A 56750-nucleotide genomic window follows, 5' to 3' on the forward strand; every position below is an offset into this window, starting at 1 on the left:
GGGGGCGGTACATGTACGCCTCGAAGACGAGGCTCTGGTGGTCAGCAATCCCGGAGGCCTAGTCGATGGTGTGACTCTGGCCAATCTTCTAGTAACCGAACCCCGCCCACGCAACCCAGCACTGGCCGACGCCATGAAGCGCATCGGCGTGGTCGAACGCTCCGGTCGTGGCGTGGACAAGATCTTTCGCGGCATGCTCAAGTTCGGTCGCCCAGCCCCGGACTACAGCTATACCACCGCCCAGAGCGTGGTGCTGCGCCTGCCCACCGCCGAAGCTGACCTGGATTTCCGCCGCCTGGTGGTGGAGCACGAGCGCGCCACCAATGCCGAGCTGCCCATTGACAGCCTGATCGCCCTGGCCGCCTTGCGCGCGAGCAAACGCGTCACCGCCGATGAACTGGCTGTGCAGATTCAGCGCGACACCGCCAGTGCCAAACGCACCCTGGAAGCTCTGACCGAAGCCGGCCTGGTGGAAGCCCACGGCGCCACCCGCGGGCGCAGCTACACCCTGTCGGCCAGCCTGTACCGGGCCGCGGGGGACAAAGCCGCCTATACCCGCCAGGCAGGCTTCGCACCGATTCAGCATGAGCAGATGGTGCTCAACTATGTGCAGCAGCATGGGCAAATCAAACGTGCCGAGGTCATGGAGCTATGTCGGATATCGACAGACCAGGCAGCCAAGCTCCTGAAAAAGCTGAAAGATAAAGGCGCCATTGTGCAGAGCGGCAAGAATCGAGGGGCGTCCTACACCATCGCTCCCTGAATTGAGCCGGAATGAGCCGGAATGAGCCTGTATGAGCCCATACACGCCTGAACTGGATTAAAGGAGTAACCCTGTGGGCTGGGAACTGGAAGACGTCGAAAAACCCTTTGTGGCGCAGTTGCAGGGGCTGACCTGGCAGCACACCGAGGGCAGCCTCGACAACCCGGCCACGACCGGCCGCAGCAGCTTCAGTGAAGTCATTCAGCGTGCCGCACTGGTCGAGCGCCTGCGCGCCATCAACCTGCGCGACGGCCAGCCCTGGCTGGACGATCAGCGCATTGCCGAGGCAGTCGCGGCCATTACCCGCGTGGGTGCAGGCAAGCTGATGGAGGCTAACCAGACCGTCACTGAGCTATTGCTCAAGGGCATTACCGTTGACGGGCTTCCTGGCTGGGAGGGTGGACGCGGCCAAACCATCCAGTACATCGACTGGGACACTCCGGCCAACAATCACTTCAGCGTGATCAACCAATACCGGGTTGATTGCCCGCCAGGCTACAACAGCGGCAAGCAATTCATCGTCCCGGATCTGGTGCTGTTGGTGAACGGCATCCCCTTGGTGGTGGTGGAATGCAAGAGCCCATCCACTCACGAACCGCTGGCCGAGTCTGTCGATCAACTGCGCCGCTACAGCAATCAACGCAAGGCTGACTTCGAGGTCGAGGAGAACGAGGGCAACGAGGCGTTGTTCGCCAGCGTGCAGCTATTGATCGCCAGCAGCTACGACGAAGCACGGGTGGGCTGCATTGGCGCCGACTTCGCGCATTTTTCCAGTGGAAAACAGTAGTTGGTCCCGACGGCAACGGCAGTGAACAGGTGGTGGCCGAGCGGTTGGGCAAAGCCAAACTGTCCGAGCAGGAGCGCTTGGTGGCGGGCATGCTGACGCCTGACCATCTCCTCGACCTAGTTCGGCATTTCATGCTGTTCATGCCAGTGGGCGGGCAGACCATCAAGACGGTCTGCCGCTACCAGCAGTATCGCGCCGTGAATCGTACGGTGCCCCGTATGAAACGCGGACAGACGCGCCTGGAGCATGGCGAGAGCGACCAGCGCGGCGGCATCGTCTGGCATACCCAGGGTTCGGGTAAGAGCCTGACCATGGTATTCCTGGTGCGCAAGATGCGCACGGATACGCAGTTGCGGCGCTTCAAGATCATCGTGGTCACTGACCGTAAGGATCTACAGAATCAACTCGCCGCCACCGCTACCTTGAGTGGCGAGCTGCCCGAGGTGGCCTCCACTATCGAAGGCGTTAAAGCCTTGGCACGCCGCCGGGGGCCCGGCCTGGTGTTCGCCACCATCCAGAAATATCGCAACCCCGAGCAGGATGAGGATGGCTCGACCAGTAGCGCTTCAGAACCCCCTGCCCTTGCCAAAGCCGCGGAAAAGCGTGCGCCCTACCAGGTAGGCAAACCGTTTGAGGTGCTGAACCCCGACGAGAGCATTCTGGTGCTGATCGATGAGGCGCACCGCACCCAGGCCGGCGACCTGCACGCCAACCTGCTGGCAGGTCTGCCCAATTGCGTGCGTATCGGTTTTACCGGTACGCCGATCATCATGGGTGACAAGAAGCGTACCCATGAGATTTTCGGCGCCTTTATCGACAAGTACACCATCAAGGAAGCCGAGGCAGATGGCGCGACCGTGCCGGTGCTTTATGAAGGGCGCACCGCACGGGGCGCCGTGAAAGACGGGGCTAGCCTGGACGGGCTATTCGAGGATTTGTTCCGTGATCACAGCCAGGACGAGCTGGAACTGATCAAGCGGAAGTACGCCACCAAGGGCCATATCCTCGATGCTCCAGCACTGATCGCGGACAAGGCTCGTGACATCCTCCGTCACTATGTCACCCATATCCTACCCAATGGCTACAAGGCGCAGGTGGTGGCCTACAGTCGGCTTGCAGCCGTCCGCTATTTCCATGCGCTAGATACTGCCCGCAATGAACTGCTCGCTGAAGCCGACGCCTTGCCTGCTGATGAGAAGGCCCTGGACGATGAAGCCTTGTGCCAACGCCCGCCCAAGCTGCAGGCGCAAATACAGGCGTGGCGTTATCGCAACACGCTACGCGGTCTGGAGTTCGCGGCCATTATTTCCGGATCCAATAACGACCCAGCCGAGTGGAAAAGCTGGACGGATGGCAGTAAGCACGAACACCTGATCCAAAGATTCAAGAAGCCCCTGAAGCATGAGCAGGTGGGCAAGGCCGATCCGCTCGCCTTCTTGATCGTCAAGTCGATGCTATTGACCGGCTTTGATGCCCCCATCGAGGGGGTGATGTACCTCGACCGGCCGATCAGGGAGGCCGAACTGCTGCAGGCCATCGCGCGAGTCAACCGCACCGGCTTCGGCAAGCGTTGTGGCATCGTGGTCGACTACTACGGAGTCGCCAACCATCTACGCGAAGCCCTGGCTGCCTATGCTGACGAGGATATCGAGGGTGCGCTGAGCAGCATCAAGGACGAGGTGCCGGTGCTCCGTGACCGACACCTGCGGGTGGTGGATGTGTTGCGCCGTCAGGGGATCGAGTCGCTGGACGATGTGGAAGCCTGTCTTACGGCACTTGAATCGGAAAAGGTACGCGCTGAGTTCGCGGTCAAGCTCAAAGCCTTTCTCGATACACTGGATACCGTCTTGCCGCGCCCCGAGGGCCTGCCCTTCGTCAAGGATGCCAAGCGCCTGGCCTATATCCATGCGCGGGCGCGCGGACGCTACAAAGACCTGCCGCAACTGGGCAAGGATGTTGGCGCCAAGGTGCGCAAGCTGATCGACGATCACGTGATTTCGCTGGGCATCGACCCGAAGATTCCGCCGATCCAGCTCACCGACGCGGACTTCGAAAAGCAGCTATCGCGTAGCGTCAACGATCGCGCCAAGGCCTCGGAGATGGAGCACGCCATCCGCTCGCATGTGCGCAAGCATGTGGATGAGGATCCGGTGCGGTATCGCAAGCTATCCGAACGCCTGAACGAACTGCTCAAGGCGTTTGGTGAACAGTGGGATCAACTTGTTGCGCAACTGCAGAAGCTCATCGACGAGTTGCGTAGCGGCCAAATGAGTGACGACAACAGCTCCCTGGATGTGCCAGAGCACTATGCGCCCTTCCTGCGCACCCTGCTGGATGTGGTGTGCGCCGATGCCACTCCGGAGCCTGCAGCACTGCTCCGACTGAAGGATGTCACGGTAGATCTGGTCGATCTATTGGTGGACGAACTGCAAAGCCACCGTGACATCTGGAGCCCGCGCAAGCGAGCGGCACAGGAGGAGCTGGCCGGGCAATTATTCGACCACCTGATGCGCCTGCGTCCGCCCTTGGTGACCACTGATACGGCAGGGGTACTAGCTGACCGCCTGCTGGATCAGGCCAGGGCCAGCCATGAGCGGCTGGTGCAGTTATGAGCCATCAATCCCTCACCGTCAACGACCTGCACTTGACGCTGCATCGTAGTGCACGCCGCAAGACGATGCAGATCACCGTCGAGCGAGATGGCACCCTGATTCTTTCCGCGCCCCCTGAAGTGGAGGAGCAAAGGCTACGCCAATTCGTAGCGGAAAAAAGCTTCTGGATTTACTCGCGGCTAGCCGAAAAGGATCGCCTGCAGCGCGCTATCCCTACCAAGGAATATGTCAATGGCGAGGGCTTCCTGTATCTGGGGCGAAGTTATCGTCTCAAGCTGGTAGAGGAGCAAGAGGTACCGCTCAAACTCTCAGCCGGCCGCTTCTGCTTGTTGCGTAGCGAGCTGCCAAACGCTCGGGAGCATTTTGTCCGCTGGTACAGCGACCATGCGCGCAATTGGCTGGCCTCGCGCGTGAAGCGTTACCAAGCTCGCATGGAACTAGCCCCGGGAGGAGTGCGGGTGCAGGACCTGGGCTATCGCTGGGGGTCCTGCGGTAAGGGCGCGCAGTTGTATTTCCACTGGAAAACCATCTTGCTGCCCAAGCATATTGCCGAGTATGTGGTCGTGCATGAGATGGTGCACCTGCACGAGCCGCACCACACCCCGGAGTTTTGGCTGCGTCTGGAACGCGCCCTGCCGGACTATGCGCAACGCAAGGTCTGGCTTGCAGAACACGGCATTGAGGTTGAGGGGATCTAGCCTTTGATGGCCAAGCCGCCCTTCTAGTTAAGCGATCGTGCCCCGAGTATTTCCTACGCCAGGACATCAATTCTTAGTCAACCTTCCCGCTGCCTGGATGCCGCCATGAATTTCGATGACCTGCGCCTGTTCGTCACTACCCTGAACGAGGGCAGCTTCACCGCCGCCGCCGACAAGCTGGGGCTGTCCAAGCAGTTCGTCAGCCGGCGGACCATGGCACTGGAGGAAAGTCTGGGGGTGCGGCTGCTCAATCGCACCACGCGACGCCTGCAGGCGACCGAACTGGGAATGCTGCTCTATGAGCGGGCGGTGAAGATCCTCGAGGACGTCAACGACACCGAGGAATTGCTCTCCAGCCGGCGGACGGTGCCCCAGGGGGTGCTGAGAGTCAGTGCGCCCATGACCTTCGGCACCCTGCACCTGAGTCCCCTGCTGCCGGATTTTCTCTCGGCCTATCCGCAGATCCGCTTGGAGCTGGATCTCAATGACCGGGCGGTGGATCTGCTCGCCGAGGGCTACGACATGTCGATCCGCATCGGCACCCTGGCCGACTCCAGCCTGATCGCCAAGCGACTGACCGAGATGCAACTGGTGACCTGCGCCAGTCCGGATTATCTACAGAAGGCGCCGCCGCTGCTGCAACCGGAGGATCTGACCGAGCACAGCTGTCTGCTCTATGGCCATGGTCGCCAGGTCGAATGGCGCTTTCAGCGTGGAGGCAAGCCGCTGGTGCTGCCCATGCAGGGTCAGCTCAGGGCCAACAACGGAGAGGTGGTGCGGGACGCGGCTATCGCCGGTCAGGGCATCGCGGTACTGCCGACCTTCATCATCGGCGCGGCGCTGGCCTCAGGGGCGCTGGTACAGGTGCTGGAAGGCTTCGCCCTGCCCAGCGCGGCGGTCTATGCGGTCTATCCCCAGCATCGTCAGTCGGCGCGCATCGTCCAGCTGTTCTCGGACTATCTACGCGACCGCCTGACGGTCGGGCCGACTCACGCCACGGCGCCGCGGGTCGGTTGACGCTGGGGCCACTGCTGCAGGGTCCGCTCGGCACCGTCGGCGGCCAGGGCGCGGCGCGGGTCGAGGCGCTGCTGCTGGCGCTGGATCGAGGGTTGCAGGCTGCGATCGGCACCGTTTTCAGCCAGGGTACGATCCTGCTGATGGTGCTTTTCGATCAGCGAACCCAGGGGGCGCAGGGCGCTTTCCTCGGCCTGGGCAGATTGGGCGATGGCGGTGGTGAGCAGGGTGGCGGCGAAGAGGGCGGTGAGGGCTTTCATGACGAGTACCTTGTCGGGTGGGTGTGGACTCATTGTCGCCAGCCCACCCCGCGCCTAGAAATCGTCCCTCGGGATAGCGATCATCGACGGTGCTGATGATGGCGTTCAGGCCCATGCCTGACGCTGGCGCAGCAGGAACAGGCACCAGACGGCCAGCGCCGTGGCGGCCAGCAGGCATCCGGCCAGACTGACGCCGGTCCAGCCGAAGTGCTCGTACAGCCGCGCCGACAGCAGCGAACCCAGGGAGCCGCCGAGGAAGTAGCCGGTCATGTAGCCGGCGTTGAGGCGGCTGCGGGCCTCCGGGCGCAGGCGGTAGACCACGTTCTGGTTGCTGACGTGGCTGAGCTGCACGGCGAGATCCAGCACCAGGATGCCGACCAGCAGCGCCGCCAGCGATTGCTGGGCGAAGGCCAATGGCAGCCAAGCAAGGGTCAGGGAGGCCAGGCCGATGCTGGTGGCGAGACCACCCTTGCCCTGGTCGGCCATGCGCCCGGCCAGGTTGGCGGCCAGCGCCCCCACTGCCCCGGCGAGACCGAACAGGCCGATGGTGCCATCGCTGAAGCCATAGGGCTCGGCGGCCAGCAGAAAGGCCAGGGGCGTCCAGAACACCGCGAAGACAGCGAAGCCCAGACAGCCCAGCAGGGTGCGTAGCCGGTGCAGAGGTTCGTCGCGCAAGAGCACGAACACCGAGCCCAGCAGCCGTGGGTAGCTCAGGCCCGCCGACTGCTGATAGCGCGGCAGCGCCAGGCGCAGGGCCAGGGCGGTGGCCAGCATCAGACCGGCCGCCACGGCATAGACGGTGCGCCAGTCGCCCAGGGACGACAGCGCCCCGGCCACGGTACGGGCCAGCAGGATGCCGAGGATGAGGCCGCTCATCACCGTGCCTACCGCCCTGCCCCGCTGCTCCGGCGCGGCCAGGGTCGCGGCGAAGGGCACCAGCACCTGGGCCACCACCGAGAAGAGCCCGGTCATGGCGGTGCCCACTAGCAGCCAGGTCAGACTGGTGGCGGTGGCGCTCAGGGCCAGGCCGGCGGCGGCGATCACACTCATGGTGACGATCAGCCGGCGGCGCTCCAGCAGATCGCCCAGGGGCACCAGCAGCAGGAGCCCGGCGGCGTAGCTGAGCTGGGCGGTGGTGACGATGCTGCCGGCCTGGGTATAACTGAGGTCGAAGCGCTGGGCGATGGTGTGCAGCAACGGCTGGTTGTAGTAGTTGCTGGCCACCGCGATACCGGTGGCGACGGCCATGAGCAGGGTCAGCCAGCGGCTGAGAGGAGGCGTGGGGTTCGACATCCGCGAGGTCCGGCATGGGAAAGGCTGGTCAGTATCGGACAACGGCAGCCATCGGTTAAATGAATCGTTAAGATGGTTTCGATCTCATTTCAAGATAGCGCCATGAACCTCAAGCAACTGGAATTCGCCGTCGCCCTGGCCGAGGAGCGCCACTTCACCCGCGCCGCCGAGCGTTGTCATGTGGTGCAGTCGGCGCTCAGTCACCAGATCGCCCGGCTAGAAGCCGAGCTGGGCGCCACCCTGTTCGAGCGCCTGCCGCGTCAGGTACGCATCACCCCCGCCGGCGAGGCGCTGTTGGTCCAGGCGCGCCAGGCGCTGGCGGCGGTGGAAAGAGCGCGGCAGGACGTGGCTGCGGCGGTCGGCGCCATTCGCGGCACCCTGACACTGGGCCTGATCTCCTCGGTGCCCCGTCTGGATATCGTCGAGTTGCTGGCCACCTTCCATGCCCGCCATCCCCAGGTGGACATCCGGCTGCGCCAGGACAAGAGCGAGACGCTGCTGGCGGCGGTGCGCGAGCGACAACTGGATTTCGCCCTGATCGGCCTGTCGCGCCAGGTGGCCCTGGAGGCGGTGGCCAGCCGCCTGCTGCTCAGCGAGGAACTGGTGGCGGTGCTGCCCGCCGCGCACGCCCTGGCGGGGCGGGAAAGGCTGTCGCTGCACGAACTGGTGGATCTGCCGCTGGTGGACCTGCCCGCCGGCAGCGGCGCCCGGCGGCAGACCGATGAGGCCTTCGCCGCCCTGGGTCTGCCCCACCGGGTGCGTTTCGAGACGGGCAACATGCAGTTGCTGGAACGCTTCGTCCGGCGCGGGCTGGCGATCGGTCTGGTGCCTGACAGTATCGCCGGTACCTTTGCCGGCCTCGCCCGGGTGCCGGTCAGCGATGCGCCCCAGCGTAACGTCCATGCCATCTGGTCGCCGCTGCCGACGCCGGCGACGCGGGAATTCCTCAAGGTGCTGGGAGAGGCCCTGGCGGAGTAGCCTTCGCCGCTGCGGTTGCGCCCACGGCGCCCTCGTAGGTTGGGTTGAGCGCAGCGACGCCCAACATTGCCCAAGGCTGAGCATCCCTGTTGGGCTTCGACGATGGAGCCGTCTCAACCCAACCTACGGTCTGACCGCCGTCCGCGCGCATGGTGGTCCGCCGATGCGGCTACGGCTAATAGCCCGCGCAGGTGGGGTTGAGCGCAGCGAAGCCCAACATCGCCCAAGGCTGAACATCCCTGTTGAGCTTCGACGATGGAGCCGTCTCAACCCAACCTACGGTCTGACCGCCGTCCGCGCGCTTTATAGCGGCGCTGGTGGTCCGCCGATGCGCCGCGCCTACGGACACTCGTGGGTTGGGTTGAGCGCAGCGAAGCCCAACATTGCCCAAGGCTGAGCATCCCTGTTGGGCTCCGACGATGGAGCCATCTCAATCCAACCTACGGTCTTACTGCAGCGCCACAGCCTGGAAAACGCGGCAGCCCGCTGAGCTACCCTTAGCCCTCGCTCACCGGTAGCCGGCGCACGAAGTTGCCCACTCGCCAGGCCAGTTGTTCGCCCTGACACTGCACCAGCAGGTTGCGCACCGGATAGGACTGGCCGGCAACGCTGGCCTCGGCCTGGGCTTCGCTGGCGCCGTCCAGGTGGTTGCGAGCAAGGACCTGGTAGCTGCCGGTGGGGCAGCGTGCGGCCGCCTCGCCGGCGCAGCCGGACCAGCGGCCGAAGACTCCGTTGCACTGCACCAGGTAGGCCGTACTGCCATCCTTGAGGTAGGCGTTGTGGGAGTTGGCGCAGCCGCCCAGCAGGGCGAGGAAGCCGGCGCAGGCCAGCAGGCGAAGGGCGTTGCGGAAGGTGGCGAGGTTCATGGGCGTGGCTCCGGAAGACATGCAGCCATCCTAGAAAGCCAACCCCCTCGCCAATAAATCGTACCGGCGGATAGCGCATATCGACGGGGCTGATAGCCCGGATCGCTAGGAGGTCTCGCCCATGAATCTGACGATCTCGCCGCGCAACCAGCGCTCGCCGGGATCCTGGTCCTGGGCGGCGCGCCAGACCAGCGACAGCTTGGCCGGGACGATGGGAAACGGCGGCTCCTCGATGCGCAGACTGCCACTGGCGGCCAGGGCTTGGGCGGCGTAGTCGGGCACCGTGGCGAGCAGGTCGCTGCCCGCCAGCAGGGCGCCGAGACCGTTGAAGTGGGGCACGCCCAGGGCCACCTTGCGACTGCGTCCAAGGCGCGCCAGGTCGTCGTCGATGTTGCCGCAGAGATCGCCGGACATGGACACCAGCACATGGGGCCGCGCGCAATAGTCGTCCAGGGTCAGGGGCGCGGGGTCGCGGTCGGCGCGCACCACCAGGGCGCGGATGTGCCTCAGGGTGCGGCACTTGGCGTTGGCCGGCAGCTGGGTGGTGTAGCTGATACCCAGGGAGACCTCGCCACTGGCCAGCAGGCCGGGCAGGAGCAGGAAGTTGGCGTTGCGCACCACCAGCACGCAGTGCGGCGCCACCTCGCGCAGATGGGCCAGCAGCGGCGGCAGCAGACCGCATTCGACATCGTCGGACATGCCCAGGCGAAAGACCGCACGGCTGGCGCCGGGATCGAAGTCGTCGACCTCGCTGAGGGCATTGGACAGACCGTCCAGGGCCGGTTGCAGGCGTGCGAGGATGGCCAGGGCGCGCGGCGTGGGTTCCATGGTGCGGCCACTGCGCACCAGCAGCGGATCGTCGAAGAATTGCCGCAGGCGCACCAGGGCGGCGCTGATGGCCGGCTGGCCGAGAAAGAGTTTTTCCGCGGTGCGGGTGAGATTGCGCTCGTGCATCAGGCTTTCGAACACCACCAAGAGGTGCAGGTCGATGCGGCGCAGGTCGTTGCGGTTCACGGCGTCCCTCCGCGAAGGTCTGGCAGGGATGGTCCGGCGCCGAGGGAGGCGCCGGACCATCGTTCCCCTTACTTGGCGGACAGCTTGGCGTAGCTGGTCATCAGGTTGCGGTAGTTGGGGATGTGGTTGGACAGCAGGGCACCCAGGCCCTCGATGTCGTTGCGCCAGTCGCGGTGCAGTTCGCAGGCGACGCTGAACCAGTTCATCAGCTGCACGCCAGCGGCGCTCATGCGCGCCCAGGCGGCCTGTTGCACGGTCTTGTCGAAGGTGCCGGAGGCATCGGTCACCACGAAGACGTCGAAGCCTTCGGCGATGGCCGCCAGGGCCGGGAAGGTCACGCAGACATCGGTCACCACGCCGGCGATGATCAGCTGCTTGCGGCCGGTGGCCTTGATGGCGGCGACGAAGTCTTCGTTGTCCCAGGCGTTGATCTGGCCGGGCCGGGCGATGTACGGCGCCTCGGGGAACAGCTCGACCAGCTCGGGCACCAGCGGGCCGTTGGGGCCCTGCTCGAAGCTGGTGGTGAGGATGGTGGGTAGGCCAAAGAACTTGGCGCTGTTGGCCAGGGCCAGGACGTTGTTCTTGAAGTCGCTGGGGGTGAAATCCTGGACCAGCGAGATCAGACCGGCCTGGTGGTCGATCAGCAGGACGACGGCATCGTTCTTGTCGAGACGGTTGTAGGGCTTGCTCATGGTGGAGTCCTCAGGGAGTGGTTTGGGGGTTGCGGATGAAGGGCGGCATCAGGCGCCGCCCAGGAGATGGCGAATGGCGATGGGTACGCCGGGGGTCTGGTACTGGCGCGCCGCCGCTTCCAGGCGCTGTTCGCCCTGGGTGACGCGGTGGTGGTGGCGCAGGTGTTCCAGCCAGGATTCGTCGCAGAAGAATTCCTGCCAGCGGCGCGGCTCGGCGCTGTCCTGCAGCAGGGCCCAGGAGAAGGCGCCGTTGCGTCGGCGCATGGCGCCGACCGCCTGCATGGCCTGGCGAAAGGCCGGACCGTGTTCGGGAGCGATGTCGTATTCCAGGGTGACCATCACCGGGCCGCGCTCGCGATCCAGGGAGTCGTCGAGGATCGGTGTCGGCCAGTGCAGTGCGGGGGCGATATCGGCCGCCGGGGTGACCGGCAGGCGCAGGCGCCAGGTCAGCCCGATGCCGGCCAGCAGCACCCCGGCCGCCGCGCTCAGGGCCACGCTCAGGGAGAAGTGGCTGGCCAGGGCGCCCCAGAGGAAGCCGCCCAGGGCGCTGGTGCCAAAGAACACCAGGATGTAGACGGCCAGGGCACGGGCGCGCACCCAGCCGGGCACGGCGGTCTGGGCCGCCACCTGCAGACTGGAGAGCACGGCGATCCAGGCCAGGCCGCTGGCCAGCATCACCGGCAGCAGCCAGGCGAAGTCACGAATCCAGGCCAGGCCGAGCAGGACCAGGGCATAGAGCGCACTGGCACCCGCCACCAGCAGGTCGCTGGACAGCCGCTCGCGCAGCCGCGGCAGGAGCATGGCGCCGGCGATGGCACCCAGGCCGACGCACCCGAGCAGGATGCCGAAATCCAGGGCGGTGCCCTGCAGGGTTTGGCGTACCAGTAGCGGCAGCAGGGCCATACCGGCGCTGGCGCCGAGGAAAAACGCGGCGGTCCGGGCCAGCACCACCTGCAGCTGGAGCGAGCTGCGGGCATAGCGGAAACCGACCCGGACGGCGCCTAAGAGGCGCTCCGCGGGCAGCACGGCGGCTGCAGGTTGGCGCCGCCAGGTCAGGAGCGCGACGATGACGGCAAAAAAGGAAACGGCGTTAAGGGCGAAGGTCAGCCAGGGACCGGCCAGGCTGACCAGCACCCCGGCCAGGGCCGGCCCCAGGGCACGGGCCACGTTCATGCCCAGGCTGGACAGGGCGATGGCCGCCGGCAGCTCGCTCTTGTCCACCAGTTCGGGCGTCAGCGCCGACCAGGCCGGCAGCATCAGCGCCGTGCCCACGCCCATGGCCAGGGTCAGCCCCAGGAGCAGCGGTACGGTCATCCAGCCGGCCAGGGTCAGCCCGGCCAGAGCCAGGGCCACCGTGGCCATCCATAGCTGTACGCCGAGCAGGTAGCGGCGGCGGTCGACGATGTCGGCCAGGGCGCCGGCTGGCAGCGCCAGCAGGAACATCGGCAACGCCCCCGCCACCTGGACCAGGGCCACCGCCAGGGGACTGGCCGACAGCGAGGTCATCAGCCAGCCGGCGCCCACCTCGTGCATCCAGGTACCGATGTTGGACGCGATGCTGGCCAGCCACAGCCAGCGGAAGGTGCGCTGACGCAGGGGCTGCCAGGGCGAGGCGGCGTTGGGGTTCAAGGCGGCGGCGGTCATGGTGGCGGTCCTCAGAAGCTGAAGCAGGAGCAGCCGAAGGCGCCCCAGAAGCCACTGAAGTCGCTGACCGGCACCTGGCTCTGGCGCGCCCGCTCATGGCCGTGGCCATGTACGGAACAGGCGCCGGCGCACTGGTGCACGGCGGCCTGCAGGGGCGCACCGGGCTTCCAGTGACCGGGCACCTTGACCACCGGCGACCAGTCCGGCGTGACCGGCAAGGGCGCCGGGCCGAGGCGATCGAATTCCTCGGCGCCATGGACGATGCGGCCGCCGACCACGGTCAGCACCGACTCCAGGTGCTTGATGGCCTCCTCCTCGACAGTGAAGAAGTCCGCCGAGAGCACTGCCACGTCGGCCAGCTGGCCCACCCGCAACTGGCCCTTCTTGCCCTGTTCCGAGGAGAACCAGGCACTGCCCTGGGTGAACAGCTGCAGGGCGGTGGCCCGGGGCAGGCCTTCCTGATAGAGCGCGAGGCCGCCGACGGTGCGGCCGCTGACCATCCAGTACAGTGAGGTCCAGGGGTTGTAGCTGGAGACGCGGGTGGCGTCGGTCCCCGCCCCTACCGGTACGCCTTCGGCGAGCATCCGCTGGATAGGCGGGGTCTGCTCGGCGGCCTTGGCACCATAGCGGTCGACGAAGTATTCGCCCTGGAAGGCCATGCGGTCCTGGATGGCGATGCCGCCGCCGAGGGCCTTGACCCGCTCGATGTTGCGCGGACTGATGGTCTCGGCGTGGTCGAAGAACCAGGGCAGCCCGTTGAAGGGCACGTCGCGATTGACCCGCTCGAAGACGTCGAGCATGCGTGAGATGGATTCGTCGTAGGTGGCGTGCAGGCGGAACGGCCAGCGTTGCTCCACCAGGTGGCGCACCACGGGCTCCAGATCGGCTTCCATACTGGACGGCAGGTCCGGGCGCGGTTCGAGGAAGTCCTCGAAGTCGGCCGCCGAGAAGGCCAGCATCTCGCCGGCGCCGTTGTGGCGGAGGAAGTCGGTGCCCTGGTGCAGGGTGACGCTGCTGGTCCAGTTCTTGAAGTCGGCCAGCTCTTCCTTGGGCCGCTGGGTGAAGAGGTTGTAGGCGATGCGTACGGTGAGCTGGTCGGCATCGGCCAGCTCCTGGATGACCTGGTAGTCGTCCGGGTAGTTCTGGAAGCCGCCGCCGGCATCGATGGCGCTGGTCAGGCCCAGGCGATTGAGTTCACGCATGAACTGGCGCGTGGAGTTGACCTGGTATTCCAGCGGCAGCTTGGGCCCCTTGGCCAGGGTGGCATAGAGGATCATGGCGTTGGGCCGGGCGATGAGCATGCCGGTGGGCTCGCCCCGGGCGTCGCGCTGGATCTCGCCGCCTGGCGGATTGGGCGTGTCCTTGGTGTAGCCCACGACACGCAGGGCGGCGCGGTTGAGCAGGGCCCGGTCATAAAGGTGCAGGATGAACACCGGGGTGTCCGGCGCGGCCTGGTTGAGCTCCTCCAGGGTCGGCAGCCGGCGCTCGGCGAACTGGAATTCGTTCCAGCCGCCCACTACCCGCACCCACTGCGGCGCCGGGGTACGCTCGGCCTGGTCCTTGAGCATGCGCAGGGCATCGGCCAGCGAGGGCACGCCCTCCCAGCGCAGTTCCAGGTTGTAGTTCAGGCCACCGCGGATCAGGTGCAGGTGGGAGTCGTTGAGGCCCGGGATGGCGCGGCGACCGCGCAGGTCGACCACCTGGGTGCCCGGGCCGCGATGGGCCATGACGTCGCTATCGCTACCCACGGTAAGAAAGACGCCGTCCTTGATGGCGACCGCAGTCGCCGCGGGGCGCTCGGGATCGACGGTGTGGAGCTTGCCGTTGTGCAGGATCAGATCGGCGTGTTGCATGGTGCCTCCAGAGGCAGTGTCGGCGCGTCCGGCCAGGGGCAGGACGGACCAGAGCGCGCCGGCGGCGCCCAACAGGAGGGCGCGGCGGCGTTGAGGGTCCAGGGGTTCTTGGCTCATAACCGTACTCGCGACCCGGGCAGCGTCTGCTGCTGACCGGGCGGGTGGTCAGCGGGCGACGAAGGCCAGCAGGTCCTGGTTCAACTGCGCGGCGTGGGTCACCGCGAAGCCGTGGGGGGCGCCGGCGTACACCTTGAGCTCGGCGCCACGGATCAGCTCGGCCGCCAGCTTGCCGGTGGTCTCGAAGGGCACCACCTGGTCGGCATCGCCGTGGATCACCAGGGTCGGTACGTCGACCTTGGCCATGTCCGGGCGGAAGTCGGTCGCGGAGAAGGCGGTAACGCAGTCCAGGGTGCCTTTCAGCGACGCCAGCAGGGCGATGTTGAGGGTCTGGGTGAAGACGCCTGCGGAGACCTGCTGGCCCTGGTTGGTGCCATAGAACACCGGGGCGAAGTCGGCGAGGAACTGGGCGCGGTCCTTGAGCAGGCCATCACGGATACCGTCGAAGACGCCCTGGTCGACGCCCTGGGGGGAGTCCGGCTTCTGGCCGAACAGCGGGGTGACGGCGCCGAGCAGCGCCAGCTTGGCGACCCGCGCCGAACCGTGGCGCGCCAGATAGCGGCTGACGTCGCCACCGCCCATGGAAAAGCCCACCAGGGTTACGTCGCGCAAGTCCAGGTGCTCGATCAGCTCCTTGATATCGTCGGCGAAGGTGTCGTAGTCGTAGCCGTTCCACGGCTGGCCGGAGCGCCCGAAACCACGGCGGTCGAAGGCGATGGCGCGATAGCCGTGGCTGGCCAGGTGGTGCATCTGGTAGTCCCACATGTCAGCGTCCAGCGGCCAGCCGTGGCTGAACAGCACGGGCTTGCCGCTGCCCCAGTCCTTGAAATAGATCTCGACGCCGTCGCGGGTGGTAAAGGTGCTCATGGTTGTTCGCCTCTAAGGGTGGGGGGAGTGGAAAAGGCGCCCGAGCGGGCGTTGAGCCAGGGCGCGCACAGGCGGCTCACCCTCGGCATGATCAGGAACACCACCAGCGGCACGATGCACAGGGTGATCAGCAGGTTGCTGGGCACCGAGCCGGCCAGCAGCGGATAGCGCGCGAACAGCGGCTGCCACAGCGGCGGGATCAGCATCGTCAGGGGCGCAATGACCAGGTAGGTCAGCACCGCCTGCTTCCAGGCGGGTGGCGGGCGTATGCCGGGGCGGGGCGGCTTGAACCAGAATTCGGCGTCGGCATGCACCTCGGGCGCATCGGCCTCGCGCAGCAGCGGCGCCACCTCGGCGATCAGCGCCTGGCGCTCTGGCGAGGCCAGCCAGGCCTGCAGTTGGTCGACGTCGGCGAAACGCACCAGGGTGGTGAAGGCGGTGCCTGCCTCGGCCGGCGGGATGACATCCACACCGAGATGGCCACAGGCTTCACGGGCAGCGGTGACCGCGCGCTGCAGCCAGCGCTGATAGGCGTCCTGCTGGCCGGCCAGGGGCTGGTGGCGGATCACCAGGGTGACGATGCGACTGTGCGCCTGATGCAGGTCCTGCCCGCGTGTGGCGCTCATGACAGGGCCCTCGCGAAACCACCCTGGGCGGCGTGACGCCTGACCAGCCGGGCTTCCAGTGAATAGCGACCGGGCCCGGTGAGCGCCAGGGTGCCGAACAGCACCAGCAGCAGCCAGCCGAACTGCCCCTGCTCCAGAGACCACTCGGGGTGCACCACCAGCAGGGCGATCAGCAGCAACCCGAGGATCGGCAGGCAGGCCAGGCGCGTCGCCCAGCCCAGGGCGATCAGCAACGGACAGAGCACCTCGGCGAAGACGGCGAAGCCCAGCGTCGGCCAGGCGCCCAGGTGCAGCGGGTCTTCGATCAGGCCAAGCTGCTGGCGAAAGTGCAGCGCCTTGGGCAGGCCGTGCACCGCCAGGAGCAGCCCGGCGCCACCCAGGCGCAGGAACAAGAGTCCCAGATCCAGTCGCACACGTTCCATGGCCCAGCCTCCCGCAGAAAGAGTCGGTCGCGAGAAGACCCCGCGCCGTCGATGGAGCGGACTTTCGCCCGGACGACGGCTGGCGGCCTTGGACGTCTGTGCTGATTTTTGTACGCCTGTGCTGTGGCGTAGGGCTGAAAGGATTCAGGTCACAGCCAAGGCAGGATAGTCAACCTCAGAAGGACTGTTTAACGCGCGAGCGCTACTTATTAGAATACGGAGTGGACAGTAATCTAGCCCCATCGCATCCAAGCCGGATGCCAGACCTGGAAAAGGACAGTCAACGATGAATACCCAAGCCCTCACCGCCACCACCGGCCGCCTGCTGCTCGCCAGCCTCTTCCTGTTCAGCGGCGTGGGCAAACTGCTCGCCCCCGCCGCCACCAAGGGCTACATCGCCGCCATGGGCCTGCCCTTCCCGGACCTCGCCTACCTGGGCGCCCTGGTGGTCGAGCTGGGACTCGCCAGCCTCCTGCTGATCGGCTACCGCACCCGCCCGGTCGCCCTGGCCATGGCCGCCTTCACCCTGGTCACCGCCCTGGTATTCCACAGCCAGTTCGCCGATCAGAACCAACTGATCCACTTCCTCAAGAACATCGCCATCGCCGGTGGTCTGCTGCAGGTGGCGGCCTTCGGCGCCGGCGCCCTGAGCCTGGATGGTTGGCGGCCGGTGCGGGCGGCCCGACTCGCCTGATCGCCCTCGCTCGTGACGCCCGCCTGATCCTTGAGGTCAGGCGGGCGCCGTCACATCCAGCATCCTGGCGCAGGCCTCGCGCACCAGGTCGAGGAACAGGCGCAGCCGCGCCGGGTAGACGCGGGCGTAGGGATAGATGAGATAGATCGGCAGAGGCGCGGCCTGCCATTCCGGCAGCAGGTGCACCAGGCGTCCCGCGGCGACGTCCTCGCGTACCATCCAGTGCGACAGCGCCGCACAACCCAGGCCGCGCACCGCGGCATGACGGGCGACGAAGAGACTCTCGGTGGCCAGCCGCGGGCGCAAGGGGATCAGCCGGCTTTCGCCAGTGGCGCCCAGCTGCAGGCGCAGTTCGGTCTGGTAGAACTGCGTCATGGCGATCCAGGGCAGTGCCGCCAGCTCCTCGGGTGCCTGCAGCGTGCTCGCCAGCTCCGGCGCCGCCACCAGGATGCGCTGCACATCACCCAGGCGCACCGCCACGGTATCCGGATCCTCCACCACCCCCACCCGGATGGCGCAGTCGACGCCATCGGCGACGAAATTGGGCGCCCGGTCGCTGAGCACCCAATCCACCTGCATGCCGGGATAGCGCCGCAGATAGGTCTCCAGCGGATCGAGCAGTTGCTCCTGGCCGAAGGCATGGGGCATCACCACCCGCAGCCGTCCCTCGGGCTCGGCATGGGCACCGTGCAAGGCGGCGGCGAAGGCCTGCCAGTCGCCGAGCAGTTGCTGGGCCTGGCGATAGCAGCGCTGGCCGTCCTCGGTCAGGCGCAGGGCGTGGGTCGAGCGCTGTACCAGGCGCACCTGCAGCGCCCCCTCCAACGCTTGCAGACGTCGGCTGACGGTAGGCTGGGTGGTGCCAAGCTGGCGCGCGGCCGCCGACAGGCTGCCGGCTTCGACGATACGCACGAAGGTTTCCAGCAGGTCGAGACGGTCATGGGTAAAGGTGGTGTTCATACGGCCTACGTATACCCCCTGTACCCCGCGTTCGGCTACAGGCAGCGACCACTCTGGCGAAGAATGCGCTCATCGTCTTCCCACCCGGAGAATCGCCATGACCGACATTCCACTCTCGCATAGCCAGACCTCGCCTCACAGCGGCAGTCTGTCCCCGGCCCTGCTTGGCCTGCTGGCCACCGGCGCCGGCCTCAGCGTAGCCAACCTCTATTACAGCCAGCCCCTGCTGGGCACCCTGGCCAGTGCCCTGCCCGCGCCCGCTGCCGACGTGGGGCTGATCCCCACCCTCACCCAACTCGGCTATGCCCTGGGGCTGCTGCTGCTCGCGCCCCTGGGTGATCGTTTCGATCGCCGCCGCATCATCCTGGCCAAGCTGGCCGTGCTGCTGCTGGCGCTGCTCGGCGCCAGTCTGGCGCCGGGGTTGCACGGGCTGCTGGTGGCCAGTCTGGTCACCGGCCTGGCCGCCACCGTGGCCCAGGACCTGGTGCCCGCCGCCGCGACCCTGGCGCCGCCGGCCGAGCGCGGGCGCATCGTCGGCACGGTGATGACGGGGCTGCTGCTGGGCATCCTGCTGTCGCGGGTGGTGAGCGGCCTGGTGGGCGAGTTGCTGGGCTGGCGCGCGGTCTATCTGTTCGCCGCCCTCAGCATCGCCGCCATCGCCGTGGCGGTCTGGCGTGGTCTGCCGGCCTTCGCCGCCACCACCCGGCTCAGCTATCCGGCCCTGCTCGGCTCCCTGGGTACCCTCTGGCGCCAGCATGCCGCCCTGCGCCGGGCGACCCTGGCGCAAGGGCTGCTGTCCGTGGGCTTCAGCGCCTTCTGGTCGACCCTCGCCCTCTATCTGCATGCCGAGCCCTTCCAGTTGGGCAGCGCCGCCGCCGGCGCCTTCGGCCTGGCCGGTGCCGCCGGTGCCCTGGCCGCGCCCTGGGCCGGGCGCCTGGCGGATCGCCATGGCTCGGAATGGGTGACGCGCCTGGGCATCGGCCTGGCGGCCACGGCCTTTGCCAGCCTGCTCCTGCTGCCTTGGCTGCCGGGCGTGGCCGGTCTGGTGCTGCTGGCGCTGGCGACGGTGGTCTTCGATCTCGGCGTCCAGGCCACTCTGATCGCCCACCAGGCCCAGGTCTACGGCCTGGAACCCGAGGCGCGCAGCCGGCTCAACGCGGTGCTCTTCACTGGCATGTTCATCGGCATGGCCAGCGGCGCGGCGCTGGGCAGTCTGCTGCTGGCCCACCTGGGCTGGAATGGCGTCGCCGGCCTGGCGCTGGCGACCGCCCTGCTGGCCCTGGCGGTACGGCTCTGGCCTGCCCGTCCGCGCCTGGAGTAACGATCACGGTAAACAGCACGGCGCCCTTTGGCTGAAGGCATCGTCAACCAGAACAGGACGACCATTCTCCTTCCAGCTCGTTAATCAAACCGGGGCGCCACAGTAGGATGACTTCCATGGCGTCGGAACAGACCGCGCCCCACTCAGACAAGGAGCCTCATCATGCTGGCCATTCGTAAAGCTTCCGATCGCGGCGCCGCCAACCACGGCTGGCTCAAGTCCTTCCACACCTTCTCCTTCGCCAGCTACCGCAATCCGGCGGAACAGGGCTTCTCCGACCTGCTGGTGATCAACGACGACACCGTGACCGGGGGCCAGGGCTTCGGCGAGCACCCGCACCGCGACATGGAGATCTTCTCCTATGTGCTCGAAGGCGCCCTGGAGCACCAGGACAGCCTGGGCACCGGTTCGGTGATCCGCCCCGGTGACGTCCAGCTGATGAGCGCCGGCAGTGGCGTCAGCCACAGCGAGTTCAACCACTCCGAGCGCGAGAGTGTGCATTTCCTGCAGATCTGGATCGTGCCCAACGTGCGCCGCGCCGAACCGCGCTACCAGCAGCAGCACTTCAGCGCCGAGGCCAAGCGTGGGCGTCTGGCCCTGATCATCTCGCCGGACGGCGCCGAGGGCTCACTGGAAGTACGCCAGGACGCCCGGGTCTACGCCGGTCTGTTCGACGGCAGCGAAAGCGCCGCGCTGCAACTGGCCCCCGAGCGCCATGCCTATGTGCACGTCGCCCGCGGCAGCCTGGAGCTGAACGGCGTCCTGCTGCAGGCCGGTGACGGCGCAAGGCTGCGCGGCGAGCGCGAGCTGCAGCTGGCCCACGGGACCGATGCCGAGGTGCTGGTGTTCGATCTGCGGCCCAACGAACTGCCGCAAATGCCCTGACTACGACTTGCTGCGCGTCGGCCAAACTGCGTTGAAAAGACCTTCGGAATGCTCATTTACCACTCGTAAACTCCGCTTCCTCAGGTCTTTTCGCCTTGTTTGGCTCTAGCTCGCGAAATCGTAGGCCCCGTTTGCGCTAGGAGGCCGCTCCCACGGCCTCCCCTTGCCGAGAACGCGCCATGAGCACCCAAGCCCTGACTTCCCTGGTGGCCGGTAACGCCACCCTCTGGCTGACGCTGAACGTCTTTGGCGAACAGCTGGGCCTGCCGGTACCGGCCTATCCGTCTTTGCTGGTGATGGGCGCCGCGGCCGATGAAGCCGAGTTGCTCCTGGCGCTGCTGGCCAGCGTGGCGGTCACCGGCGTGGCCGATCTGCTCTGGTACTGGGCCGGTCGGCGCCATGGCGCCTGGCTGCTGCGCCATCTGCCTGGCCAGCATGTCCCGGCCGCCACCCGCCTGCCCAGCTTGCTGCTGGTAGCCAAGTTCATCCCCGGCGCCGCGGCCCTGGCCACCCTGAGCGCGGGCGCCAGCGCCATGCCCCTGCGGCGCTTCCTTGCCTATGACCTGGGCGGCGCCACCCTGTGGATCGGCTCCGGCCTGGCCCTGGGGCGGTTGTTCGAGGCGCACATCCTGGCCCTGCTCGACGCACTCCAGGCCTATGGCCCGGCGCCCCTGCTGCTCGCCGGACTGCTCGGCCTCGCCCTGCTGGGCTGGCACCTGCTGGCTCGCCGCCACGGTCGGCCAAGCCCGGCGCGACAGTATTGCGCCTAAGCCGTTGCCGGCTTAACGCTAATTAACGATAAACAACTCGCACGTCAGACAACTGCAGGGAATCATTCTCAGCCAGGCCAGCGCGCCACACGGCTGGTTTGACAGGGAGAGCGCCATGTCCATGACCGTCGATAGCACCCTGGCTCTATCCAATACCCGACTGGTCGGCTTGGCCGCCTGGCAGGAACGTCTGGCCAAGGAAGTCCTGCTGCAGCATCTGGAGCGCGGCATCAGCGTCAGCCAGGTCGCCTCCGTCTGCGGCCTGTCGCGCAGTCACTTCACCCGCCAGTTCAAGCTCAGCGCCGGACTCGCCCCACTGGAATGGCTGCGCCAGCAGCGCATCCACCGTGCCCGGCAATTGCTCGCCGAGCGCCGGCTACCCCTGGCGGCGATCGCCCTGGAATGCGGCTTCTTCGACCAGGCGCATCTGAGCCGGGTATTCACCCGCGCCGTGGGGATCCCGCCGCTGGCCTGGCAGCAGCAGGCCCTGGAGCGGCGGTTGCTGGCGGAACTGGCGCAGGTGCAGGCGCAACATGGCCAGCAGGCGGTAGCCTAGGGTCGCCCCGCTGCCTTCCACCAGGATCAGCGACTTGTCCACCAATTGTCCCAGGAGGGGGATGAACAGCGCCTCCTCCAGCCCGCGCTGCGCCGCCAGTCGCAGGGCCTCCTGCCGACTGAAATGCTCCCCGGCCTCGGCCAGGGTCGCCAGCACGGCGAATTCCGACTCGCTCAGGCTGTGCAGACTCCAGTCGAGCATGGCGCGGAGGCTGCGCTGGCGTTGCGCCGCCGTGCGCCGCCCGGCCACGCTCAGGTAATAGCCGCCATCGAGTTGCGCCAAGACCCCCGCCAGCCCCAGTGCCGCCACCTGCTCGGCCAGGATCTCCAGCGCCAGGGGGACGCCTTCGCTGCGGCGGCAGATCTCGCCCACCAGCTGCACGTCGGCTGGCCGCAACTGCAGCCCCGGCAGGCGCGCCCGGGCACGCCGGACGAACAGCCGAAAGGCCGGCTGGCGCATGGCCTCGCGCAGCCGCCGTGTGGGTGGATTCACGACCGGCAGCGGCGCCAGGCGCAACACGGCCTCCCCTTCCACCCGCAGGGCCTCGCGACTGGTGACCAGCACCCTGAGCTGCGGACAGCCTTGCAGCAGGTTTTCCACCAGCCAGGCCGCGGGTTCGATCAGCCGCTCGGCATTGTCCAGCACCAGCAGCAGGCGCCGCGTGGCCAGGGCTTCCTGCAGCGCCGGCAAACCACTGCCACTGGCGAGTCCCAGGTCACTGGCGAGCCGATCCACCAGCGCCATCATGTGGCCCAGTGCCGCGAGATCGAGACTCTGTATCCCGTCGGCAACGTCTTCCGCCAGCACGGGCAGCAGATGCTGGACCAGCAGCGACTTACCGACACCGCCGGTACCCACCACCGACACCAGGCGGCGCTGGGCAAGCAACCGGCGCAGTTCGACCAGGCTGGTCTCGCGACCTTCCAGGGGCGTCAGCGGCGGTGACGTCTCGACCAGGGGTATCAGGTCGCCTTCGCCCAGCCGCTCCACCGGCGGCGCGAAGCCGTAGCCGCGCTGGCGGACGCTGAGGATGGGATCGTCGGCGCTGTAGGGGCGCAGCACCCGGCGCAGGGCCGAGATGTGCACCCGCAGATTGATGTCCTCGACGACGCTCCCGGGCCAGACCCTCGTCATCAGGGTCTGCTTGCCGACCAGTTCGCCGGGGTGTTGCAGCAGCACCCGCAGGATGTCCAGGGCCCGTCCGCCGAGGGGCAGCACACGCTCGCCATCCAGCAGCAGGCGCCGACGTGCATCCAGGACCAGGCCGCAGAAGCGGAAGGCACTGGCGTCTTCCAGGGACTTGAGCTCTTGCATGACCATGTCGCGCCACCTTGCCTCGGGTTCTGCGGGCACCAGGCTCCGCAGTCCCTCGACGGTGTGCGCCTCTCCTTGCCGATAGGTACGACCATTCTGGCTGCTACCCAGGCAAGCCGTATGACGATATACGGCCAGAAGCTGCCATCGATGGGCGTGATACCGCCATCAGAGGCCGATTTCAGCTGAATTGGTAACGGTATTGCGCCGGAGTCAGCCCCAGATGGCTCTGGAAGGCGGCGCGCATGCAGCGGTCGCTGGCGAAGCCGCTGCGAAAGGCCACCGTCTTCAGCGGCAGTTCACTGGTCTCCAGCAATTCGCGTGCATGATCAATGCGCGCCCTGAGCACGAACTCCTGGGGTGTCATGCCGGTGTCGCGCTTGAACACCCGGGCGAAGTTGCGGGTACCCATGGTCGCCAGCTCGGCGAGCCGGCTGATCGAATAGGCCTGGTCGATATTGGCCAGCACATGGTGCTGCACCCGGTTGATCGCGGTGGTGGCTTCCGGCTCGTCGAGCAACGGGCTGAACTGCGCCTGCTTGCCCTGCCGCTGGGTCACCACCACCAGCACCTTGGCCACCTCCCGGGCGATGACCTTGCCGTGATCCTCGGCCACCAGGGCCAGCGCCAGGTCGATGCCGGCGGTGACCCCAGCCGAACTCAGCAGCGGGCCATCGCTCAGGTAGATGTCATCGGCGGTCACTTGGGCGCGGGGAAAGCGTCGCGCCAGTCGCTCGCGATAATTCCAGTGGGTGGTGACCCGTCGGCCATCGAGCAGACCGGCGCTGCCGAGCAGGAAGGTGCCGGTGCAGACCGCTCCGTAGCGGGTGCACTGCGCGGGCACCTGCCGCAGCCAGGCCGCGACGTCCGGATGGGGCTCCAGGTAGGCCCCCGGCCCACCGGGCACCAGCAGCAGGTCATAGCTCCCCGGCGGCTGTTGGGTGGTGAGCTCCGTGCGTATCGTCATGCCATTGGAACAACGCAGGGTCCGCCGCCGCCCCGCGGCGATGGTCACGATGCGATAGTGGTCGGCCGTGGGCAGATAGCGATTGGCGATGGAAAACACCTCCACCGGCCCGGCGAAATCCAGCATCAGCACCTCGGGGACCAGCAAGAAAGCCACTGTCCTCGTCATGGCGATACATCCTTATCCGTGTTGCAGTTTGTCCTTGGATGCCGGGGCGTCCGGGTCAAGGTAGGGACGAGGATAGAGAACTGTCTCGAAGGGACAAGCACTGGCAAAAGGCCATCTATCTGTCTTTTTATGGTTTCCACTGAGGCTTGGCCGAACGCAGGGCCTCTGGTGCGGTATTCTTGGCGAACTCAATGCCGTTGCTGACGTTTCTCCTGCCGCTACCCCTTTCGCAACCTGATCTGGGTGATCTCGCTTGGCGCGCCAAATCTCAGCGGTGGCCCCCAGTAGCCGGTGCCGCGGCTGATGTAGACGGTCAGCCGACCCAGGCGGTGGATGCCGGCCACCCAGGGTTGCTGCAGGCGCACGAAGTGCATCCAGGGCCAGAACTGGCCGCCGTGGGTGTGGCCGGAGAGCTGCACATCGGCACCGGCCGCTTCGGCCTTGGGCGCCGAGCGCGGCTGGTGGGCCAGCAGCAGGCGGAATAGTCCTTCCGGGGCACCGGCGAAGGCAGCCGCGGCGTCGCTGCGGTGGCTGGGCACATAGAGCGGCGCCGAGTAGTCGGTGATGCCGGCCAGCACGAAGGGCGTGCCCTGGTGCTGCAGTACCACATGCTCGTCGAGCAGCAGGGTCAGGCCCTGCTCGCGCCAGGCGCGCACCCAGGCCTCGGCGCCGGAATAGTATTCGTGGTTGCCGGTGATGGCATAGGTGCCCAGGCGCGCCTTGAGCCCTTGCAGCGGCAGGAATTCGTGCTGCAACTCGGCCACGCTGCCATCCACCAGGTCGCCGGTGATGGCCACCAGATCGGCGTCCAGGCCGTTGACCCGGTCGACGATGCGCTGCAGGTAGCCGGCCTTGATGGTGGGGCCGATGTGCAGGTCACTGAGCTGGACGATACGCAGCCCGTCCAGGCCGGCAGGCAGCGTCGGCAGGGCCAGTTCCACGTCCTTGACCCTGGCCGTGCGGCGGGCGTTGTAGACGCTGCGCAGGGCCACCAGCAGCACCAGACCCAGCACCGCCCAGGCACTGCCGGTACGCCAGGCGGCGTCCAGCGGTTGCCCGACGAGGCTGGCGAGCGCCACCACCAGCCCGCGCAGCAGACTGAACACCGCCAGGCTGGAGAACACGCCCATGGCGATCAGCGCGGCCCAGGCCAGCAAGCGCGAGTTCATGTCCCGTGAGCGAAAGCCCAGGGGCACCAGGACGAAGGACAGCAGCAGCAAGATCCAGAACGGCAGCTGCGCAGCGGGCGACAGCCCGAGATCGCCGATGACGCTGAGGCCGATGAACAGATGCAGGGCGAAGAGAACCAGATACATCATGGCGCGGGAGCGGAACATGGAGGGCCCAGAGGCAAGGAGAAGGGCCTACCTTAGCACCCCGTCGGTCGCCCCTCGGAGCCCCGGGTTGTTTCCGGCTACAACGATTCAGCCGGCATTCAGCGCCGCTCCGCTTCGTCCGCCAGGGCTGCCTGATCTGCGCGGCGGCCCAGATAGAAACCCAGGCAGGCCCAGAGCGCCGCGCAACCGGCACCGACGAGGGCCGGCAGCCAGGCGCCGTGGCCGAGCAGATCCAGCAGACTCTTGGCCCAGCCGCTGGCGGCGTCACCGGCGCGATAGACCACGGTGTCGATGAAGTTCTTGGCCTTGTATTGGGTCTCGGCGTCCAGCGGCGCGAAGAGCATCTCGCGCCCCGGGCGGATGAAGGCGTATTCGCCGATCCGCCTGACGATCATCAGCCCGGCCAGCATGGCGAAGGTGGGCAGCAGCGCCAGCCCGAGGAAGCCGATACACATCAGCAGCGGCACCCCGGCCAGCAGCACCCGTACCCCGAGCCGCTGGGCCAGGCGACCGGTGATCAGCACCTGGCTGACCAGGGCGCCGGCCTGGACCGCGAAGTCCAGCAGGCCGAACACCTGCACCTGGCGAGCGCGATCGGGAAACAGCTCGGCCACCAGTCGCGCCTGCTCGAAGTAGAGAAAGGTGCTGACCGTGGCCAGCAGGATGACGAAGGCGCTCACCGCCAGCAGATAGGGCGAGGCCAGCACCCGGGTCAGGCCGCTGAAGGGATTGCCGGCCACCGGGCGACGCGGACTTTCGGTCGGCGGCGCACCCGGGCGTCCGGCACCGCGGGTCTCGCGCCAGCCCATCAGATAGGCCTTGAGCCTGAGCGCCAAGAGCAGCAACGCCGCGGCCAGCAGCGCGAGGCCCGCCTCGCCGATCAGCGGGGCCAGGACGGCGGCCAATACCGGGCCGAGCAGCCCACCCACACTGGCCCCAGCGGCGATGAAGGCGAACAGCCGCCGCGCCTGAGCGCCGTCGAAGACATCGGCCATCAGACTCCAGGCCACCGAGACCACGAAGAGGTTGTAGACCGAGATCCAGACATAGAAGGTACGCGCCAGCCAGACGCTATCACCTAAGCTGGCGAAGCAGGCGGCGAAGGCCAGCAGGTTGAGGGCGAAGAAGCCGTAGACCCAGTCGACGAAGCGAATCCGCGCCACCCGCGAATTGAGCCAGGCGAACAGTGGCACGGCGAGCAGCATCACCAGGAAGGTGGCGGTGAACAGCCACTGCAGATTCTCCACGCCACCGGCGATGCCCATGGCCTCGCGGATCGGCCGCAGCATGAAGTAGCCGGCGAACAGGCAGAGAAACAGCGCGAAGCCGGCCAGGGCCGCGGACGACTCACCGGCGCGGGCGTCGAGGACGCGACCGAGCCAGTCCTTCATCTAGGCGAACAGCCTGGCAATGGCCTCACGCTGGCGTGCATCCGGCAGGCGACCGCGGCCGGCCTGCAGGTTGTCGACCATGTAGCGCGGATTGCTGGTGGCGGGAATCACCGCGGTCACCGCCGGGTCGGCGAGGATGAACTTGAGCAGCAGCTGTGCCCAACTGGTCGCGCCCAGTTCGGCAGCCAGCGGCGGCAAGGGTTTACCGCGGGTGCCGGAGAGCAGATTGCCGCGCTGGAAGGGTCGATTGATCAGCACGGCGATACCCTGGTCCCGGCAATAGGGCAGCAGGTGCTTTTCCGCCTCGCGCTCCCCCACCGAATAGTTGAACTGCACGAAGTCGACCTTTTCCTGCTTCAGCGTGGCCAGCAGATCGTCCAGCGCCGCCTCGCGATAGTGGGTGACGCCGACATAGCGCACCCTGCCGGCCTGCTGCTGTTCGCGCAGTAGGGCCAGCTGGTTGGCGGTGTCCTGCAGGTTGTGCACCTGGACCAGGTCCAGGCGATCGGTCTGCAGGGCCTTGAAGCTGGCGGCCAGTTGCGCCGCGCCGCGCTCGCGGCCGGTAGCCGATACTTTGGTGGCGAGAAAGACCCGCTCCCGGGCCTGGGCCCGCTTCACCAGCTCGCCGGCCACCCGTTCGGAGTTGCCATAGCTGGGCGCGGTGTCGATGAGGCTGCCACCGCCGTCGAGCAGCGCCTTGAGCACCTCCTGCAGCGGCGCCAGGGCGGCGTCGTTCAAGTCGACATCGAGATTGCCCGAGGTACCGAGACCGATGACGGGCAGGGCCTCGCCACTGCGGGGGATCTTGCGGGTCAGCAGCGGCTCGGCGGCCTGGACGCTCTGCCATAGCCAGGGTGCGGCGGTCACGGCGGCGGCCAGGGCGGTGGTGGTCTGCAGGAAATGGCGACGGGTCGGCATGGCGGGCCTCGCGACGATCGTTTCGAAAGGATGACCCTTGAGTTAAGCGGTTCTTCCAGCCTGTCGCCCGCTAGGCTCGTTGCGGCATGTTGCAGTGAGAGCCGTTTTCGTAGGTTGGGTTGAGCGCAGCGAAGCCCAACAGTGCCAAGGTCGAACCCCCCGTTGGCCTTCGACGATAGAGCCGTCTCAACCCAACCTACGTGACGAGACAGTAGGTTGGGTTGAGCGCAGCGAAGCCCAGCAGTGCCAAGGTCGAACACCCCCGTTGGGCTTCGACGATGGAGCCGTCTCAGCCCAACCTACGAAAGAATGCCGTGATCCGCCGGCGGCAGACTGCCGTCGCCGCCCAGGTAGCGGTCATAGAAATGCCGCACCGTGACGTTCTTGTGCTTGGCTTCGAACATGATGTCGAAACGGTCGAGGAACTGGCAGGCGTAGCGGTTGCACCAGTCGTTCCACATCATGTCGCTGTGGGCATAGAGCACCCGCTTGCTGATCTGCTGCAGCAAAAACTTGATGTCGATCCGCTCGGTGGGCGACACGCCCATTTCCATCAAGGCCTCCGGCGGCTGGGAGTAGTGCATGGCCGGACGCACCCCGCGCCAGCTGTCGATGATCCTCGCCACCCGTGGCTCCCAGGGATCGATGTAGGCCTCTTCATGGATCCAGCAGTGGTGGATGTCCAGCACCACCGGGGCGAGATCGGCCAGTTGCAGACAGTCGTCGACGCCGTAGGTCTTTTCATCGTTCTCGAAGGTGATGCAGTTGCGCGCCTCGGTGGAGAGTCGCGGCCAGATCGCGCGAATGCCGGGCACGCCCAGGCGGCCGGCGATGTGCACATTGCACTTGAAGTCCTGGAATTTCTGGCCGTAGCCCATCAGGCGGATCATGTCGGCGTGGTACTCGAATTCCTTCAGGCTGTTCTCCACCACCTCGGGGCGATCCGAGCCCAACACGCAGAATTGCCCGGGATGCAGCGACAGCCGCACATCGCGGCGGCGGGCCAGCTCGCCCAGCCGACCGAAGCGATCGGCCAGCAGCGCCTGCAACTCTTGGGAACGATAGAAGTAGGCGAATTCGGCGTGGCTGTAGAAGGGCAGCAGATCGCTGCTCAGGCGCAGCATGCGCAGATTGTCCGGCAGGTCGGCGACGTGCTCGACGAATCTCAGTTGGGCATCCAGGTTGTGAGTGACCACGTCCAGCAACTTGGCTTCGGCGGCCGCGCGCTCGACGCTGCCCAGCCAGCGCAGGGTGGTGGTACGGGTGTTGAAGGCCCGCTCGACCTGCTCCAGTGCCTTGAGCGACAGACTGCGCTCGGGATGACGGTACATGCAGGCAAAGCCGATTCGATACATGGGACGCTCGGGACAGGGACTCTAGGGATTAGTCCGCGCGGCGCCGCTTGGGTGCGGGTGGGGTGATGGGTGGAAGTGGGCCTTGGCGTTTGGCGTCCGGGCTTGTCCTCACCCAGGCCCTCTCCCGGAGGGAGAGGAAGAGTCAATTGCGGCCATGGCGGTCCGACGATGCGGCCGCTCCTACGGGCCGCGGTAGGTTGGGCTGAGCGCAGCGAAGCCCAACATCGCCTCGGGGCCGCCAATGTTGGGCTTCGACGATGGAACTGTCTCAACCCAACCTACGGTCTATCGCGGCCTTGGTCGCGATGCACTCTTGCGCCCTACCCCGGCCCCAACCACACCGTTAGGGCATGCAGCACCAGTCCCACCAGGCCGCCCACCAGAGTGCCGTTGATGCGGATGAATTGCAGGTCCTTGCCGACGCTCTGCTCCAGTTGCTGGACCAGCTCGCGGGTATCCCAGGCGGCCACGCGGGCGGCGATGTAGTCGCCGATGCGCTGGCGGTTGCGGTCGATGAAGGGCGGTGCCACCGCCATCAGCTGCTCGTTGATCCAGCGCCGCATGGCTTCGTCGCGACTCAGGGTTTCGCCCAGCTCGGCCAGCAGCCGGCCTAGGCGGCGGCGGATGCGCGAATCCGGAGCGGCGAGATCGGCCTGCAGCCAGTTCACCAGTTCGTCCCACAGCTCCTGCAGATAGCCGGCCAGCGCCGGATGCGCAAGCAATCGATCACGTAGTTGCTCGCCGCGCAGGCGAAAGGCCGGGTCCTCTTTGAGGCGCTCGATGAAGCCGACCAGATAGCCATCGAAGTGCCGGCGTAACTCGTGTTCGCGGTCGTGGCTGATCTCGCCGATCAGGCGCGACACCGCCTGCACCACCTTGATCGCCGACCAGCGCCCGACCCGCTCGTCCAGCCCCAGGTACTTGAGGGTGCGCAACTCGCCGCCGATGGTGCGGGCGATCAGCGCCTGGGTGTCCTCGTCCTGCAACAGGCGATCGATCTCCTGTAGCACCTCGTCGAGCACCGCCTGGTGACGGTCGTCGGCGGTCAGCATGTCGAGCAGTTCGCCGGACAGCGCCGCCACGTCCAGGCGTTGCAGCCGCTCCACCGCCACCCGCCGGATGAAGGCCTGCACCCGCACCTCGCGCAGGGCTTCCAGGGAGTAGCGGGCGACACCAGTGGCCTGGCTGGCCACCGCAGCGGCGTTGTCCGGCTGGCGCAACCAGCCGGCCAGGCGTCCGGCCGCGTCCAGTTCTTCCAGCTTGGCCAGCACCTGGGGCGTGGCGAGGAAGTGCAGGCAGATAAAGTCCGACAGCTTGCGCCCGACCCCGGCCTTGTTGCGCGGGATGATGGCGGTATGGGGAATCGGCAGGCCCAGCGGATGGCGGAACAGCGCGGTCACCGCGAACCAGTCGGCGATGGCCCCGACCATGGCCGCCTCGGCGAAGGCGGCGGCGTAGCCCCAGGCCGGGTGGCGGGCCTCCAGGGCGGTGGCCAGGCAGTAGAGCGCCGCCGCCAGGAACAGCAGCAGCAGCGCGATGAGCTTCATGCGCCGGACCGGGGTGAGGCCGTCGCCGGAGAGTGTGGTCATGGAAAAGGGACAATCCTCACGCGGGATGATCCCAGCATCCTACCCCAGACTAGAGTCTGACCCAGCGCTCCTCCTGGGCCGATTGCCGCGCGGCCTGGGCCAGGCGCTCCACTTCCCAGGCCTCCTGGAAGTCGACACCGGTATGCCCGGGGTTGCCGCCCAGGGCTTCCAGCAGCGAGCGGACCTCCAGGGTCTTGAGCTCGTTGTAGCCGAGCTGGTGGCCGGGCGCCGGGCAGAAGGCGGCGTAGTCCGGCAGGTGCGGACCGGCCAGCAGGGTACGGAAACCGGCCAGGCCCGGACGGTCGCCGACCTGGTAGAGGCGCAGTTCGTTGAGGCGCTCCTGGTCGAAGCTGAGGGTGCCGCGGGTGCCGCAGACCTCGAAGGCCAGGCGATTCTTGCGCCCGTGCTTGAGCCAACTAGTGGTCAGGGTGCCGCGGGCGCCATTGGCGAAACGCAGCAGCAGATGGGCCTGGTCGTCGATCTCCACCGCCCGGGGGCCACCCTGATGGGGCCGCTGGCCATGGGCGGTGTGCAGATCGGCGCAGAGCGCCGCCACCGGGCCGAGCAGGAAGCGCGCCAGTGACAGGATATGGCTGCCCAGATCGGCCAGGGCGCCGCCGGCCTGGCGGGTTTCGCAGCGCCAGGTGAAGGGCCCCTGGGGATCGCCCATGAAGTCTTCGCTGAATTCGCCGCTGAAGCTGACGATCTCGCCCAGTTCTCCGCTTTCGATCAGCTCGCGCGCCTGCTTGAGCATGGGATTCTGCAGGTAGTTGTAGCCGACCCGATTGACCACCCCGGCCTGGCGCGCGGCGTCGCGCATCTGCGCCGCCTCCTCCAGGCTCACCGCCAGGGGCTTTTCGCAGTAGACCGCCTTGCCGGCCGCAAGGGCGGCCAGGGCCATGGGTGCGTGCAGCAGATTGGGGGTGGTGATGGCTACCAGCTCGACCTGGGGATCGGCGATCAGGCGCTCCCAGTCGCAACTGCGGGTGAAGCCCCAGGCGTCGGCGCAGCGAGCGGCGCGCTCCGGATCGGCATCGGCCAGGGCCACCAACCGCGGGCGGACCGGGAGCGCGAAGCTGCTGGCCGCGTGATGGAAGGCCTGGGCGTGGGCATGCCCCATGAAGCCGGTGCCGATCAGACCGATGCCGATGTCGCGCATGTCGTTCTCCGTCAGGGGTGTAGAAAGACCCGGCCGGCCAAGCCAGTAGCCGACCGGGTGAAAGGGATGGCTTAGGGGTGGGGGCGCCCTCACCCCGGCCCTCTCCCAAGGGGAGAAGGGGAAAAGCGGTCAGGTGTGACTCGGCCTCTCACCCCGGCCCTCTCCCAGCGGGAGAGGGGGAAGAGCAATCGGGTGCTGGCTCGCCCTCACCCCGGTCCTCTACCAGCGGAGAGGGGGAAGAGCAATCGGGTGCGGGCTCGACCCTCACCCCGGCCCTCTCCCAGGGAGAGGGGAAGGCGCCAGCCCTAGCGCTTGGCCTTGCGCTTGTTGCGGTACTGGTCGATGACCACGGCGACCACGATGATCAGGCCCTTGATAATGTCCTGGACGTAGGCGTCCACCCCGAGGAAGGTGAAGCCGCTGGCCATGGTGCCGAGGATCAGGGCGCCGATCACGGTGCCGGTGATGCGCCCTACCCCGCCCGCCAGGCTGGTGCCGCCGATCACCGCCGCGGCGATGGCGTCCAGTTCGTAGGACATGCCCATGCCCGCCTGGCCAGTGGCAGCGCGGGCCGAGGCCACGACGCCGGCCAGGCCCGCCAGCAGGCCGGCGATGCTGTAGACGATGATCAGGTGCTTCTTGACATTGATGCCGGAGATGCGCGCGGCCTGCATGTTGCCGCCGATGGCATAGGTGTACTTGCCGTACTTGGTGTAGCGCAGGGCGATGTGGAAGATCACCGCCACCACCAGGAAGATGATCACCGGCATGGCCCCGGCGCCGATGGCGGTGTAGTCGTCGGACAGCATGCTGATCGGCTGGCCTTCGGTGTAGTAGCGCGCCAGGCCGCGGGCCGAGACCATCATGCCGAGGGTGGCGATGAAGGGCGGAATACCGGTGACGGCGATGATGCTGCCGTTGATGGCGCCGGCCAGCAGCCCCACCCCGAGGCCGGCCATGACCGGCACCCAGACCGGCAGGTCGGTCAGCGAGGGAAACACCGCGCGGCCGAAGTCCGAGGTCTGGGCCAGACTCGCCGCCACCATGGCCGACAGCGCCAGCACCGAGCCGGAGGAGAGGTCGATGCCGGTGGTGATGATCACCTGGGTCACGGCGATGGCCAGCAGGCCGATGATCGAGACCTGCAGGATCATCAGCACCAGGCGCTGGGAATTCATCAGGAAGCTCTGGTCGCGCAGGACCCAGCCGAAGGCCTCGAAGGCCAGGCCGATGCCCAGCAGCACCAGCAGGATGCCCAGCTCGGTGGGGATGCGGCGCCGCGGGCGCGCGGTGGGTAGCTCGGCGGTTTTCTTGTCCAGGAGGGCACTCATCTTGTTCTACCTCGTTGTAGGCCGGAGGCGGCGGGTAGGCACCCGCCGCGCATGACGCGCGCTAGTGCAGTACGGGATTACCCGAGGCCAGGTGCATGACCCGCTCCTGGGTGGCTTCGCCGCGATCGAGAAAGCCGGTGACGGTGCCTTCGTGCATCACCATCACCCGATCGCTCATGCCCAGGACCTCGGGCAGTTCGGAAGAAATCATGATCACCGCCAGGCCCTCGGCGGCCAGCTTGGCGATCAGCCGGTAGATCTCGGCCTTGGCGCCGACGTCGATGCCGCGGGTGGGCTCGTCGAGGATGAGGATGCGCGGGCGGGTCATCAGCCAGCGGGCGATCAGCGCCTTCTGCTGGTTGCCGCCGGAGAGATTGGCGATGCACTGGTCCAGCGAGGGCGTCTTCACCCGCAGCTGCTGGCGCATCTCCTCGCAGAGCTGGTCGAGGCGCTGCTGCTGCACGAAGCCGCCGCTGGCGAAACCCTTCAACACCGCCACCTCCATGTTTTCCCCCACCGACAGGCAGGGAAAGATGCCGGTGTCCTTACGGTCTTCGGTCAGCAGCGCCAGCCCTTTCTGGATGGCGAGACAGGGATCGTTCATACGCACCGACTGGCCGTCGATGCGGATCTCGCCAGCGGTGGCCGGGGTCACGCCGAACAGCGTCTCGGCGACGTTGGTGCGCCCCGAGCCCATCAGCCCGGCGATGCCCAGCACCTCGCCGGCGCGCAGGTCGAAGGAGACGCCGGAGAACACCCCATCCAGCGCCAGGTCGCGCACCGACAGCAGCACCTCGGCGCGCGGCGCGGTCCGCTCCGGGAACAGCTGGGTCAGTTCGCGCCCCACCATCATGGCGATCAGGCCGTCGCCGTTCATGCTGTCGGCGCGCTGCAGGCCGATGTATTGGCCATCGCGGAACACCGCGACCTCGTCGGCGATCTGGAACACCTCGTCCATCTTGTGGGTGATGTAGACGATGCCCTTACCCTGGGCCTTGAGGTCGGCGATGATGGAAAACAGGTGCGCCACTTCGGTCTCGGTGATGGCCGAGGTGGGTTCGTCCATGATCAGCACAACGCTGTCGTAGGACACCGCCTTGGCGATCTCCACCATCTGCCGTCCGGCGATGGACAGGCTGCCCACGCTGTCCTCCGGATCCAGGGCGATGCGCAGCCGGTCCAGCAATGCCTGAGTCTGGTGACGCATCTTGCCGTGGTCCACCAGGTGCAGGGCATTGAGTGGTTCGCGACCCAGCCAGATGTTCTCGGCAACGGTCATGAAGGGCATCAGGTTGAGTTCCTGGTGGATCATGGCGATCCCCGACTGCAGCGCCTGCAACGGTGTCTCGAAGCGCACCGGCACGCCGCGCAACCGCACTTCGCCGGCATCGGGCTGGTAGATGCCGGCGATGATCTTCATCAGCGTCGACTTGCCCGCGCCGTTCTCGCCCATCAGTGCCAGCACGGTGCCGGGACGCACCCGCAGCTGCACGTGGGACAGCGCCTTGACGCCGGGAAACTCCTTGGTGACATCGACGATTTCCAGCAGGTATTCGCTGGGCGCGGCCGTGGCCGATAGCGGAATTACAGCCGCAGGGGTGGCAGGACTGAGCATGATCACGATCTCCTCGCCGGCCGTGCTGAGCCGGCCGGCGGTTTAGGTCATTGACGCTGGAACTGCTGATAGTTGTCCGGGGTGACGAGATGCACCGGGATCCAGAGATCACCCTGCAGCGCCTGGTGCTGGGCAAGCTTGACGGCAGCGTCCACGGCGCCGTTGCCCATGGCCACCGGATCACGCAGCACCGTCACGGCCAGCTGCTTGCGCGCGATAGCGGCGAGGCCATCGGGAGTGCCGTCGATACCGCCCACGGGAATGTCCCGGCGACCGGCGCGCTGCAGGGCCATGGCCGCGCCAATGCCCATCTCGTCGTTGTTGGCCGCCACGGCGTCGATCTCGCGTCCGCCCAGCAGCCAGTTGTTCATCAGGTCCAGCCCCTTCTCGCGCTGCCAGTCGCCGGACTGCTCCTCCACCACCTTGATATCCGGGTACTTGGCCAGTACGTCCTTGACGCCGGCCGTACGCTTGCGGGTGTCGTCATGGGCCAGGCGGCCGAGAAGGATGGCGAGGTGGCCCTTGCCGCCCATCTGCTTGGCCAGATACTCCATCTGCAGCTGGCCGATGGCGCGCTCGTCGGTGCCCACGAACACCACCCCGGCCGGGAAGCTCTCCACTTCCGGGCGGCTGTTGAGGTAGACCAAAGGGATGCCGGCGGCAGTGGCACGCTGGGTGATCTTGCGGGTAGCCGCGGTATCGGCTGGATTGACGATGAGCACATCGACCTTCTGGGCGATGAAGTTCTCGACATGGCCAAGTTGACGGACCACATCGCTAGCAGAGTCTTCCACCTGCAGGGTGGCGCCGCCCTCTACCTGTTTGGCACGGTCCTGCATGGCGCGGACCAGGTAGGCGATGTAATTGTCGAGATTGCCGACGGTAACGCCGATGCGCAGCTCCGCCAGGGATAGACCTGGCAGCGAGGCCAGGACCAGGGCGAGTAGCAGACGACGGAAAATGGACGGACGGGCAGCGGGGCTCTGAAACATCGACATCACCTACTTATTGTTGGAGCGGCGGTACACGGCGACCCGTGCCCGCCTTGGCGGTCAATGACTCGCAATCTATTAGAAAAAAAATTCCATATCAATAGCGTTTGGAATTTTAATAACTGGCATCGACCGGTCGTACCCTGGTCTACCAGGAATGCTCGAGTTGTACGCCGAGATTGGCGCCATCCAGCGAGGAACCGAAGCTGCCGGTATCGGAAAGCGCCGATCCCGCCGCCAGCAGGTTGGCCGCGTCCTGGGCTGCGCGATTCCACTTGGCATAGGTCACGTAGAAGCGAACCTCGGGATGGGCGTTCTTGAAGGTCAACCCGCGCGGCGACCAGGTCGGCGCGAGGGTCAGCTTGGTCAGCTTGCGGGTACCACCGGGTGCCTGGACCTGGTCGTAGCCAAGCTCGGTCGCCAGCTTCCACTGCTCGGCGAAGCCATAGACGGTCCGGCCGCCGGTGGACAACCAGTGCTGGTCACCCGTATCGCGCTTGTCGGTCTGGTAGACGAATTGCAACTGACCACCCCAGCGCGGACCGATCTGCCAGTCGAAGAACTCCACCAGGCGATAGCTGGCTGAGTCGCGTCGGGTGCCGATGTCACCGGTGGAACCCAGCGCTACCCCGGGCCCCTCGCCGTATTGCAGGGCCAGCGTATTCACCCCACCCCAATTCAGGAAGTTCTGCTGCTTGTGCTGGGCCGTCACCGACCAGCCACTGTGCGCGTCCTGCATGTTCGATGGCTTGTCGATGTAGCTGGCGCCCAGTTCCAGCAGGCCGTTGGGGTTGGTCTGGAAACCGGCCACGTTGAAATCGTAGCGGCTGATGTAACGTGTCTGGTCGAAGTTGTCCTTGCGGGAGAAGGCCAGGCTGTATTTGAGATCCCCAATGGGGATGTCTTCCAGGCCGCCACCGGTAGCACTCTGATTCCAGTAGAAGAAGTCGGAGATATCGATGGAGTTGCGCTTGTAGTAACGGCGCCCCGCCCAGACCGCGCCGCCGTTGAGGGCCTGTACGCCGTTCCAGTAGGCATAGCCCTGGACCAGACGGGTCCTGCCGAAGTCGCCGTCGAAGCGCGGCGTATGGTCATAGGCGTTGTATAGCTGGACCATGCCGTAGAGCCCGAGGCGCGAGCCGTCGTCGAGCCTGAGCAGATCGTGGGACAAGGCGAGTTCGGCCAACTGCTCGCATTCGTTGCCCAGACGAAACTTGGAAGACGCGCCTGGCAGTTGAAAACACTGCTGGGACTGCGACCCCGTGGACGTCCCCAGACCGCCCCTCAGGTAGCCGGAGAAATCCAGGCCGTGCGCCAGCGGCAGGGTGCCACCCAACAAACCCGTCAACATGACTCTGGTGATAGCTCTGTTCATCATGCTCTCTCTATTTTTTATTTATGAGGCGAAACGTACCGGCGCACTGCAGGGCGCCTGTCTTGAGCGAGCCATTGCCGGCCCGGAAGCCAAACGCCGCCCAGCCGCTCGCGGAGCACGGGTCCAGGACTCGTGCTCGCGGCGGTGGCTAAGGCGTAAGGGTTTGGAGCGACTGGAGCGAGGCGGACTATCAGTCCTTCAGACGTTGCTGAAAACTGTCGACGTTCTCAGGGGTGATCAGCTGGTAAGGCACCCAGACGTTCTGCTCGACCTTCTCCTTTTTCGCCAGCTTGATCGCTGCCTCGACCGCGCCATTGGCCTGGCCCTTGGCATCCTGGAACACCGAGACCGCGAGCAGGCCACGCTTGATCGCCGAGAGGCCATCCGGGGTACCGTCGACGCCGCCGATGAGTACCGAGCCCTTGGCCTTGCCGGCCTGCTGCAAGGCCATGGCCGCGCCGATCGCCATCTCGTCGTTGTTGGCGGCCACGGCATTGAATTCCTTGCCGCCCAGCAGCCAGTTGCTCATGAGGTCCATGGCCTTGTCGCGCAGGTAGACCGCGGACTGCTCTTCCACCACCTTGATGTCCGGATACTTGGCCAGGACCTCTTTCACGCCCTTGGTGCGGTTGTGCGTGGAGTTGTTGGCCAGATCCCCCAGCATGATGACGACACTGCCCTTGCCGCCCATTTTCTCCGCCAGGTACTGCATCTGCAGGGTGCCGGCCTCCAGATCGTTGGAGGCTACGGTGACCACACCTTCAGGCAGCTTGAGTTCATCCGGTCGACGGTTGACGTAGACCAGCGGGATGCCCGCCTTGACCGCGGCCTCGGTGATGTTGCGAGTAGCAGCGGTGTCGACCGGATTGACGATGATGGCGTCCACCTTCTGGCTGATGAAGCTCTGCACCTGGTTCAACTGCTTGACGACATCGGCGCGGGCGTCCTCGAACTGTAATTGGACGTGCTCGCTCTTGGCTTTCTTGGCCATGGACTCACGCAAGTAGGTCAGCCAATTGTCGTCGAATTGCGACATGCTCACGCCGACCTTGAGATCGGCCAAGGCGGACGTGCTGGCTACGAGCAGGGAAAGCGCCAGGGTGGCAAAACGGATTTTCATGCGCATCGAGATAGCTCCAGTCGTTATTGTTTTATTGCGGTGGTAAGGCTTTTTGCTGGCGATCGGATGCCCACGCGCCTGTAGCCAGGCGCGCGGCTATCGAGATAAGGCATTGGGAGGCGGCCGCAGGCCGCCCAGGTCAGCTCGAGCGGAAGAGCACGGCTGCTCCAGGCGAGGCGCAAAGCACCACGCCCTGGCGCTCGTGGCAGAACAGCCGACCCAGCAAGGCGAGCAGCCGTGAGTCCCGCCGAATGCGCAGGCGGTGAACGGCGAAGAGCGGAAGATGGGTGGAGTGTGCGGAGGAGTTCATGTCGCGGCACCTGTCATTATTGTTGTCGGGACGCACCTGACGTGCGCAGTACCCTGGTGACTCGTTACAGCAACTGCATCTGACTTTATTGGAAATTTAATTCCATAACAAGATAAAAATAGAATTCAAAATCTACGCGAGACAACTATCCAGGTCTTGTTTCTAGCTTCACGACGCCTGCTCGAATGCCTGAGCGTCAGGCCGCGAAGGGACGGACGCTACCTTCACTGCCTGCCCATCCAGGGCGCTCTGGCGCGCGGCATCCAGCACGGCCTGACAGGCCAGCGCCTCGCGGGTGGAGACCGGCGGGGCACTGCCTTGGGTCAGCGTCGCCAGCCATTGGGCATAGAAAAGGTCCCAGCGACCGCGTTCGCTGGGTATCCGTTCACGCTCTTCGCCCCGACTGAGCCAACCCCAGCGCTGATGCTCTTCAGCCCCCCAGTTGCCTTTCTCGCTACGTGGCGAAAGGCCCTGCAACAGCGCCTGAGTCTGTCCATCCAGCCCCTCCACCGTGTAGACGCCCTCCTCGCCCACTACCCGTAGACGCCAGGGGCAACCCTGCAGACAACTGCCCGAAAGATGCGAGATCACGCCGCTCTGGTGCTGCAGGGAGATGAAGAATTCATCGTCCCGCTCGGGATCGCCCTGATGGAAAAGCACCTCGGCATACACCTGAGTGACCGGCCCGAACAGCGTCAGCGCCTGGTCCACCAGATGACTGCCAAGATCGCGCAGCAGCCCACCACCGCTGGTGGCGCCGGCCTTGTGCGGCTCATCCACCTGGATGCGCGACTCGAAGATCCGCACCGGGCCCAGAGTACCTTCGCGTAGCAATTTAGCGACGGTGAGTACATCCGAGTCCCAACGACGATTCTGGTAGACGGTCAGAGCTACCCCGGCACGCTCGGCCGCCTGCACCATGTCCTGGGCATCCTGAAAATTGAGCGCGAACGGCTTGTCGCTTACCACGGGAATGCCGTGCTGGATCGCCTCCAGAACCAGGGCCTTGCGCTCGGCGACCGGCGCTGAGATCACCAGGGCATCTATCCCGGCGGCGACCAGGCTGGCCAGGTCATCGTGGCAGGCCACCCCGGGATGATCCTGAGCCACCTCGGCACGCCGCTGCGGGGAACGGGTGACGACGCCGACCAGCCGCGCGCCTGCGGTACTGGCGATCAGGGGGGCATGAAAGAAACGGCCACCCAGGCCATAGCCGACCAATCCGATACGCATGGTTCGATTCTCCTCGTGCAGCAAAGAAAAACCCCCGCAGGCAGCGCGCCAGCGGGGGTCGGGACTCAGCCGTAGAAGGCTGGCCGAGTCGGCAGGGTGATGGGCACGATGGTGCCGCTGCGCTGGGCATTGACGCAGGCATCGCCGGTCACCGCAGCGATGTAGCCGTCCCAGGAGGACGGCCCGGTCAGTTGGCCGGCCTTGAGATCGTCGATGAAGGCCTGCAGCTCCACGTCATAGGCCAGCAGGAAGCGCTGCTTCCAGTCCACCAGAATCTCGTTGGACAGCTTGGCGTCGCTGCGCAGCTGCACCGAGGAGGGCTCCGGCAGTCGAGCAATGCCATGCTCGCCAACCACCTCGCACTGGATGTCGTAACCGTACTGGCAATTGACGAAGATCTCGACGTCGATACGTACCCCCTTGGCCGTCTCCAGCAGGACCACCTGGGGATCCTTGAGGTGCGCCAGAGCCTGTGAGGTCTTGCGTGGGAAGACCACCTGGGCCGACACATACTGATCGTCCAGCAGCCAGGCCAGCACATTGATCTCGTGGATCAGGGTATCGGTGATGGCCATGTCGGTGGTATAGCCTTCGCCCACGCTGGGATTGCGGTGTGCGGCATGGATCATCAACGGCTCGCCGATCCGCTGGCCATCGATCACCGCCTTGAGCTGGCGATAACCGGCGTCGTAGGGACGCATGAAGCCCACTTGGACAAGACGCTTGCCATGGGCCTGCTCGGCTTCGACGATGCGCTTGCAACCTTCCGCGGTCACCGCCAATGGCTTTTCGCAGAACACCGGCTTGCCGGCGGCGATGGCGGCCAGCACGTACTCTTCATGGGTCGGGCCCCAGGAGGTGACCACTACCGCCTGGACGTCCGCTGCGCCGACCAGGGCGTGGCCATCTGGATAGACCTCGGCGGTAATGCCTTCCTCCTGGACAACCCGGGCGGCCTGTTCGAGGTTGATGTCGGTTACCGCCACCACACGACTGCCCAGCAGCTTGTGGCTGAGACGACGGATGTGTTCGCGGCCGATGGCGCCCGTACCGATAACACCGATGTTCAAGGTCATGACTTCTGTTCTCCGATTGAAATTGTTGTTACGTGAGAAAGCCGGGGACGAAAGCGATCAGTACTGGCGAGCCTGGGCGATCTTCTCCTTGAGCATCTGCGAGACGGCAGCGATCTTCTCGCTGGTGGAAACCTCGGCGCCGCCGACGCGCCACCAGGACAGGTACTTGTGGATCATGGTCTTGGGCAGCACCTTGATGTCGATCAGGGTAGAGACCTGTTGCTGGCGGGCATCGGCCAGGGCGGCATCGAGCTCTTCCAGCGTCTTCACGCGATAGGTCTTGCAGCCGTAGGCGGCGGCGCTCATGGCGAAGTCCACCGGCACGAAGTCACCGTCGAGCTTGCCGGTCTCCGGATTGCGGAAGCGGAACTCGGTGCCGAAGCTGCCCATGCCGTGTTCCATCTGCAGGTTGTTGATGCAGCCGAAGGTCATGTTGTCGAGCAGCACCACATTGATCTTGCGGCGCTCCTGGATGGAGGTGGCCAGTTCCGAGTGCAGCATCTGGTAGGAGCCGTCACCGACCAAGGCGTAGACCTCACGCTCGGGTTCAGCCAGCTTCACGCCCAGGGCGGCGTTGATCTCGTAGCCCATGCAGGAGTAGCCGTATTCCAGGTGATAGGTATTGACCCCCTTGCTGCGCCAGGCGCGCTGCAGGTCACCGGGCAGGCTACCGGCGGCGGCGACGATGACGGCGTCGTCGTCCAGCCGTTCGTTGAGACGGCCGAGCACCTGACTCTGGGTGAGCGAAGAACCTGTCAGCTGGACGAAATCCTCCAGCACCGCTCGCGGCAAGTCGTCGTCGATCTCCGGTACGAAGTCGGGCGCGTCGTAGCGTGCGGCGTAGACCCGATCGATTTCCTGCCGGTATTGCTCACGGGCCTCGCCCACTTGAGCCCCCCAGTCGGCGCGATAACCGACAGCGTCCAGGGCCTCGGTCAGGGCGCTGAGGGCTTCGCGGGCATCGGCCACCACGGCCAGGCCGTCGAGCTTGCCAGCATCGAAGGCGGCCACGTTGAGGTTGAGGAACTCCACCTCGGGATGCTGGTAGAGCCACTTCGAGGAGGTGGTGAAATCGGTGTAGCGCGTACCCACGCCGATGATCAGATCCGCGTCCTTGGCCAGCAGGTTGGCGGCCAGGCAGCCGGTCTCGCCGATGCCGCCGACATTGAGTTCGTGGCTGGAGACGATGGCGCTCTTGCCGGCCTGGGTCTCGGCGAAGGGAATCTCGAAGCGCTCGGCGAAACGCTGCAGGGCCTCGGCGGCGCCGGAATACTTCACCCCACCGCCGCAGATCAGCAGCGGCTTGCGCTTGCGCTTGAGCAGCTGCACCGCCTCCTCGATGGCAGCGGCCACCGGCGGCCGCCGATCCAGACGGTGCACCCGCTTGGCGAAGAAGTAGTCGGGATAGTCGTAGGCCTCGCCCTGGACATCCTGGGGCAGCGCCAGGGTCACGGCACCGGTCTCGGCCGGATCGGTCAGCACGCGCATGGCGTTGATCGCCGCGCTCATCAGCTGCTCGGGCCGGTTGATGCGATCCCAGTACTTGCTCACCGCGCGGAAGGCATCGTTGGTGCTGATCGACAGGTCGTGGAATTGCTCGATCTGCTGCAGCACCGGATCGGGCTGGCGACTGGCATAGACGTCACCGGGCAACAGCAGCAGCGGAATTCGGTTGGCAGTAGCGGTGGCCGCGGCGGTCAGCATGTTGGCCGCGCCCGGACCCACCGAGGAGCTGCAGGCATAGATCTGCCGACGCAGCTTCTGCTTGGCGAAACCGGTGGCGGCGTGGGCCATGCCCTGCTCGTTGCGCCCTTGGTGCACTACCAGGTCACCGGCATCCTGCTCCAGCGCCTGGCCCAGGCCCAGTACGTTGCCATGGCCGAAGATGGTGAAGACGCCGGCGACGAACTTGGTTTCCACGCCGTCGACGCTGAGGTACTGGTTATCGAGGAACTTCACCAGGGCCTGGGCCATGGTCAAACGTTGGGTGCTCATGGATTCACCTCTTCGATCTAGAGACTCCCGGGAGTTACCCACCCGGGAGGCGCGTCACCCAGCGACAGCTTCGCCAGCCACCTGTTTTTCCAACAGGGCTACGCTCTGCGCTAGGGCTGATTGCGGATCAGCGAGTGCATGGACGCTGGCAGCGAAGGGCTCGAACGAGAGATAGCCGCGGTAACCGTCGTCGAGGAGGTGCTTGATCTGCTCTGCGTTGCCGAGAATATCCGCCTCACCTACCAGTACCCGGTGCGCATCGCGAATCTGATTAAGAGGCACGTCCGCATCTTCAACGCCGGAGATGTGCACCAGGCCAGTCAGCTCGGCGAAGAACTCGGTCTCGCCCGCCAGATGATGGTGGAAGGTGTCGTGCACCAGACGGAACACGTCCAGTCCGCCAACCGCCTTGATGGCCTCCACCGCCTGCCGCTTGAGGCGCAACGAGCACTCTTCGAAACCCAACGGTTCGACGAAGCCGAGGATGCCGTGGTCGCGCAGAATGGGGGCCAACTCGCTCAGGGCCGTGCGTAGGTCACGGGCACGCTGGGCGGCATCGCGGCTGTCGCCACGGTCGTTGAGCGGGCACATCACCAGCCCCTCGGCGCCACAGGCTTTGGCATAGGCAGCCAGTTTCAACGTCTGGGCGCGGCGTTCGTCGTTCCAGACGTCGAAGGGATAGAGGGCGTTGATGGACAGCAGGCGGATACTTTCGCCTTGGCAAAGGTCACGAACCCGCTCTGGTGGAGTGCCATCATCTATTTCCACATCATTGATATCGTTACGGATTTCAATGGCGTCACTGCCCATGGCCTTGGTCAAGCGAATGAACGCCGAAAGGTCCAGGGAGGGGGCAACGATTCGATTGAAGGCAAAACGCAGCGGCTGACTCATTTGTTCTTGTACTCCAGGGGCGTTGAGGTTGGGGTCACTTGGCGGTAGGCATGCTGAATTCGGCGCCCTTGGCGATGCTGTCGGGCCAGCGCTGCATCACGCTCTTGTAGCGGGTGTAGAAGCGCAGGCCTTCCTCGCCATAGGCGTGGTGATCGCCGAACAGCGATCTCTTCCAGCCACCGAAGGAATGCCAGGCCATGGGCACCGGGATGGGTACGTTGATGCCGACCATGCCCACCTTGATGGTGCGGGCGAAGGCGCGAGCGATGCCGCCGTCGCGGGTGAAGCAGGAGACGCCGTTGCCAAATTCGTGGGCGTTGATCAGCGCCACCGCGCTGGCGAAATCCGGCACCCGCACGATGCCCAGTACCGGACCGAAGATCTCTTCCTTGTAAATGGTCATTTCCGGAGTCACGCCATCGAACAGGGTGGCGCCAACGAAGAAACCGTTTTCGGCGCCGGGCACCTTGAAGTTGCGGCCATCGACCAGCAGCTTGGCACCCTCCTCCACCCCTTGCGTGATATAGCCCTCCACCTTGGCCTTGTGCTGTCCGGTTACCAGCGGCCCCATGTCGGCATCGGCTTCCACGCCGTTGCGCACCCGCAGGGCATCGATGCGCGGCAAGAGTTTCTCGATCAGGGCATCGCCCACCTCACCCACCGCCACGGCGATGGAGATGGCCATGCAGCGCTCGCCGGCCGAGCCGAAGCCAGCGCCGATCAGAGCGTCGGCGGCCTGGTTCAGGTCGGCGTCGGGCATCACGATCATGTGGTTCTTGGCACCGCCCAGGGCCTGGACGCGCTTGCCGCGGCGGGTGCCTTCCTGGTGGATGTATTCGGCGATGGGGGTGGAGCCGACGAAGGAGATGGCCTCCACGTCCGGGTGCTGCAGGAGGGCGTCGACAGCCATCTTGTCACCCTGGACCACATTGAACACGCCATCGGGCAAGCCGGCCTGCTTGAGCAGCTCGGCCAGCAGCAGGCTGGCGGACGGATCGCGCTCGGAGGGCTTCAGGATGAAGGTATTGCCGGTGGCCAGCGCCATGGGAATCATCCACAGCGGCACCATCACCGGGAAGTTGAAGGGGGTGATGCCGGCGCATACGCCCAGCGGCTGGCGCAGGTTCCAGTTGTCGATGCCGCCACCGATGTTGTCGCTGTAGCTGGTCTTGGCCAGGTGCGGCGCGCCGCAGGCAAATTCCACCACCTCGATGCCGCGGGTCACCTCGCCCATGGCGTCGGACAGCACCTTGCCGTGCTCGCGGGTGATCAGCGCCGCCAATTCCTCGTGGTGCTGGTCGAGCAGCTCCTTGAAGCGGAACAGGATGCGCGAACGGCGCAAGGCTGATTGCTCGGACCAGGCAGGAAAGGCCGCCTTGGCCGCCGCGACGGCCTGCTCGACGGTCTGCGCCGTAGCCTGGGCGACCCGTGCCTGAACCACGCCTTCGGCCGGATTGAAGACGTCGCTGAAACGCTCGGCCTGGGCCACGATCTCGCCGTTGATGTAATGCCCGATGACGGGGGTTTCGCTCATGTGCTGCATCCTTGTGTCTGAGCCGCCGTGCGGCTGATGAAGGGGGACTTACCGCTCCAGCAGCCACTCGTGCTGCGGATCGTTGTGGAATTTCCAGACGCGCTTGGGGCCGGCCATCACGTTGAGGTAATAGGACTCATAGCCATAGGGCACGCTGACCGGGTGATAGCCGCGCGGTACCAGCACCACGTCGTGGTCTTCCACCGCCATGGCCTGATCCAGGTCGCGCTCGTCGGTGTAGACGCGCTGGAAGATGAACCCCTGCCCCGGATCGATACGGTGGTAGTAGGACTCCTCCAGCAGACTTTCCGAAGGCAGGTTGTCGCGGTCATGGCGATGGGGCGGATAGCTGGAGGAATGCCCGGATGGAGTGCGCACCTCCACCACCAGCAGCGAATGGGCCGCCGCCGTATCCGGCAGGATGTCGCAGACATAACGGGTATTGGCGCCCTTGCCACGGGTGGATCTCTGCATGCTCGCCGGCTCGATCAGCCGCGGTGGCAGCCGGTCTGCCACCACCGGATTGCCGGGCGAGGTGCAGACGGCCACTTCAGCGGCGCTGTCGGCGGTCACCCGCGCCTCGCTGCCGGGCGGCAGGTAGGCGGCATAGGGCGAGACGTCCTCGAAGACGCTCTGGCGACCGGCCAGTCCGCGCCAGGCGAAGTCGCCCAGTTGCGGATGCCCGCCTTCGATACTGGCGCCGCCGCTGAGCAGCACGATGCAGACTTCCAGGTCACCCGCCACCACCGGCAGGGATTCCCCCGGTTGCAGGCGGTGAGCGGCGAAGCCGACGTAGTCCAGGGCACCGTCCGGGACATTGACGATGTCGCGGGCGCTACGGTCGGCTTTGACGAGCAGATTCATCGCAGTTCCTCCTCAGGCAGTGGCCTGCGCCACCAGCTGGCGCAGATGGTCGTAACCTTTCTTGGCGTATTCGTAGGCCGGCGCCACGGCCGGGTCCTGCTCGGCTTCCACCACCAGCCAGCCTGAATAGCCGGCGGCCACCAACACCTTGAGCAGCGCCGAGAAGTCGATGTCGCCATCCCCCGGCACGGTGAAGGTGCCGTTGAGGATGCAGTCCGGAAAGCTCCACTGGTTGTTGCGCGCCAGCTGTACCACGTCCTTGCGCACGTCCTTGAAGTGCACGTGACAGACCCGGTCGATGTGTTGCTGCAGCACGCTCAAGGGATCGCCACCGCCCATGTAGCAGTGACCGGCATCGAACAGCAGGCCGACGTCCGGGGAGGTCAGTGCCAGCAACCGGGCGATGTCCTCGGGCGATTCCACGTAGGCGCCCATGTGGTGGTGATAGGCCAGGCGCACGCCCTGGCTCAGGGTGAAGGCGGCCAGCCGATCGAGCTTCTCGGCATAGGCCTGCCAGGCGGCGTCGTTGTGGAAGCGCGGCCGTTCGATCAGCGGCACCCGCTGACTCTGAATCGACCCGGCCACCTCGCCATAGACCAGCACCCTGGCGCCGTTCTCGGCCAACAGCCGGCAGTGTGGGCGGATCGCCTCGATCTCGGCCTCGACACCACGGTGCGCCAGGCCGCTGGAATACCAGCCGGACACCAGCTCCAATCCGTGCTGACCCAGCACCTCGCCCAGGGCCTTGGGCTCGCTGGGAAACTTGCCGCCCAGCTCGAAGCCCTGGAAGCCAATTTCCGTGCCCTCGCGCAGGATGGTCGAAAGCGGGGTGTCACCACCCAGGGCCGGCAGGTCGTCGTTGGCCCAGGAGATGGGATTGATGCCGATCTTAAGTTGTTGTTGTTGTGCAGTCATGTCAGCCCTACTCATTGGATAGCGATCAGGCGCGAGCGGCGCGCCAGGCCTGGATCAGGAATTCGAAGGTGGCGCGCACCTGGGCGATCAGCCCGGCATCGTCGATCTCACCGGCGAGCCAAGCCCGACTCGGTTGGCCGAAAATGGTCCGGCCCACGGCAAAGCCGCGGCAGCGGGTACTGGCACTGGCCTGACGAAAGCCTTCGGCCAGTTCCTCGGCCGGGGCGTTGAGGCCCAGCAGCACTACGCCTTGGCAATGGGGATCGCGTTCGGCGATCAGGGCGTCGAGTTGCTGCCAGACACCGGCCGGCTGGGCCTCGATCTTCCACCAGTCAGGGTAGATGCCCAGGTTGTACAGCCGCTTGATGGCGCGGTAGAGCACGTCGGGCCGGGTGGACGCATGGTTCTTCGGCGGGATGACTTCCAGCAGGAGCTCATGACCGCTGGCCTGGGCCGCCTGGTACAGCCCCCTGAGCTGGGCCTCCTGCTCCAGCCGCAACAGCGGCTCGTCATCGGGGTGGAATTGCACCAGGCACTTGATGATCTGCTCGTCCGGCCAGCTCAGCAGGGTGCTGCCCACCGAGCGGCCGTGCTCGAAGGCCAGCGGCCGCGAATTCTGTAATTCCACCGGGCGGGCCACCCACCAGCCACGGCCGGTGGCGGCATTCAGCGCATCCTGACCGAAGCGCTCGTCGGCCAGCAGCCCGACATCTGCCGCCACGCCCTGGCACGCCAGCGCCTGCTCGACCTCGGCGATGGCCTGGACGAACAACTGCTTGAGTTGGGGAATGCGCGCCGGATCGGCCCCCACCTGCTGGGCGCTTTCCACCAGCTGGTAGCGGTGATCGAAGGCGAAGATGAACAGCGGCTGCCAGACGCGGCGGCGGACGCTGACCCGGTGCAGGCGAGTGAGCACGGGATCGAGGTCCGACCGGGTGATGGGCACCGGGCTGTGGTGGAGGTAGTCCAGTTCGGCCAGAGTCGGCATGGCCGGGGCGCAGCCATGGCGCGATACCACCAGTCCACCGCAGGCATTGGCCAGCCGGCAGCATTCGGCATCATCGCCACCGGTCAGCCAGCCACGCAGGAAGCCGGACATGAAGGCATCGCCCGCCCCCAGCACATTGAGCACCTCGACGCGGATGCCGCGATGGATCTCGCCCTCCTCGAGACGCGCCGGGATGGCGCCGTGGAGCACCGTGCAGCCCTGGGCGCCGAGCTTGACCACCAGGGTCGCCGCGGTCACCTCGCGCACCCGGCGCAGGGCGGTGAGCAGGTCTTCGCTGCCCCCGGCGATCTGGAATTCCTCTTCGGTGCCCACCACCAGGTCGAAGCGCGGCAGGATGCGCTGCACATGGGCGCTGACCTCGGCGCTGGCGATGAAGCGGGTCTCGCCATCGGCCTTGCCGGTCAGCCCCCAGAGCACGGGGCGGTAATCGATGTCCAGCACCCGCTTCACGCCATTGCGCTCGGCGTAGTCCAGCGCCCGGCTGCTGGCCTGGAACACGCCCTCGGTGGAGAAGTGGGTACCGGTGATCAACAGCGCCTTGCTGCTGGCGATGAAGGCCTCGTCGATGTCGTCCACGCCCAGCGCCATATCGGCGCAATTCTCGCGATAGAACACCAGGGGAAAGGTCTCGCGGTCCTTGATGCCCAGCAGCACCATGGCGGTGAGGCGCTCGCGATCCACCCGAACGCCGCGAGTGTCGCAGCCTTCACGCGCCAGGGTCTGGGTCAGGAAACGGCCCATATGATCATCGCCGACCCGGGTCAGCATCGCCGACTTCAGCCCCAGGCGCGCAGTGCCGAAGGCGATGTTGGCGGAGGACCCGCCCAGGTACTTGGCGAAGCTGCTGACGTCTTCCAGTGGCGCGCCGATCTGCTGCGCATAGAGGTCGACGCCCAGCCGCCCGAGGCAGATCACGTCGAACTGGCGTCCACTGGCGAAGAAATTGTCACCCATTGGTGGCTCCTGCTTATTGTTATCGGCCGACCGTTCGTACCCGAGGGCCGAATACGTTTTGAAGTGAGCTCAGGCTAGAACGCCGCCACCAACAAATCAACAAAAATTCCACATGAGTATTTATGGAATTTAATTTCCATATCCGGAAGACGCCTGGACCGGTACCCGACTTCGACGCCACCCGCCGAATGGGTTAAGTTGCCGACATAAGAATCCCACCGTGAGATTGCCCATGCCCTCTGATTCCCTGGCCGACGACGTTACCAGCAGCGCTCCGCTGGCCGATCCGCCTGGCAATGTCGAGCAACTGCTGGCCTGTATCACCCGCGATTACGACGCCCTGCCACGCCAGCTCAAGCGCGTTGCGGCCTATGTCAGCCAGCAGAGCGACAGGGTCATGGTCGATCGCATCAGCGACATTGCCAGCCAGTGCGAAGTCCATCCTTCAGCCATCGTGCGCTTCTCCCAGCGCTTCGGTTTCAAGGGCTTCAGCGAAATGCAGGCACTGTTTCGCGAGGCCTACACCCACAAGACCACGCCGGTGCAGAACTACCAGCAGCGCATCCGCAACATGATCGCCAACAAGAGCCAGCGGGCCAGCAGCGGCGATCTGGCTCGCGAGTGCATCAACGCCACCCGCTCAGGCCTGGATCGACTGGCCGAAGAACTGGACGACGCCGCCTTCGCCAAGGCCGTCGACCTGCTGGTGAATGCCGAGAACATCTATGTGGTGGGGGTGCGTCGCTCCTTCGCCGTAGCCGATTACCTGGTCTACAACCTGCAGCACACCAACAAGCGCATCCACCTCATCACCGGGCTGGGCGGCGGCTATCGCGAGCAGATGCGCAGCATCGCCCAGGGCGACCTGCTGATCGCCATCAGCTTCAGCCCCTATGGCAAGGAAAGTCAGCAATGCGTGCGCATTGCCCAGCACCACAAGGCCAAGACGCTGATCATCACCGACAGCAACCTCTCGCCCCTGGCCAAGCGCGCCAGCGCGCTGCTACTGGTCAATGAAGGCAGCGCCTTCGCCTTCCGATCGTTGAGTGCCACCCTGTGCCTTTGTCAGGCGCTGTTCCTGGCCCTTGGCTATCGCCTGGAATTGAAGATGGATGAGATTCAGCTGACTCAGGAAGAAGACGACTAGCTTGATAAGGGCGGGCCAGAGCAGACCTTCCGCTCTCGAAGAAGCCTCGTCCATTTTTTAGAAAATATTTTCTAAAAGGATATAAACGATATTTTAATTGCATGAGCGAAGACCTGTGCCTAGGATGAGGCCAAGCCTTTCGATGGCCGATCACTCCCGCGCCTCGGTCGACAAGAACAACAAGGAGTCCTCATGCCCATGCCCCCTCACTGCACGCTGTCAGTCCAAGCCCTTCCGCTCGGTCGGCCGCCCTCAGCTCTCGCCTAGTCCCCCTCTTTTCACGACTCGTCGAGGCTCTTTCCATGGAAACCAGCAAGATCGCTCTGGCCGGCACCGCATCGCCCGCCGGTGCCACCCCCAGTAGTCGCAAACTCCAGGTCATCACCACCATAGCCACCTTTGGCGGCCTGCTGTTCGGCTACGATACCGGCGTCATCAACGGCGCCCTGCCCTTCATCAAGAACGACCTGCACCTGACCCCGCTCACCGAAAGCCTAGTGGTCTCCTCACTGGTATTCGGCGCAGCCCTGGGCTCGATCGTCAGCGGACGTTTTTCCGACGCCCATGGCCGCCGGCGCATCATTCTGCTGCTCTCGTTCATCTTCATGCTGGGCACCCTGGGCTGCACCTTCGCGCCCAATACCGCCACGATGGTGCTCGCCCGCTTCGTGCTTGGTCTTGCCGTGGGCGGCGCCTCGGTCACCGTGCCGGTCTACCTGGCCGAGATGGCTCCCAAGCATTTACGCGGGCAGCTGGTTACCCGTCAGGAGCTGATGATCGTCACCGGTCAGTTGCTGGCCTTCACCAACAACGCCCTGATCGCCAATTTCTACGACGGCGACCACACCTGGCGCTGGATGCTGGTGATCGCCACCCTTCCCGCCATCGTGTTGTGGATCGGCATGCTCAGCGTGCCGGAGAGCCCACGCTGGCTGGCCTCCAAGGGACGCTTCGGCGAGATGTTGCGCACCCTGCGCCAGATTCGCGAGGAGCACCACGCTCAAGCTGAAGCTCGTGAAGTTCGCCAGCAGGCCGAAGACGACGCCCGCCAGGGTGAAGGTGGCTGGGCCGACCTCAAGACCCCCTGGATCCGCCGCGTCTTTCTCATCGGCCTGGGCATCGCCGTCACCCAGCAGATCACCGGGGTCAACTCCATCATGTACTACGGCACCCAGATCCTCACCGATTCCGGATTCGCAACGAAGGGCGCTCTGATCGCCAACGTCGCCAATGGCGCCATCTCGGTGGTGGCCACCTTCGTCGGCATCTGGTTGTTGGGCCGGGTCAACCGCCGCCCCATGCTGCTGATCGGTCTGCTCGGTACCACCACCTCGCTGCTGCTGATCGGAGTGCTGTCCCTGATCCTCGAGCCGGGCCTTACCCGCGGCTTCGCCATTCTCTCCCTGACCGTGGCTTTTCTGGCTTTCCAGCAAGGCGCCATCTCGCCAGTGACCTGGCTGATGCTGGCGGAGATCTTCCCCATGCGCATCCGCGGCTTCGCCTTGGGCATGTCCGGCTTCGTACTGTGGCTGGTCAACTTCCTGGTGGGTTTCTTCTTCCTGCAACTGGTGGCCTGGTTCAGCATCTCCACCACCTTCTTCCTGTTCTTCGCGCTAGGACTGGTGGCCTTGACCTTCGTGTTCCGCTACCTGCCAGAGACCCGCGGCCACTCGTTGGAATCCCTCGAACGCTACTTCCGCAAGCTGGGCTGATGCCACTGCTCGCCATTCACCTTCAAGATCATCGTATCCAGGAGTCATGCCATGAAGATCGCCATTGATCCCTACATGTATCGCAACCTGAGCCTCGCGGAGACCTGTCGGCGGGTAGCGGAGTCCGGCTTCGAATATCTGGAGCTCTCGCCGAGGGAAGACTTCCTACCCTGGTGGAAGCGTCCGCGAGCACATTCGGAGCGCATCGCCGAACTCAAAAAAGCGCTCAAGGACCATGGTCTGCAGGTCGCCTCGCTACTGCCCATGTACCGCTGGGCCAGTCCCCACGAGGACGAACGCCAGGCCGCAGTCAATTACTGGAAGGAAGCCATCCAGGTAGCGGTGGAGCTAGGCTGCGACACCATGAATTCCGAATTCGGTCGTGGTCCCTCGCCCGAGCGCGGTCACAAGATCAGTTGCTGTGGCGGCAGCCATAGTCATGAGTCCAGCGAAGCGGCCTGGTGGCGCTCGATGGAAGAGCTGGTCCCGATCTTCGAGCGCGAAGGCATCACCCTGAACATGGAGCCGCATCCGGAAGACTGGTGCGAGACGTTGCATCCGGCCATCGACATGCTCAAAAGCATCGGGTCCGCCAACGTCAAATTTCTTTATTGCGCGCCCCACACCTTCTACTTCGGCGACGACATGGCCCAGATGATCGCGGATGCCGGCTCGCTGATCGGCCACGTGCACATTGCCGATACCTGGAACCACAAGGCTTCCTCAGGCCTGCGCTATATCGTCAATCCGCCAGGTGCCCAGGTAAGCGTGCATCAGCATATGAACATGTACCAGGGCGAGATCGACTGGGACCTGTTCTTTTCCTCGCTGGCCAAGGTGGGTTTCGACGGCATCGTCACGTCCTGTGTGTTCGGCTGGGAAGAACGCGCCGATGAGTCGGGGCGCTTCATGCGTCAGGAGATTCAGAAGTACGTAGACAAGCATTGGTTACGCTGAGACAGCGCCGCGCAAACGCTTGATCGACAAACAGAAATTTCTTGAGCAGAAGGCTTGACAGCCACCGGCGCCTTGCCAATAATGCGCGCCTCGGATGGCTACGTAGCTCAGCTGGTTAGAGCATAGCATTCATAATGCTGGGGTCCGGGGTTCAAGTCCCTGCGTAGCCACCACCTATTTCCAAGGGTCAGCGTAAGCTGGCCCTTTTTTATTGCCCACGAAAAAGTCCACCGTGGCACCGCTTTTAGTCCCCTCTCCCTCCGGGAGAGGGCCAGGGTGAGGGGCCTTTCACTCCGGACCTCAGCCTCGCCCCATGAAAAAGCCCGACCTAAGCCGGGCTCAATCGCACCGCGAAAAGCTTACAGGGCGACCTTCTGCTTGCTGTCGACCTCTTCGCTAGCCGCGTCCTTGGTCTCGATGGACTGCACCAGCGCCTTGGAGCTGAAGGCGCGGAGGTCGCGCAGGAAGTTGTCGCGCCAGGAGGCCAGATCCGCCTTGCGAATCACCCGCATCATGTCTTCGTAGCGCGACTTGCGCTCTTCCAGCGGCATGCGCAGCGCCCGGTCCAGTGCCTCGGCCATGCCGACATGGTCATAGGGGTTCACGATGAGCGCGGAATTGAGCTCGCGCGCCGCGCCAGCGAAGCGCGACAGTACCAACACGCCGGGATTCTCCGGATCCTGGGCCGCCACGTACTCCTTGGCCACCAGGTTCATGCCATCTCGCAGCGGGGTCACCAGACCCACGTCGGAAGAACGGAACAACCCCATCACCGTGCGCCGGTCATAACTCTTGTTCAGGTAGCGGATCGGTGTCCAGTCCAGCTCGGAGAAGTGGCCGTTGATATGGCCGGCATGGCTTTCCAGTTGGCGGCGGATGTTCTGGTAGGAGACCACGTCCGCCCGCGACGAGGGCGCGATCTGCACGAACTGCACCGCCCGATGATGCTCGGGGAAATGCTCCAGCAGCTTTTCGAACGCCTGGAAGCGCTCCACCAGACCTTTGGAGTAGTCGAGCCGGTCGACGCTGACGATGGTCTTGTAGGGCACACCCTCGATGCTGCGCGAGATGAACTGGCGCCGCGTGCGATAGGACTCGGCCTGCTTCTGGATGACGTCCGGCATCACGCCGATGGGATAGACGCCCACGCGGAAGTTGTGGCCATAGGCGGTCAGACTGCCATCCTTTTCCAGCACGCCGCGTACTTCGCGGGTGATGTAGTCCTGGAAGGCCAGCTGGTCGGTATCGGTCTGGAAGCCGATCAGGTCATAGAAACACAGGGTCTTGAGCAATTCGTTGTGCGGCGGAATCGCAGTGAGGATTTCCGGCGCCGGGAAAGGAATGTGCAGGAAGAACCCGATACGGTTGCGAATGCCCAGCATGCGGCAGGCTTCGGCGAAGGGAATCAGGTGGTAATCGTGCACCCAGATGATGTCATCGGGCTTGAGCAAGGGTTTCAGGCGCTCGGCCATGGCCATGTTGACGCGTCGATAGCCGTCGTACTCTTCGCGGTTGTAGCGCGCCAGATCGATCCGGTAATGGAAGATCGGCCAGAGGGTGGCGTTGGAAAAACCGCGGTAGTAGTGGTCGTAGTCACGCTTGGTCAGGCCGAAGGTTACGTAGTCGATATTGTCCTTGGTCTGGGTCTTGGCCGGCCCGTTTTCCTTGACCGTCTCGCCGTTCCAGCCGAACCAGATGCCACCCGACTTGCGCAGGGCGTCCAGCACGCCCACCGCCAGACCACCCGCGGTCGCCTTACCTTCTTCGATCGGGGCGACCCGATTCGATACCACCACTAAACGGCTCATCCTAATCTCCTTGCTTATAATGTGGCGCGAGGTCGCGGCTCAGCTGTTGCAGCCAGAGGGCTACCGCTTGGACCGAAGGCAGGCGGGTCTTGGCGACCGTCTCCCCCTCCCCTACCTTGACGGTCAGACCGCCTCGCGCATTAACGACGGCGAACCCCTCTTCATCGGTGCGATCGTCACCGAGAAACACCGGCAGGCAGCCGGCAAAGGGTTCCAGTTCGAGAAAGCGGGCGATGGCTTCGCCCTTGCTCGCCGCAGCGGGCTTGAGTTCGAAGACGCACTTGCCCGGTTGCAACTTGAATTCGGGATGCTCGGTGGCGATGCCTTCGGCCAGTTCGCGTACCAGGGCTTCCTTGTCCGGCGCCTGGCGATAGTGCAGGGCGAAGGCCACGCTCTTGCGTTCGAGCAGCAGGTCCGGATGTTCGGCCAGGGCCGCTTCCAGACGGGCACCGATTTGCGCCAGCATCTCAGCGTCCAGGGTCACCCGATGGGTCTTGCCTTGGGGATCGCGCCATTCGGCGCCATGCACCCCAGCCGCGGCCAGCCGCAGCGGCGCCGTGAAGCCATCAATCTCGGACAGCGGGCGCCCGGAAACCACGGCGACACCATGGTAGCGCGCCAGCTGTTCGAGGGCGGCGAGGGTTTCGGCGGGAATGAAAACCTGTTCCGGACGTGGCTGCAATTCTGCCAGGGTGCCATCCAGATCGAAGAAGAAGGCCAGCGGTTGGCCCGATGAGGTGAGGCTGTCGAGGTCGATCATGGAAGGTACGACTGCCGGGTCACCGTATGGTTCGTTCACACCTTCCGGCGGTGCCGAGGAATTCCCCTTGCCGACGCGTAGTCGGATTCAGGGAGATGCTCTAGCAGCCCTGCCTTTGGAGACCACCATGAACAAGCCCGACATCACCAAGACCCCCGAAGAAATCGATGACATCCAGGACCGCATGGGCGACATGCGCGAACTCGACTTCAGCGACCGCAAGGACGAGCGCGGTGGTCGCATCGGCGACGAAATGGACGAGCGCGACTATAAAGGCCAATTCCCCGAGGAGCGCGTGCGCCAGGCCGGCATGACCGGTGGCGAAACTCTGGATCATCAACCGACCATGGACGACGCCAGTCCGGAAACCCTGCTGGACGAGACCGGCGCCCGCTCGCCGACCGACTACGGCGATGCCTGGCCCAATGACAAGGAGCTGAGCGTGGTCGAAGACACGGACATCGGCGGCGGCTCGGGTCAGGACGAAGCCGAACTTGGTCGCAGCCATCCCCTGGACGGCCAGGCGTGGGACGGCGAGGCCGACGAGCCCAACGAAGCCGAAACCCAACGGGACGCCCGCTACTCCGATCTGGACGCCAACGACGAAGACCTCGCCGGTGACACCAGCCTGGATCTGGACGAAAAACGCGCCGATCACTGAAACCGCTGACGGCCTAGTCGAGCAGCGTACAGGCCATCACCAGCGCATCTTCCCGGCCGCCGACCGCGGGATAATAGTCCCGCCGGCGGCCGATCTCGTTGAAGCCATAGCGCTCATACAGCCGATAGGCCGACTGATTGCTGGCGCGCACCTCCAGAAAGCACTCGTTAGCCTTGGCCTTGCGCGCTTCCTGCAGCAAATGCTCCAGCAGGCGCAGACCGAGACCGCGCCCCTGGCTTTCCGGCTTGATGGTGATATTGAGCAGATGGGCTTCGTCGAGAATGACGTTGATCACTCCATGCCCCACCTGCTGCTCGCCGGCCGTCATCACCCAGCAGTCGTAGGACTTGAGCGCATCCAGGAAGATGCCGCGGGTCCAGGGGTGGCTGAAGGCCTGATATTCGATCTTCAATACCGTGTTCAGATCGGCTTCGGTCATCCGCCGAAAGCTCACCGCATCGTTCATTGCTGTTCCATCCAGCGGCGCCGCTGCGGGCGCATGGCTTGCCAGAGCCTGGCCTTGGCAGCCGGCTCTTCCATCAAGATATCCAGCCCTGGCACCAGCCAGGCCGGTCCCAGGGCGGTGTCCTGTTCCACACCG

General features: G+C 65.5%; 49 protein-coding genes, 1 tRNA gene and 2 pseudogenes (2 of these 52 cut by a window edge). 15 read left to right on the forward strand and 37 right to left on the reverse strand.

The genetic code is table 11. The features are described 5' to 3' along the window. From BMZ43_RS13675 to BMZ43_RS13690, 4 genes and pseudogenes are all read left to right on the forward strand, one after another. Positions 1 to 763, forward strand: partial view of an ATP-binding protein gene (locus BMZ43_RS13675; RefSeq protein ID WP_093254298.1) — the 3' end only. The gene continues 893 nt to the left of window position 1, outside the view; only the last 763 of its 1656 coding nucleotides appear in the window; its start codon lies beyond the left edge, outside the window; its stop codon occupies positions 761 to 763. A 73-nt stretch (positions 764 to 836) separates the two neighbouring features. Further along, positions 837 to 4162: pseudogene (locus BMZ43_RS13680) on the forward strand (type I restriction endonuclease subunit R). Beyond that, a complete protein-coding gene (locus BMZ43_RS13685) occupies positions 4159 to 4860 on the forward strand; it encodes a M48 family metallopeptidase (RefSeq protein WP_093254300.1) in 702 nt (233 codons plus the stop codon). Before BMZ43_RS13680 ends, BMZ43_RS13685 begins: the two are co-directional and overlap by 4 nt. A gap of 105 nt (positions 4861 to 4965) precedes the next feature. Beyond that, entirely contained in the window at positions 4966 to 5877 is a 912-nt protein-coding gene (locus BMZ43_RS13690; protein WP_093254306.1) for a LysR family transcriptional regulator, read from the forward strand. Here BMZ43_RS13690 and BMZ43_RS13695 read toward each other — a convergent pair. After that, entirely contained in the window at positions 5850 to 6134 is a 285-nt protein-coding gene (locus BMZ43_RS13695) for a hypothetical protein (protein ID WP_093254310.1), read from the reverse strand. The genes BMZ43_RS13690 and BMZ43_RS13695 overlap by 28 nt on opposite strands. A gap of 105 nt (positions 6135 to 6239) precedes the next feature. After that, positions 6240 to 7427 carry an MFS transporter gene (locus BMZ43_RS13700; RefSeq protein WP_064309316.1) on the reverse strand — a complete coding sequence of 396 codons (1188 nt, stop codon included), beginning with the start codon at positions 7425 to 7427 and terminating at the stop codon, positions 6240 to 6242. Between the two features lie 102 nt (positions 7428 to 7529). Here BMZ43_RS13700 and BMZ43_RS13705 point away from each other — a divergent pair, with 102 nt between their 5' ends. Next, positions 7530 to 8405 carry a LysR substrate-binding domain-containing protein gene (locus BMZ43_RS13705; protein ID WP_093254313.1) on the forward strand — a complete coding sequence of 292 codons (876 nt, stop codon included), beginning with the start codon at positions 7530 to 7532 and terminating at the stop codon, positions 8403 to 8405. Positions 8406 to 8902: 497 nt separating this feature from the next. Here the strand turns inward: BMZ43_RS13705 and BMZ43_RS13710 are convergent, their stop codons facing one another. The 8 genes from BMZ43_RS13710 to BMZ43_RS13745 form a co-directional block, all read right to left on the reverse strand. Beyond that, entirely contained in the window at positions 8903 to 9292 is a 390-nt protein-coding gene (locus tag BMZ43_RS13710; RefSeq protein WP_177329657.1) for a hypothetical protein, read from the reverse strand. 84 nt (positions 9293 to 9376) lie between these two features. Further along, positions 9377 to 10285, reverse strand: coding sequence for a LysR family transcriptional regulator (locus BMZ43_RS13715; RefSeq protein WP_093254315.1), 909 nt, complete (start codon positions 10283 to 10285; stop codon positions 9377 to 9379). 68 nt (positions 10286 to 10353) lie between these two features. Beyond that, positions 10354 to 10977, reverse strand: coding sequence for an isochorismate family cysteine hydrolase YcaC (gene ycaC / locus BMZ43_RS13720; protein WP_017641105.1), 624 nt, complete (start codon positions 10975 to 10977; stop codon positions 10354 to 10356). 48 nt (positions 10978 to 11025) lie between these two features. After that, positions 11026 to 12621, reverse strand: coding sequence for an MFS transporter (locus tag BMZ43_RS13725; protein WP_093254317.1), 1596 nt, complete (start codon positions 12619 to 12621; stop codon positions 11026 to 11028). 11 nt (positions 12622 to 12632) lie between these two features. Then, complete coding sequence (locus BMZ43_RS13730; RefSeq protein WP_177344813.1) at positions 12633 to 14474, reverse strand: amidohydrolase; 1842 nt, start codon at positions 14472 to 14474, stop codon at positions 12633 to 12635. A gap of 165 nt (positions 14475 to 14639) precedes the next feature. Further along, a complete protein-coding gene (locus BMZ43_RS13735; RefSeq protein ID WP_093254321.1) occupies positions 14640 to 15458 on the reverse strand; it encodes an alpha/beta fold hydrolase in 819 nt (272 codons plus the stop codon). Beyond that, positions 15455 to 16084: an antibiotic biosynthesis monooxygenase gene (locus BMZ43_RS13740; protein WP_093254323.1), complete on the reverse strand. Its 630-nt coding sequence runs from the start codon at positions 16082 to 16084 to the stop codon at positions 15455 to 15457. The genes BMZ43_RS13735 and BMZ43_RS13740 overlap by 4 nt, the downstream gene beginning before the upstream one ends. Next, the gene (locus BMZ43_RS13745) at positions 16081 to 16506 is read right to left on the reverse strand and encodes a DoxX family protein (RefSeq protein WP_093254326.1); all 426 of its coding nucleotides are present in this window, start codon (positions 16504 to 16506) and stop codon (positions 16081 to 16083) included. Before BMZ43_RS13745 ends, BMZ43_RS13740 begins: the two co-directional genes overlap by 4 nt. Positions 16507 to 16792: 286 nt before the next feature. Between BMZ43_RS13745 and BMZ43_RS13750 the strand changes: the two genes are divergently transcribed. Beyond that, positions 16793 to 17200: a DoxX family protein gene (locus tag BMZ43_RS13750; RefSeq protein WP_064309324.1), complete on the forward strand. Its 408-nt coding sequence runs from the start codon at positions 16793 to 16795 to the stop codon at positions 17198 to 17200. Between the two features lie 36 nt (positions 17201 to 17236). Here BMZ43_RS13750 and BMZ43_RS13755 read toward each other — a convergent pair whose 3' ends face one another. Continuing rightward, the gene (locus BMZ43_RS13755) at positions 17237 to 18157 is read right to left on the reverse strand and encodes a LysR family transcriptional regulator (protein ID WP_093254328.1); all 921 of its coding nucleotides are present in this window, start codon (positions 18155 to 18157) and stop codon (positions 17237 to 17239) included. A 97-nt stretch (positions 18158 to 18254) separates the two neighbouring features. Between BMZ43_RS13755 and BMZ43_RS13760 the strand changes: the two genes are divergently transcribed. The 4 genes from BMZ43_RS13760 (at position 18255) to BMZ43_RS13775 (ending at position 21689) form a co-directional block, all read left to right on the forward strand. After that, the gene (locus BMZ43_RS13760; RefSeq protein ID WP_093254330.1) at positions 18255 to 19478 is read left to right on the forward strand and encodes an MFS transporter; all 1224 of its coding nucleotides are present in this window, start codon (positions 18255 to 18257) and stop codon (positions 19476 to 19478) included. A 162-nt stretch (positions 19479 to 19640) separates the two neighbouring features. Beyond that, on the forward strand, positions 19641 to 20363 hold the full coding sequence (locus tag BMZ43_RS13765) for a pirin family protein (RefSeq protein ID WP_017641114.1): 723 nt from the start codon (positions 19641 to 19643) through the stop codon (positions 20361 to 20363). A gap of 179 nt (positions 20364 to 20542) precedes the next feature. Further along, on the forward strand, positions 20543 to 21133 hold the full coding sequence (locus tag BMZ43_RS13770) for a DedA family protein (RefSeq protein WP_017641115.1): 591 nt from the start codon (positions 20543 to 20545) through the stop codon (positions 21131 to 21133). Positions 21134 to 21248: 115 nt separating this feature from the next. Then, complete coding sequence (locus tag BMZ43_RS13775) at positions 21249 to 21689, forward strand: helix-turn-helix domain-containing protein (RefSeq protein WP_093254333.1); 441 nt, start codon at positions 21249 to 21251, stop codon at positions 21687 to 21689. A gap of 621 nt (positions 21690 to 22310) precedes the next feature. Here BMZ43_RS13775 and BMZ43_RS27390 read toward each other — a convergent pair. From BMZ43_RS27390 to iolC, 22 genes and pseudogenes are all read right to left on the reverse strand, one after another. Beyond that, a pseudogene (locus BMZ43_RS27390) lies at positions 22311 to 23009 on the reverse strand (transcriptional regulator); the annotation flags it as partial. A gap of 175 nt (positions 23010 to 23184) precedes the next feature. Then, a complete protein-coding gene (locus BMZ43_RS13785; protein WP_177344811.1) occupies positions 23185 to 24138 on the reverse strand; it encodes a GlxA family transcriptional regulator in 954 nt (317 codons plus the stop codon). Positions 24139 to 24356: 218 nt separating this feature from the next. Then, the gene (locus tag BMZ43_RS13790; RefSeq protein WP_093254340.1) at positions 24357 to 25475 is read right to left on the reverse strand and encodes a metallophosphoesterase; all 1119 of its coding nucleotides are present in this window, start codon (positions 25473 to 25475) and stop codon (positions 24357 to 24359) included. Positions 25476 to 25573: 98 nt separating this feature from the next. After that, on the reverse strand, positions 25574 to 26866 hold the full coding sequence (locus BMZ43_RS13795) for an NTP/NDP exchange transporter (RefSeq protein ID WP_093254342.1): 1293 nt from the start codon (positions 26864 to 26866) through the stop codon (positions 25574 to 25576). Then, complete coding sequence (locus tag BMZ43_RS13800; protein ID WP_064309330.1) at positions 26867 to 27784, reverse strand: aldo/keto reductase; 918 nt, start codon at positions 27782 to 27784, stop codon at positions 26867 to 26869. A 299-nt stretch (positions 27785 to 28083) separates the two neighbouring features. Next, positions 28084 to 29139, reverse strand: a complete 1056-nt coding sequence (gene uvsE / locus BMZ43_RS13805; RefSeq protein WP_093254344.1) for a UV DNA damage repair endonuclease UvsE — start codon at positions 29137 to 29139, stop codon at positions 28084 to 28086. A gap of 320 nt (positions 29140 to 29459) precedes the next feature. Next, positions 29460 to 30728: a DUF445 domain-containing protein gene (locus BMZ43_RS13810; protein WP_093254347.1), complete on the reverse strand. Its 1269-nt coding sequence runs from the start codon at positions 30726 to 30728 to the stop codon at positions 29460 to 29462. A gap of 49 nt (positions 30729 to 30777) precedes the next feature. Beyond that, entirely contained in the window at positions 30778 to 31887 is a 1110-nt protein-coding gene (locus tag BMZ43_RS13815) for a Gfo/Idh/MocA family protein (protein WP_017641124.1), read from the reverse strand. A gap of 305 nt (positions 31888 to 32192) precedes the next feature. Then, a complete protein-coding gene (locus BMZ43_RS13820; RefSeq protein ID WP_017641125.1) occupies positions 32193 to 33218 on the reverse strand; it encodes an ABC transporter permease in 1026 nt (341 codons plus the stop codon). A 61-nt stretch (positions 33219 to 33279) separates the two neighbouring features. Next, positions 33280 to 34833, reverse strand: coding sequence for a sugar ABC transporter ATP-binding protein (locus tag BMZ43_RS13825; protein WP_093254350.1), 1554 nt, complete (start codon positions 34831 to 34833; stop codon positions 33280 to 33282). 47 nt (positions 34834 to 34880) lie between these two features. Continuing rightward, entirely contained in the window at positions 34881 to 35825 is a 945-nt protein-coding gene (locus BMZ43_RS13830) for a sugar ABC transporter substrate-binding protein (protein ID WP_068385082.1), read from the reverse strand. 148 nt (positions 35826 to 35973) lie between these two features. Beyond that, the gene (locus BMZ43_RS13835) at positions 35974 to 37200 is read right to left on the reverse strand and encodes a maltoporin (RefSeq protein ID WP_082731542.1); all 1227 of its coding nucleotides are present in this window, start codon (positions 37198 to 37200) and stop codon (positions 35974 to 35976) included. A 190-nt stretch (positions 37201 to 37390) separates the two neighbouring features. Further along, positions 37391 to 38326, reverse strand: coding sequence for a sugar ABC transporter substrate-binding protein (locus tag BMZ43_RS13840; protein ID WP_017641129.1), 936 nt, complete (start codon positions 38324 to 38326; stop codon positions 37391 to 37393). 133 nt (positions 38327 to 38459) lie between these two features. Further along, on the reverse strand, positions 38460 to 38630 hold the full coding sequence (locus tag BMZ43_RS26535) for a hypothetical protein (RefSeq protein WP_156522377.1): 171 nt from the start codon (positions 38628 to 38630) through the stop codon (positions 38460 to 38462). A gap of 168 nt (positions 38631 to 38798) precedes the next feature. Then, positions 38799 to 39863 carry a Gfo/Idh/MocA family protein gene (locus tag BMZ43_RS13845; protein WP_093254352.1) on the reverse strand — a complete coding sequence of 355 codons (1065 nt, stop codon included), beginning with the start codon at positions 39861 to 39863 and terminating at the stop codon, positions 38799 to 38801. Between the two features lie 65 nt (positions 39864 to 39928). Continuing rightward, a complete protein-coding gene (locus BMZ43_RS13850; RefSeq protein WP_064309337.1) occupies positions 39929 to 40939 on the reverse strand; it encodes a bifunctional inositol 2-dehydrogenase/D-chiro-inositol 1-dehydrogenase in 1011 nt (336 codons plus the stop codon). 57 nt (positions 40940 to 40996) lie between these two features. After that, complete coding sequence (gene iolD, locus BMZ43_RS13855) at positions 40997 to 42934, reverse strand: 3D-(3,5/4)-trihydroxycyclohexane-1,2-dione acylhydrolase (decyclizing) (protein WP_093254355.1); 1938 nt, start codon at positions 42932 to 42934, stop codon at positions 40997 to 40999. Between the two features lie 54 nt (positions 42935 to 42988). After that, complete coding sequence (locus BMZ43_RS13860; protein ID WP_093254357.1) at positions 42989 to 43828, reverse strand: TIM barrel protein; 840 nt, start codon at positions 43826 to 43828, stop codon at positions 42989 to 42991. A 34-nt stretch (positions 43829 to 43862) separates the two neighbouring features. Then, the gene (locus BMZ43_RS13865) at positions 43863 to 45362 is read right to left on the reverse strand and encodes a CoA-acylating methylmalonate-semialdehyde dehydrogenase (RefSeq protein ID WP_093254360.1); all 1500 of its coding nucleotides are present in this window, start codon (positions 45360 to 45362) and stop codon (positions 43863 to 43865) included. A gap of 48 nt (positions 45363 to 45410) precedes the next feature. After that, positions 45411 to 46226 carry a 5-deoxy-glucuronate isomerase gene (gene iolB, locus BMZ43_RS13870; RefSeq protein WP_093254363.1) on the reverse strand — a complete coding sequence of 272 codons (816 nt, stop codon included), beginning with the start codon at positions 46224 to 46226 and terminating at the stop codon, positions 45411 to 45413. A gap of 12 nt (positions 46227 to 46238) precedes the next feature. Then, positions 46239 to 47141: a myo-inosose-2 dehydratase gene (gene iolE, locus BMZ43_RS13875; protein WP_093254365.1), complete on the reverse strand. Its 903-nt coding sequence runs from the start codon at positions 47139 to 47141 to the stop codon at positions 46239 to 46241. A gap of 25 nt (positions 47142 to 47166) precedes the next feature. Further along, positions 47167 to 49104, reverse strand: a complete 1938-nt coding sequence (iolC, locus tag BMZ43_RS13880) for a bifunctional 5-dehydro-2-deoxygluconokinase/5-dehydro-2-deoxyphosphogluconate aldolase (RefSeq protein WP_093254367.1) — start codon at positions 49102 to 49104, stop codon at positions 47167 to 47169. A gap of 232 nt (positions 49105 to 49336) precedes the next feature. Here iolC and BMZ43_RS13885 point away from each other — a divergent pair, with 232 nt between their 5' ends. The 4 genes from BMZ43_RS13885 to BMZ43_RS13900 all read left to right on the forward strand — a co-directional run bounded on the left by BMZ43_RS13885 (position 49337) and on the right by BMZ43_RS13900 (position 53093). After that, entirely contained in the window at positions 49337 to 50251 is a 915-nt protein-coding gene (locus BMZ43_RS13885; protein WP_007161507.1) for a MurR/RpiR family transcriptional regulator, read from the forward strand. 302 nt (positions 50252 to 50553) lie between these two features. Beyond that, positions 50554 to 51963 carry a sugar porter family MFS transporter gene (locus BMZ43_RS13890; RefSeq protein ID WP_017641138.1) on the forward strand — a complete coding sequence of 470 codons (1410 nt, stop codon included), beginning with the start codon at positions 50554 to 50556 and terminating at the stop codon, positions 51961 to 51963. A 51-nt stretch (positions 51964 to 52014) separates the two neighbouring features. Next, the gene (locus tag BMZ43_RS13895; RefSeq protein ID WP_064309345.1) at positions 52015 to 52920 is read left to right on the forward strand and encodes a sugar phosphate isomerase/epimerase family protein; all 906 of its coding nucleotides are present in this window, start codon (positions 52015 to 52017) and stop codon (positions 52918 to 52920) included. 96 nt (positions 52921 to 53016) lie between these two features. After that, positions 53017 to 53093, forward strand: a tRNA-Met gene (locus tag BMZ43_RS13900). 186 nt (positions 53094 to 53279) lie between these two features. On the opposite strand, the gene otsA is transcribed toward BMZ43_RS13900, so the two are convergent. After that, entirely contained in the window at positions 53280 to 54728 is a 1449-nt protein-coding gene (otsA, locus tag BMZ43_RS13905) for an alpha,alpha-trehalose-phosphate synthase (UDP-forming) (RefSeq protein WP_068385111.1), read from the reverse strand. Between the two features lies 1 nt (position 54729). Then, positions 54730 to 55488 (reverse strand): trehalose-phosphatase, encoded by a 759-nt coding sequence (gene otsB / locus BMZ43_RS13910; RefSeq protein ID WP_093254370.1) that lies wholly within the window; start codon positions 55486 to 55488, stop codon positions 54730 to 54732. Positions 55489 to 55615: 127 nt separating this feature from the next. On the opposite strand from otsB, the gene BMZ43_RS13915 reads away from it, so the two are divergent. Beyond that, positions 55616 to 56149 carry a hypothetical protein gene (locus BMZ43_RS13915; RefSeq protein WP_093254373.1) on the forward strand — a complete coding sequence of 178 codons (534 nt, stop codon included), beginning with the start codon at positions 55616 to 55618 and terminating at the stop codon, positions 56147 to 56149. 13 nt (positions 56150 to 56162) lie between these two features. Here BMZ43_RS13915 and rimI read toward each other — a convergent pair whose 3' ends face one another. Then, a complete protein-coding gene (rimI, locus tag BMZ43_RS13920) occupies positions 56163 to 56615 on the reverse strand; it encodes a ribosomal protein S18-alanine N-acetyltransferase (RefSeq protein WP_017641143.1) in 453 nt (150 codons plus the stop codon). After that, positions 56612 to 56750, reverse strand: partial view of an energy transducer TonB gene (locus BMZ43_RS13925; RefSeq protein ID WP_093254375.1) — the 3' portion only. Its footprint extends 692 nt past the window's final position; the window shows 139 of its 831 coding nt (coding positions 693–831); its start codon lies beyond the right edge, outside the window; it ends in the stop codon at positions 56612 to 56614. The genes rimI and BMZ43_RS13925 overlap by 4 nt, the downstream gene beginning before the upstream one ends.

This window comes from Pseudomonas sp. Snoq117.2, from assembly GCF_900110545.1.
GTDB classification, from domain to species: domain Bacteria; phylum Pseudomonadota; class Gammaproteobacteria; order Pseudomonadales; family Pseudomonadaceae; genus Chryseomonas; species Chryseomonas benzopyrenica.

Coding starts and splice junctions, on each gene's coding strand:
- BMZ43_RS13685 (WP_093254300.1), top strand. CDS start 4,159: ATGAGCCATCAATCCCTCACCGTCAACGACCTGCACTTGACGCTGCAT.
- BMZ43_RS13690 (WP_093254306.1), top strand. CDS start 4,966: ATGAATTTCGATGACCTGCGCCTGTTCGTCACTACCCTGAACGAGGGC.
- BMZ43_RS13695 (WP_093254310.1), bottom strand. CDS start 6,134: ATGAAAGCCCTCACCGCCCTCTTCGCCGCCACCCTGCTCACCACCGCC.
- BMZ43_RS13700 (WP_064309316.1), bottom strand. CDS start 7,427: ATGTCGAACCCCACGCCTCCTCTCAGCCGCTGGCTGACCCTGCTCATG.
- BMZ43_RS13705 (WP_093254313.1), top strand. CDS start 7,530: ATGAACCTCAAGCAACTGGAATTCGCCGTCGCCCTGGCCGAGGAGCGC.
- BMZ43_RS13710 (WP_177329657.1), bottom strand. CDS start 9,292: ATGTCTTCCGGAGCCACGCCCATGAACCTCGCCACCTTCCGCAACGCC.
- ycaC (WP_017641105.1), bottom strand. CDS start 10,977: ATGAGCAAGCCCTACAACCGTCTCGACAAGAACGATGCCGTCGTCCTG.
- BMZ43_RS13725 (WP_093254317.1), bottom strand. CDS start 12,621: ATGACCGCCGCCGCCTTGAACCCCAACGCCGCCTCGCCCTGGCAGCCC.
- BMZ43_RS13730 (WP_177344813.1), bottom strand. CDS start 14,474: ATGCAACACGCCGATCTGATCCTGCACAACGGCAAGCTCCACACCGTC.
- BMZ43_RS13735 (WP_093254321.1), bottom strand. CDS start 15,458: ATGAGCACCTTTACCACCCGCGACGGCGTCGAGATCTATTTCAAGGAC.
- BMZ43_RS13740 (WP_093254323.1), bottom strand. CDS start 16,084: ATGAGCGCCACACGCGGGCAGGACCTGCATCAGGCGCACAGTCGCATC.
- BMZ43_RS13745 (WP_093254326.1), bottom strand. CDS start 16,506: ATGGAACGTGTGCGACTGGATCTGGGACTCTTGTTCCTGCGCCTGGGT.
- BMZ43_RS13750 (WP_064309324.1), top strand. CDS start 16,793: ATGAATACCCAAGCCCTCACCGCCACCACCGGCCGCCTGCTGCTCGCC.
- BMZ43_RS13755 (WP_093254328.1), bottom strand. CDS start 18,157: ATGAACACCACCTTTACCCATGACCGTCTCGACCTGCTGGAAACCTTC.
- BMZ43_RS13760 (WP_093254330.1), top strand. CDS start 18,255: ATGACCGACATTCCACTCTCGCATAGCCAGACCTCGCCTCACAGCGGC.
- BMZ43_RS13765 (WP_017641114.1), top strand. CDS start 19,641: ATGCTGGCCATTCGTAAAGCTTCCGATCGCGGCGCCGCCAACCACGGC.
- BMZ43_RS13770 (WP_017641115.1), top strand. CDS start 20,543: ATGAGCACCCAAGCCCTGACTTCCCTGGTGGCCGGTAACGCCACCCTC.
- BMZ43_RS13775 (WP_093254333.1), top strand. CDS start 21,249: ATGTCCATGACCGTCGATAGCACCCTGGCTCTATCCAATACCCGACTG.
- BMZ43_RS13785 (WP_177344811.1), bottom strand. CDS start 24,138: ATGACGAGGACAGTGGCTTTCTTGCTGGTCCCCGAGGTGCTGATGCTG.
- BMZ43_RS13790 (WP_093254340.1), bottom strand. CDS start 25,475: ATGTTCCGCTCCCGCGCCATGATGTATCTGGTTCTCTTCGCCCTGCAT.
- BMZ43_RS13795 (WP_093254342.1), bottom strand. CDS start 26,866: ATGAAGGACTGGCTCGGTCGCGTCCTCGACGCCCGCGCCGGTGAGTCG.
- BMZ43_RS13800 (WP_064309330.1), bottom strand. CDS start 27,784: ATGCCGACCCGTCGCCATTTCCTGCAGACCACCACCGCCCTGGCCGCC.
- uvsE (WP_093254344.1), bottom strand. CDS start 29,139: ATGTATCGAATCGGCTTTGCCTGCATGTACCGTCATCCCGAGCGCAGT.
- BMZ43_RS13810 (WP_093254347.1), bottom strand. CDS start 30,728: ATGACCACACTCTCCGGCGACGGCCTCACCCCGGTCCGGCGCATGAAG.
- BMZ43_RS13815 (WP_017641124.1), bottom strand. CDS start 31,887: ATGCGCGACATCGGCATCGGTCTGATCGGCACCGGCTTCATGGGGCAT.
- BMZ43_RS13820 (WP_017641125.1), bottom strand. CDS start 33,218: ATGAGTGCCCTCCTGGACAAGAAAACCGCCGAGCTACCCACCGCGCGC.
- BMZ43_RS13825 (WP_093254350.1), bottom strand. CDS start 34,833: ATGCTCAGTCCTGCCACCCCTGCGGCTGTAATTCCGCTATCGGCCACG.
- BMZ43_RS13830 (WP_068385082.1), bottom strand. CDS start 35,825: ATGTTTCAGAGCCCCGCTGCCCGTCCGTCCATTTTCCGTCGTCTGCTA.
- BMZ43_RS13835 (WP_082731542.1), bottom strand. CDS start 37,200: ATGAACAGAGCTATCACCAGAGTCATGTTGACGGGTTTGTTGGGTGGC.
- BMZ43_RS13840 (WP_017641129.1), bottom strand. CDS start 38,326: ATGCGCATGAAAATCCGTTTTGCCACCCTGGCGCTTTCCCTGCTCGTA.
- BMZ43_RS26535 (WP_156522377.1), bottom strand. CDS start 38,630: ATGAACTCCTCCGCACACTCCACCCATCTTCCGCTCTTCGCCGTTCAC.
- BMZ43_RS13845 (WP_093254352.1), bottom strand. CDS start 39,863: ATGCGTATCGGATTGGTCGGCTATGGCCTGGGTGGCCGTTTCTTTCAT.
- BMZ43_RS13850 (WP_064309337.1), bottom strand. CDS start 40,939: ATGACCTTGAACATCGGTGTTATCGGTACGGGCGCCATCGGCCGCGAA.
- iolD (WP_093254355.1), bottom strand. CDS start 42,934: ATGAGCACCCAACGTTTGACCATGGCCCAGGCCCTGGTGAAGTTCCTC.
- BMZ43_RS13860 (WP_093254357.1), bottom strand. CDS start 43,828: ATGAGTCAGCCGCTGCGTTTTGCCTTCAATCGAATCGTTGCCCCCTCC.
- BMZ43_RS13865 (WP_093254360.1), bottom strand. CDS start 45,362: ATGAGCGAAACCCCCGTCATCGGGCATTACATCAACGGCGAGATCGTG.
- iolB (WP_093254363.1), bottom strand. CDS start 46,226: ATGAATCTGCTCGTCAAAGCCGACCGTAGCGCCCGCGACATCGTCAAT.
- iolE (WP_093254365.1), bottom strand. CDS start 47,141: ATGACTGCACAACAACAACAACTTAAGATCGGCATCAATCCCATCTCC.
- iolC (WP_093254367.1), bottom strand. CDS start 49,104: ATGGGTGACAATTTCTTCGCCAGTGGACGCCAGTTCGACGTGATCTGC.
- BMZ43_RS13885 (WP_007161507.1), top strand. CDS start 49,337: ATGCCCTCTGATTCCCTGGCCGACGACGTTACCAGCAGCGCTCCGCTG.
- BMZ43_RS13890 (WP_017641138.1), top strand. CDS start 50,554: ATGGAAACCAGCAAGATCGCTCTGGCCGGCACCGCATCGCCCGCCGGT.
- BMZ43_RS13895 (WP_064309345.1), top strand. CDS start 52,015: ATGAAGATCGCCATTGATCCCTACATGTATCGCAACCTGAGCCTCGCG.
- otsA (WP_068385111.1), bottom strand. CDS start 54,728: ATGAGCCGTTTAGTGGTGGTATCGAATCGGGTCGCCCCGATCGAAGAA.
- otsB (WP_093254370.1), bottom strand. CDS start 55,488: ATGATCGACCTCGACAGCCTCACCTCATCGGGCCAACCGCTGGCCTTC.
- BMZ43_RS13915 (WP_093254373.1), top strand. CDS start 55,616: ATGAACAAGCCCGACATCACCAAGACCCCCGAAGAAATCGATGACATC.
- rimI (WP_017641143.1), bottom strand. CDS start 56,615: ATGAACGATGCGGTGAGCTTTCGGCGGATGACCGAAGCCGATCTGAAC.